We start from the raw sequence: 54,943 nt of genomic DNA, 5'->3' as shown, positions 1-54,943 counted from the left end.
TGGCTGTCGCAGGTGTCATGGTCCTGCCTTCCTGTCTGGGTCCGCTCACCTGTCGCGAAGTGCCAGGTCGAGTGGCACATCGTGACGGGTGAGCGAGGTGTGGAGTTCGTGAGGGATGCCTCGGCCCGGCGGAGTCGGCCGGGTCGCAGCATCCGTGATCCGCGTCTGGCTGGATCGGTGGTTCGTCGTGAGACCACTCTGCGGTGAAGTTCAGGGGTTGGCCCGACGAATCAGGGTGTGAAGTTTTCGGTTATTTCTGCTTTCGTGACAGAATCACGGCATGACGACGACGTTGACCTCCGATGTGCGCGGTGAAGTCCCGGACGATGGTGAGGTGGACCCCCTCACCATCGGCCGCCGCATCCGGCAGCTGCGCACCGATCGCGGCATGACGCTCGAAGAGCTCGCCGCCGCCGTCGACCGCGCGCCGAGCCAGCTGTCGATGATCGAGAACGGCCGGCGCGAGCCGAAGCTCACCCTGCTGCAGGCGATCGCACGTGCACTCGGGTCATCGATCGACGCGATCCTCGAGTCGCAGCCGCTCGACGAGCGCGCGACCCTCGAGATCTCCCTCGAGCGGGCCATGCGCGGGCAGACGTTCCAGGCGCTCGGCATCCCGCCGTTCCGCATCGGCAAGACGGTGCCGACCGAGGCGCTCAAGGCGATGCTGGCGCTGCAGGGCGAGATCGAGCGGCTTCGCGACGAGCGGGCCGCGACGCCCGAGGAGGCCCGGCGGGCGAATGTGGCGCTGCGCAAGCTCATGCGCACGCAGAGCAACTACTTCGCCGAGCTCGAGCTCCAGGCGCGGCGCATCCTCGACGCGGTCGACCATCCCGGTGGTCCGCTGACGCAGCGCACGGCATCAGACATCGCCGCGCACCTCGGCTTCACCCTGCACTACGTGCCCGACCTGCCGCAGACCACGCGTTCGGTCGCAGACATCAAGAACGGCCGCCTGTACCTCTCGAGTCGGCTCACCACGAAGGGCGACCCGCGCACGGCGGTGCTGCAGGCCCTCTCGAGCCGCATCCTCGGCCACCGCGAGCCCACCTCGTACGCGGACTTCCTGCGCCAGCGCGTGGAGACCAACTACCTCACCGGTGCGCTGCTCATCCCCGAGGCGCACGCGGTGCCGTTCCTGCAGGAGGCGAAGAAGGACCGCTCGATCTCCATCGAGGACCTCCGTGACGCGTACTCCGTGTCGTACGAGACGGCCGCGCACCGCTTCACCAACCTCGCGACGGTGCACCTCGGCCTCCCCGTGCACTTCCTCAAGGTCCACGAGTCGGGCGTCATCACGAAGGTCTACGAGAACGACGACGTGAACTTCCCGACCGACCGCCTGGGCGCGATCGAGGGGCAGATGTGCTGCCGCAAGTGGACGTCGCGCGTCGTCTTCGACGTCGACGACCACTTCAACCCGTACTACCAGTACACCGACACCGGGAATGGCACCTACTGGTGCACCGCACGGGTCGAGCTCTCCAGCGAGGGCGCTCATTCGATCAGTGTCGGCGTCCGCTTCGACGACACGAAGTGGTTCCTGGGCCGAGACACCCCGAACCGCGGTGTCTCGAAGCACTCCGTCGAGGTCTGCTGCCGCCGCGCGCCGGCGGAGCTCGAGGCGTCGTGGCGCGAGCAATCGTGGCCGAACGTGCGCACGCCGCGCACGCTGCTGGCTACCCTGCCCACCGGCTCGTTCCCCGGCGTCGACACCACCGACGTCTACGAGTTCCTCGAGGCGCACGCCCCGCGCTGACCGACGCAGCAACCCGGAGGGTTCCGCGCCGACCTGTCGACCACTACCGTGGCCGCATGCGCAACGCGCCGCCGCCCACCCTCGCCAGTGCGGCGGCGCCGAGTGCGGCCACGGTGCGCGATGCCGTGGGCGACGTCCTCAACGGCATCCGTCTCGTCGACCATCATGCCCACAGCGTCTTCGCGGACGATCTGGACGATGCCGGGTTCGAGACGGCCCTGTCCGAGTCCGGTGCGCCGCTGCGGCGGGGAGCGACGGCGTTCGACAGCCAGCTCGGCTTCGCGATCCGCCGCATCTGCGCGCCCGTCCTCGGGCTGGAGCCGTTCGCCGCTCCAGAGGTCTATCTGCGGCGGCGCCGCGAGCTCGGCACCCCTGAGGCTACACGGCGCCTGCTCGATGCGTCCGGCGTCGACGAGGTCCTCGTCGACGGCGGGTACGCGCCGGAGAGCCTACTCGGCGAGGCGCAGCTGTTCGCGTTCGGGCTGCGGATCCGCCCGATCGTGCGACTCGAGGCGGTCGCCGAAGCCTCCGCGGCTGCAGCGTCCGACGCGTCGGGGTTCATGGCCGAGCTCGACCGGCGCCTCGACGAGACGCGCGCGACAGCTGCCGGCTACAAGACCGTCGCCGCCTATCGCACGGGGCTCGCGCTGCCGCCCGCTCGCCCCACCGACAGGGAGGTCACGGCCGCCGCAGCGCGCTGGCTCGCCCGGCTCGCCGAGAGCGGCGCACCGCCGCGGCTCACCGACCAGGTTCTCATCCGGCATCTCATCTGGTGGGCGATCGACGCCGGGGCGGTGCTCCAGGTTCACGCGGGCTTCGGCGACTCGGACCTGAGGCTCGCCGGAGCCGACCCGCTGCTGCTGCAGCCGCTCATTGCGCGTTCCGCCGGCTCGGACGCGACGATCGCGCTCCTGCACTGCTATCCGTTCGAGCGGGCGGCGGGGTTCCTGTGCCACACGTACCCGCACGTCGTCATGGACGTCGGCTTGGCCGTTTCGCATCTGGGAGCCGCCGCGACCGGCGTCGTGGCGCGGTCGCTCGAACTCGCCCCGTTCTCGGCGGTGCTCTTCTCGACCGATGCGTGGGGGCTGCCCGAGCGCTACGCCGTCGGTGCGCGGCTGTGGCGTGAGGCTATGACGGACGTGCTGGCCGGGTTCGTCCAAGCAGGCCGCTGCTCGCTCGACGATGCCGCGCGCGTCGCCAAGATGATCGGGCGCGAGAACGCGGCGAGGATCTACGGATGACCCACGTTCCCGGCGACCTCGTCATCGGCTCGATCGTGGATCCGGGCGGTGTCCCGCGTGCGAAGGCGGTGCCCGCTTCCCGGGCGGGGGTGTTCGCGACGGCGGGCATGGGCGCCTCCCCCAGCTGGAACACGTTCTGCGTCGACGACCAGATCGCGTTCACCGGGCGCTTCTCGGTGGTGGGCGACCTGCGCCTGAGGATCGATCCCGCCGAGCTGCGCGACCTCGGCGGTGGCACGATGTGGGCGCCCGCGACCCTGTGCGCGCAGTCCGGCGAGCCCGACCCCGCGTGCACCCGCACCGCCCTGCGTCGCGCGGTCGAGCGGCTGTCGGCCCTGGGCCTCAGCGCGCTCGTCGGCCACGAACTGGAATTCGTCCTGGTGGATGCCGCGGCCTCGTCGCAGTGGTCGGCGTACGGGCTCGGCGTGCTCCGGGCCCAGCAGCCGTTCCTCGATGCGCTTCTGTCTCGCGCCAGGATCGCCGGGATCCAGCTTGCCCAGGTTCACGCCGAGTACGGCGAGGACCAGTTCGAGGCCTCGCTCCTCCCGCTCGACCCGGTGCGCGCGGCCGACGAGCTCATCCTTGCGCGGCTCGTGATCTCGCAGGCGGCGCGCGATGTCGGGCTCGCGGCCTCCTTCTCGCCCCTTCCTGCCGCAGCGGGGGCGGGCAACGGCGCCCATCAGCACCTCTCGCTGGCCCGCGACGGGTCGCCGCGATTCAGCCACGGCCGCGGACCGCACGGTCTCACGGACGACGGCGGCCACGCGATCGCGGGCATCCTGGACGCGTTGCCGGGCCTCATGGCGGTCCTCGCCGGATCCGTACTTTCGGAAGCGCGGATGAAGCCGGGCATGTGGTCGGGAGCGTCCCGGTGCTGGGGGCTGGAGAACCGGGAGGCGGCCGTGCGGCTGTGCACCGCGACCCCCGGCAATCCGGCGGGCGCGAGCATCGAGATCAAGCCCGTCGATCCGTCGGCGAACCCCTACTCCGCCTCCGCGGTGCTGCTCGAGGCGGCCCGCACGGGGATCGTCGAGGGCCGGACACTGCCGCCCGAGACTCAGGTCGATCCCGGCGCGATCGGAGGGATCGACCGGCTGCCGGTCGGCATCCCGGCTCAGCTCGAGCTCCTGCGGGCGTCGCCCGTCGCCGAGCGGGCGCTCGGCCCCGACATCCTCGAGGCGTTCGTCGCGGTGCGTACGCTCGAGCACCAGACGTTCGGCGACCGCGAGCTCGCCGAGGTGTGCGACCGCCTCCGCCTCGCCTGGTCGCTGTAGCTCCTGCCGGCGCGCGGCTCAGCGTCCGGCGACCCAGTCGGAGACGTGGGCCGGCCAGGCAGTGCGTTCAGAGCGGCCGGATGCCTCTGCCCGGTCGGCCAACCGATACGCGGTGTAGATCGCGTTCACGGCGGTCCACCTCAGGGGCTCGATCTCCCAGCGCTTCGCGCGGTGACCCACCCAGGGGAGGCGGGTGAGCCCGGTGTCGCGCTCCAGCACGAGATCGGCGAGCGTACGGCCCGCGAGGTTCGTCGCCGTGACGCCGGTGCCGACGTAGCCACCGGCCCAGCCGAGCCCCGTCGCGCGGTCATGGACGACCGTGGCGGTCCAGTCGCGGGACACGCCGAGCACGCCGGCCCAGGCGTGCGCGACGGGCACGCCCGCGGCATCAGGGAAGAACTCCCGCAGCAGCCGCCTGAGCGACGCGATCGTGCGCTCCTGCGTCCTGCCGTCGGTGTCGACGCGCGAGCCGTACCGGTACGGCACGCCTCGCCCGCCGAAGGCGATGCGGTCGTCGGCAGTGCGCTGCGCGTACATGTACACGTGTGCGAAGTCGCCGACCGTCTCGTGTCGGTCCCACCCGACGGCCTCCCAGAACGACGCAGGCAGCGGTTCGGTCACGATCATCGACGAGTTCATCGGCAGCCACGTGCGGTGCTCGCCGCGGAGGTCGGCGGTGAAGCCCTCGGTGGCCCGCAGCACATGCGTCGCGCGCACCGTGCCGCGATCGGTGACGGCCCGTCCGGGCGCGATCTCGCGCACGCGGGTCCGCTCGTGAAGGGGCACCCCGAGCCGCTCTACCGCCTCGGCGAGCCCGCGCACGAGCTTCGTCGGGTGCACGCGGGCGCAGTGCGGGTGCCAGACGGCGCCGAGCGTTCCGGCGATGCGGATCCGGGATGCTGCGGCTGCAGCATCCAGGATCTCCACGTCCGTGTGCGGCCATGACTGCTCGGCGACGGCGCCCGCGGTGAGGCGGCCGAGCTGGGCCGGGGTGCGGGCGACGCCGTACTCGCCGCCCTTGACGACATCGGCGTCGATGCCCTCGCGCGCGGCGACGGCGATGACCTCGTCGACCGCCTCGTTGAGCGCGCGCTGCTGCGCGACGGCGGCGTCTCGGCCGTGCGACTCGGCGTAGCGCTCGCGTCCGCCGGTGACGGTGTTGGTGAGCCAGCCGCCGTTGCGGCCGGAGGCCCCGAACCCGGCGAAGCGCTGCTCGAGCACGACGACCCGCAGGTCGGGCTGGGCGCGCTTCAGGTAGTACGCGGTCCAGAGGCCCGTGTAGCCGCCGCCCACGATGGCGACGTCGACGTCGATGTCGCCCGGCAGGGGAGCGCGAGGGGGAGGAGTGCCGCCGAGGCTGCGCCACCACCACGACACGTCGCCGTTGGGCACAGCCGGCTCGGTCATGCCCCCCATCCTGCCCCGCTGACGCGTGCTCACCGTCGGGCGATCTGTCGGAATTCGGGCCGCGGGCCGGCGATCTCTCCCGCCCGCCCCGCCCGCGCGGCTCGTCGACCCGCCGCAGCACGCCGGGGCCGTCTGCACCCGCGCGGCGTGTCGTGGCGCGTCGCGGGGTCGCCGGGAGCGGGTCACGAGGCGAGGGCGCGCAGCGCCGTCCACAGCTCGGCGCGAGTCGCGAACGACGAGAGGTCGCGACTCAGCACACGCTCGATGAGGGCGAGCCGGGTGCGCACGGTGTGGCGGTGCACGCCGAGAGATTGCGCGGATGCTTCATGGGAGCAGTCCTCGTCGAGCCACACCTTCAGCGTCTCGACGAGACGCGTGCCCTGCGCGGCGTCGTGGTCGTACAGCGGGGCGAGTTCCGCGCGCGCCAGCGCGCGGGCCTCGTCGGTGAGCGCCGACAGCACGCCGGCGCGGGCGACCTCGGCGAACTCGGTCACGGGACGGATGCCGCGATCCCGGGCGACGCGCGCCTGCCCCAGAGCCGCGGCGAACCCGTCGTAGCCGGTCGGGTCCGACAGGCCGACCCGCACGTCGTACCGCTCGACCAGGTCGGCGATGCCGGAGCGGTCGTCCGCGGGCACGACGAGCACGAGCCCGTCCTCGCCGCGGCCGAAGAACAGGGCGCCGCGCCGCTCGTCCGCCCAGAGCTCGAGCAGCTCGGCGATGCCGTCGACCCGTGCGGCCGCGGCATCCGTCAGTCCGACGACGACGGGGGCGGAGGGGAGCGGTCCCCACAGCTCGCGTGAGGCGCGTCGGGCGAGGGCGGGATCGCCGGTCAGCAGCGACTGCACGAGCCCCGCCCGCAGCGCGTTGCGCGCGCGACCGAGGCCCTGCTGCTGCTCGAGCGCGAGCCCGGCCATCGCGATGACGGCGGTGACGACGACGCGGCCCTCCTGGTCGAGGTCTCCGGCGGCGATCGCGATCACCCCCCGCAGGTGCCCGCCGCGGCCGAGCGTCTGCAGCGAGAACGGTGTCTCGCCGATGTGCAGCGACGAGCCGGCCCGCGCGCCGCGGTGCAGCACGCCCGTCACCTCCCGCTGCAGCGCCGCGGCCGTGTCGGCGCCGAGCCCGCCGACGGGGTGCTCGCGGGCCAGTTCGCCGGCGGCGTCGAACATCCCCACCCAGGTGTCGAGCTGCTTCGCGAGCTCGGCGACCGTCGCGCCGAGTCCGTCGGGGCGCAGCGCCGCCAGGGCGATCGCCCGCTGCGCCGCCAGTGCCCAGCTGCGCCGCGCGTACGCCTCTGCGGCGATCGCCTCGGCATTGGCCCGGGCGACGGCGATGAACGGCGTCCGGTACGGCACCTCGAACAGCGGAATGCGTTCGTCCCGGCACGCGTCGACCAGGGCTGGCGGGATGCCCTCGCGCACCACCTCGGTGCCGAAACCGAGGCCGACCACCCCCCGGGTCGCGAGCCGGTGGACGTAGGAACGGTAGACCCCGGCCGCGTCCGCGTCGTCCCCCTGGGGGAACTGCGTGCCCGTCGTGAGCAGCACGAGGCCCTCGGAGAGGAAAGGAGTCGGGTCGGCGAGGTCGGAGCTGTGCACCCAGCGGATGCCGCGGTCCAGGGTGCTCGGGTCGAGGTCGTCGCCGGCGAGGGACAGCTTGAGATCCCGCCGGGCGAGGAGGGCGCGAAGGGTGGGGGCGTCGGCGTCCATGATTTCCGAGTGTACGTCTTGTACAGCGAGGCGAACAGAATGTACACCCGGGCGGGTGCGTGGCCTTCCGCCCACGACATACGCTCCCCAGCATGAGCAGCGCAGCCGACATCATCACCGAAACGCCCCTCGGCGGTCCGACGCTTCCACAGGCGCGCCGCCTGGTCACCAGCATCCCCGGTCCCCGCTCGCAGGAGCTCCTCGACCGCAAGGCCGACGCCGTCGCCGCGGGCGTCGGACACACCGCGCCCGTGCAGGCCGTGGCGGCCGGAGGCGGCGTCATCGTCGACGCCGACGGCAATTCGCTCATCGATCTCGGCTCGGGCATCGCGGTGACCACGATCGGGAACGCGCACCCCAAGGTCGTCGCCGCGGTGCAGGAGCAGGTCGCCCGGTTCACCCACACGTGCTTCATGATCGCGCCGTACGACTCCTACGTGTCGGTCGCCGAGGCGCTCAACCGCATCACGCCCGGCGACCACGCCAAGAAGAGCGCCCTGTTCAACTCGGGTGCCGAGGCGGTGGAGAACGCGGTCAAGATCGCCCGCAAGTACACCGGCAAGCAGGCGGTCGTCGCGTTCGACCACGGTTACCACGGCCGCACCAACCTGACGATGGCGCTCACCGCGAAGTCGATGCCCTACAAGAGCGGCTTCGGCCCGTTCGCGTCGGAGATCTACCGCGCGCCGCTGTCGTACCCCTACCGCGACGGGCTCGACGGGGGCCTGGCGGCCAAGAAGGCCATCTCGATGATCGAGAAGCAGGTCGGGGCCGACAACCTCGCCGCCGTCATCATCGAGCCCATCCAGGGCGAGGGCGGCTTCATCGTCCCCGCCGACGGCTTCCTGCCTGCGCTCGTCGAGTGGTGCCGCGCGAACGACGTGGTCTTCATCGCCGACGAGATCCAGACCGGCTTCGCCCGTACGGGGGAGATGTTCGCGAGCGACCTGTTCGGCATCGTGCCGGACCTGATCACCACCGCCAAGGGCATCGCGGGGGGCCTGCCCCTGGCGGCCGTGACGGGCAGGGCCGAGATCATGGACGCCTCGCACGCGGGTGGCCTCGGCGGCACCTACGGCGGCAACCCGATAGCATGCGCCGCCGCGCTCGCCGCCATCGACGTGTTCGAGAACGACGGGATGCTCGAGCGCGCCCGCGAGATCGGGAGCGTCCTGAAGGGCCGCCTGCAGGAGCTGCAGGCATCCGACCCGCGCATCGGCGACGTGCGCGGCCACGGCGCGATGATCGCCGCCGAGTTCGTCGACCCCGCGACGGGCGAGCCCGACGCCGCGCTCACCGCCGCGGTTGCGAAGGCGTCCATCGCACAGGGCGTCATCGTGCTCACGTGCGGCACCTACGGGAACGTGATCCGCTTCCTGCCGCCGCTGTCGATCACCGACGACCTGCTCCACGAGGGCCTGGACGTCGTCGCCGCAGCGCTGGCTGCCTCTTGATCACGGATGCTGCGACCGCCGCACGCACGGCGGTCGCAGCATCCGTCTCCCTCTCCTGCTCGTCCACACCACCCCTTCCCGGCGAAACCACCCGCGATGGACGGCCAGAACCGGGTGGATTCGGCGAGAAGGGGTGGTCTGGACAAGAAATGAACGACCTGAGGAACGAAGGAGTCCGAATGACCGAGCTGACACGTGACGTCGTGATCGTCGGCGCCGGCGCCGCCGGCACGACCGCTGCGAACGAGTTGAAGAAGGCGGGACTGTCGGTCGTCGTGCTCGAGGCGCGCGACCGCGTGGGCGGCCGACTGTGGACCGACGTCGTCGACGGCGCGATGCTCGAGATCGGCGGCCAGTGGGTCTCACCCGACCAGGACGCGCTCAAGGAGACCCTCGCCGAGCTGGGTCTCGAGACTTACAGCCGCTACCGCGAAGGCGACTCCGTGTACATCGGCCAGGACGGCGAGCTCACCCGCTTCACGGGCGAGATCTTCCCCGTCGCACCCGAGACCGAGAAGGAGATCGTCCGCCTCATCGAGGTGCTCGACGGGCTCGTCGCACAGATCGACCCCGACAAGCCGTGGGAGCATCCCGACGCCGAGGCGCTCGACCGCATCTCGTTCGAGGCATGGCTCGAGGGGCAGACCGATGACCAGGAGGCGCGCGACAACATCGCCCTCTTCATCGCCGGCGCGATGCTCACCAAGCCCGCGTATGCGTTCTCCGCGCTCCAGGCCCTTCTCATGGCGGCCAGCGCGGGCAGCTTCTCCCACCTCGTCGACGCGGACTTCATCCTCGACGAGCGCGTGGTCGGGGGCTTGCAGCAGGTTCCGCTCCTCCTCGCCGAGCGCCTGGGCGACGACGTCATCCTGGGTCAGCCGGTCACCGAGGTGCACTGGTCGGACGACGGCGTCCGCGTCGTCACCGACAACGGCCTCGAGGTGCGCGCGCGGTTCGTCATCCTGGCGCACGCGCCGATCCTCTACCCGTGGATCGAGTTCGCGCCGCCGCTGCCGCGCCTCAAGCAGCAGATGCACCAGCACATCTCGATGGGCTTCGTCATCAAGGTGCACGCGGTCTACGACCGCCCGTTCTGGCGCGAGCAGGGCCTGTCAGGCACCGCGTTCAGCCCGTACGAGATCTCGCACGAGGCATACGACAACACCAACCACGACGACGAGCGCGGCACCCTGGTCGGCTTCGTGTCGGACCGCAACGCCGACGACCTCTTCCGCGTCTCGGCGGAGGAGCGCAAGGAGCGCATCCTCGAGTCGCTGTCGCACTACTACGGCCCCGAGGCCAAGACCCCGCTGGTCTACTTCGAGAGCGATTGGGGCGCCGAGGAGTGGACCCGCGGCGCGTACGCCGCGAGCTTCGACCTCGGCGGCCTCGCCCGCTACGGCGCGGATCTGCGCACCCCCGTCGGCCCCATCCACTTCGCGTGCAGCGACATGGCCGGCGCCGGTTACCAGCACGTCGACGGCGCCATCCGCATGGGCCGGCTGGTGGCCGCGAACATCGTCGAGGCGGCACGGCGATGAGCGACCGCATCGTGGTCGGGTACACCGCGACGGACGCGGGAGCGGATGCCGTCGCCCTCGGCGCGCGCCTGGCCGCGGCGATGCACGCACCGCTCGACCTCGTGCTGGTGCTGCCGGCCGAGGACCGCAGCGTCATCACCCCGCCCGATGCCGGCTACGACCGTTACCTGGTGACTCAGTCTGAGACGTGGCTCGCCGAGGCCGCGGCGTCGATTCCGGATGCCGTGACGCACGCGTCGCACGTGCGATTCGGCGATTCCTTCGGAGAGGGCCTCATCGCCGCTGCGCACGAGCTCTCGGCATCCCATATCGTCGTCGGTGCCGCCAATGGCGGACGTCGCGGGCGCCATCGCCTCGGCACCGTGGCGAACGAGCTGCTGCATTCATCGGACGTGCCCGTCGTGCTCGCCCCCGAGGGGTCGCGCCGGCTGGAGGCGACCACGGTCACCCGCGTCACCGCCGCCATCGGCACGCGCCCGGGCGCGAGCGCCCTGCTCGACGAGAGCGTCGCCCTGGCCACCGCGACGGGCGCCCGACTGCGACTGCTGTCGCTCGTCTCGGTGGACCTCCCCGCAGGGGTCGACACGGGCGTCATCCGCATCGCCGGCGCCGCGCACGCCGACGACGTGCTGGGCAAGGCCCTCGAGGCACTCCCGGACGGCGTTGAAGCCGACGTGGTCGTCGCGCGCGGCGACAGCATCGAAGACGCCGTCGCCCATCTCGGCTGGGAGCCCGGCGAACTCGCGGTGGTCGGCTCGAGCCGGCTGGCCCGGCGCCGGCGGCTCTTCCTCGGCTCGACGGCGGCGAAGATGCTGCACGAGCTTCCCGTACCCATGGTCGTGGTGCCCCGCACCCGCGGCAAGAAAGGCGCACGACGATGAGCGCATCCCAGAGCGGCGGCACCCAGCCGCTGGCACCGTCCTCCGGCGCGCATGCCGGTGAGCTGTCGAACAAGGGCCTGAGCGCGGGAGCGGTCGGCGTCCTCGGCGCCGTCGTCATCGGCGTCTCGACCATCGCCCCCGCCTATACGCTCACGGCGTCGCTCGGGCCGACGGTCTCGGTCGTCGGCACGCAGGTGCCGGCCATCATCCTCGTCGGCTTCATCCCGATGCTGCTGACGGCCTTCGGCTACCGCGAGCTCAACCGCGCGATGCCCGACTCGGGCACTTCGTTCACGTGGGGCGTGCGCGCGTTCGGCCCGTGGATCGGCTGGATGACCGGCTGGGGCCTCGTGGCCGCGACCGTCATCGTGTTGTCGAACCTCGCGGGCATCGCCGTGGAGTTCCTGTTCCTGCTGATCTCGCAGCTGACGGGCAACCCCGAGATCGCGGACCTCGCGTTCAACCCGTTCATCAACGTGGTGGTGTGCCTGCTGTTCATGCTGGGCGCGACGCTCGTCTCCTACCGCGACATGCAGACCACGCAGAAGTTCCAGTACATCCTGGTGACCTTCCAGGTAGCCGTGCTGCTCCTCTTCGCCGTCGTGGCCATCGTCAAGGCGGTGTCGGGAGATGCCCCCGATCCGACGGCGTTCTCGTGGTCGTGGTTCAACCCGTTCGAGGTGCCGACGTTCAGCGCGTTCGCGGCGGGCCTCTCGCTGTCGATCTTCATCTTCTGGGGCTGGGACGTCGTCCTCACCATGAACGAGGAGACCAAGAACCCCGCGAAGACCCCGGGCCGCGCGGCGATGCTCACGGTCGTGATCGTGGTCTCGCTGTACCTGCTGCTGTCGATCGGCCTGATCATGTTCGCGGGCGTCGGCGACGGTCCGCTGGGACTGGCGAACGAGGACATCTCGGCGAACGTCTTCTTCGCGCTGTCCGACCCGATCCTCGGTCCGCTCGCGTTCCTCGTGTCGCTCGCGGTGCTGTCGAGCTCGGCTGCGTCCCTGCAGTCCACGGCCGTGGGCCCGGCGCGGACGCTCCTGGCGATGGGGCACTACGGCGCCCTGCCGCCGAAGTTCGCCCGCGTCAGCCCGCGCTTCTTCACGCCCGGTTACGCCACCGTGGTGTCGGCGATCGTCGCGTCGGTGTTCTACGCCGTCATGCGCGTCATCAGCGAGAACGTCCTCACCGACACGATCCTGTCGCTGGGCATGATGATCTGCTTCTACTACGGCCTCACCGCGTTCGCGTGCGTCTGGTACTTCCGCAAGCAGTGGTTCGACTCGGTGCGCAGCTTCTTCTTCACGTTCCTGTTCCCGCTCGTGGGCGGCGCGATCCTCGCGGTGCTGTTCGTCACGACGCTCGTCGACTCGATGGACCCGGCCTACGGCAGCGGGTCGAGCATCGGAGGTCTCGGCCTCGTGTTCGTGCTGGGCGTGGTCGTCATCCTCGCGGGCGTCGTGATCATGATCTGGCAGGCGATCAAGCGTCCGGCGTTCTTCCGCGGTGAGACACTCAGTATCGACGCCCCCGAAAGCCTTCGACGCGGCCGCCGCTAGCGGGCAGACTGTCCCCCATCCACCCGATCGGAGAGAACGCAATGACCGACTATGCCGTCGTGAACCCGGCCACGGGAGAGACCCTGGCCACGTATCCGACCATCACCGACGAGGCTCTCGAGACCGCGATCGCGGGAGCGGATGCCGCGTACCGCACGTGGCGCGACCAGCCCGTCGCCGAGCGCGCCGCACGCATCCGCAAGGTCGCGGAGCTCCACCGCGAGCGTCGCGACGACCTCGCCGCGATCATCGTGCGCGAGATGGGCAAGCCGCTGGAGGCGGCGCTCGGGGAGGTCGACTTCGCCGCCGACATCACCGAGTACTACGCCGACCATGCGGACAAGATCACCGGGGACCAGCCGATCGACATCGACGGCGAGGGCACCGCGGTCATCCGCCGCTCGCCCCTCGGCGTGCTGCTGGGCATCATGCCGTGGAACTTCCCGTACTACCAGGTCGCCCGCTTCGCGGCGCCGAACATCGTGGTGGGCAACACCATCCTCCTGAAGCACGCTCCGCAATGCCCCGAGTCGGCCGCCGCCATCGCGGCGATCTACACAGACGCCGGGCTCGAGGGCGTCTACACGAACGTCTACGCGACGAACGACCAGGCGGCGACGATCATCGCCGACCGCCGCGTGCAGGGCGTATCGGTGACCGGCTCGGAGCGCGCCGGCGCGGCCGTCGCCGAGATCGCGGGCCGCAACCTCAAGAAGGTCGCCCTCGAGCTCGGCGGGTCCGACCCGTTCATCCTGCTCTCGACCGACGACCTCGACGGGGCGGTCGAGGCCGCGGTCGCCGCGCGCCTCGACAACACCGGGCAGTCCTGCAACGCCGCCAAGCGCTTCATCGTGGTCGACGGCCTGTACGACGCGTTCCTCGAGAAGTTCACGGCCGCGATGTCTGGCGCGAAGGTCGGCGACCCGTTCGCCGATGACACGGTCCTGGGCCCGCTGTCGTCGCTCACGGCGGCGGAGCGCCTGGCCGAGCAGGTCGACAGGGCGGTCGCGCAGGGCGCGACGCTGGTCGCCGGCGGCAAGCGTGACGGCGCGTTCTACCCGGGAACGGTGCTCGCCGACGTCACGAGCGACATGGACGCGTACCGCGAGGAGTTCTTCGGACCCGTCGGCGTCGTCTACAAGGTCGCCGACGAGGACGCGGCGGTCGCCCTCGCGAACGACACCACCTACGGGCTCGGCTCCTACGTCTTCACGACGGACGAGGAGCAGGCCCAGCGCGTCGCCGACAAGATCGACGCCGGCATGGTCTACGTGAACGTCGTCCTCGCCGACGAGCCCGGGCTGCCCTTCGGCGGTGTGAAGCGCTCCGGGACCTCGCGCGAGATGGGGCTGCTCGCCGCCGACGAGTTCGTCAACAAGAAGCTGATCCGGATCGGCGCCTGACGCCTGCGCCGGCCGCGCGTGTCGACTCGCCAGCTCGCTCAACGGCTGGGACTTCAGCCGTTGAGCGAGCGGAGCGGGATGAAACGCTAGAGCACGGCGCGGGCCTCGGCGAGGGCCTCGTCTGCCCACTGCACCTGCTGCGGCGTGCCCCAGCGGGTCGCCGCATCCCGTGCCGCCTCGAACTCCGCGATCGCCTCGTCGACGCGGCGGGCGTCGAGGAGGCGCCAGCCGGCGTTGTTGTGCAGGGAGACGTTCCAGCGCAGTGCGCGCGGGTCATCGACCCCGTCAAGCGCACGGAGGGCCGCCGCGGTCCACTCCTCGGCCTGATCGGGCTCCGCGATCGCGAGCATGTGCAGTGCGTCGACCTGCAGGAACGTCAGTCCCGCTCCGGAGGCGGCATCCGCCGCCGCGAGGAAGCAGGTGACCGCCGCCTCGGGGTCGCCGGCCGAGTTGCGCACGCGGCCGCGCTCCAGGGCCGCACGGGCCGCGACCGCCACGTCCTCGATCGAGACGGCGTCGAGGGCCGCGTCCGCCTGGTCGAACCGCTCCTGCAGGCCCAGCGCCCGCGCCACCTGGGTCTCGAGCTCGGCGCGGGTCGCAGCATCCGTCTCGTCCTCCACCGCCGCGCGCAGTCGCGCCTCGGAGCCCGCCGCGTCGGAGAAGTCCCACAGCTCGTCGAGCCGGGTCTGCGCAAGAGTCATGCCGGAATGCTAGTGCCGTCATGCGGGGGTGTCGCCGACGCGGCGCGAGCGCGAGGATGGAGTCATGGCAGACACACCGGACCCCGTCGTCTCGCTCTCCGACGAAGAGTGCTGGGGGCGCCTGCGCGGGCAGGAACTCGGGCGCCTCGTCACCCACGTGGGCGATGTGCTCGACATCTTCCCCGTGAACTACGTCGTCGACGGCGAGAGCGTGCTCTTCCGCACGGCGCAGGGGAGCAAGCTGTTCGAGCTGACCGTCAACGACGAGGTTCTCTTCGAGGTCGACGACCACACCGACACCGACGCGTGGAGCGTGATCCTGCGGGGCCGCGCGCACCCGCTCGACCGTTCCGCCGACGTCGAGCGGGCCGATGGCCTGGGGCTCAAGCCCTGGATCCCGACGCTCAAGTACACGTACGTGCGCGTCGAGGCGACGTCGCTGTCGGGCCGCGCATTCGCGCGCGGACCCGAGCCCGACCGCTACGGCGTGCAGCAGTACTGAGCCGATGACTGCGCGCGCGCGGAGCCGCCCCGGTTCGCGGGGTCCGCGGGCATGCCGTACACTGGATCGTGCAGTTGAAGTCTGCATTCTTTCGCCGTGCCCGGCACACGAGCACGGATCCTCAAGCCGCGGTGAGAGGGGAAGAGTGCGGGCTTCGCGAGACCTCCGGGTCTCTAGGGCGGTAGCTCAATTGGCAGAGCAGCGGTCTCCAAAACCGCAGGTTGCAGGTTCGATTCCTGTCCGCCCTGCGCGTCAGCGCAACACCGGTGACATGCCGGTGGTTGACAACACAGTGTGCCGACCCGTGTCGGCTCACGGAAGGTAATCAGGTGGCATCGATGGTTCAGGACGAGCCGAAGGGCGAAGTCGTCTCCGCAGAGGGAACGACCGCGCCCCGCGAGAAGAAGCCGAACGTCTTCGCTCGTATCGCCCTGTTCGTGCGCCAGGTCTTCGCCGAGCTCCGCAAGGTCGTCACGCCGACCCGCCAGGAGCTGCTGAAGTACACGGCGGTGGTGCTGGGCTTCGTCGTCGTGATGATGGCGCTCGTCTACGGCCTGGACGTGCTGTTCGTGTGGATCACGTCGTACGTCTTCGGGGTCCCCGGCGCCTGATCCCGAGCGCTCCCGGCTCGCAGCGGGAGCATGACACGGGCGGACCGCAGGTCCGGCAGCGGACGGAACGGAAGAGAACTCACGTGACTGAAAGATATGTCGACGACGCCGATTGGGCGACGGCCGCGGAGCAGTCGTCGGAGGACGACGAAGCTCAGGAGGGCAACGTCCTCGCGGCGGAGGAGCGGTCGGCGGAGGCCGCCGAGCACCTCGCCATCCACATCGTCGACGACGCAGACGAGGATGACTCCGACTTGGACGACATCGACATCGACGACCCGGAGGCCGACGCCATCGTGAACGACGCTCTCAACCTCGACGAGACGGCCGAGACCGAGGCCGCAGCCGAGGTGATCAACGACTCCATCGCGGAGGAGGTCGCCGAGCTCGAGGCCGAAGCCGCCGAGGAGGTGACCCCGTACGACGGTCCCGACGTGAACGGCGACGAGGACGAGCCCGAGCTCGACGAGGACTTCGTCGCGGAGGTGGATGCCGCAGCCGCCGTCGTCGACGACGTCGAGGCCTCCGTCTCACCGGCCGACGCCGCCGAGGCTCCCGAGACCGAGACCGAGGACGAGGACGAGGACGAGGACCCCTATGAGGCGTTCCGCGCCGACCTGCGCACTCTCCCGGGCAAGTGGTACGTCATCCACTCCTACGCAGGCTTCGAGCGCAAGGTGAAGGCCAACATCGAGCAGCGCAAGTCGACGCTCGAGGTCGAGGAGGAGATCTACCAGATCGAGGTCCCGATGGAGGACGTCGTCGAGATCAAGAACGGCCAGCGCAAGATGGTCACGCGCGTCCGGATCCCCGGCTACGTGCTCGTGCGCATGGAGCTCAACGAGGACACCTGGTCGGTCGTGCGCCACACGCCCGGCGTGACCGGCTTCGTCGGCAACGCCCACAACCCGACGCCGCTGCGCTTCGAAGAGGCCTTCAACATGCTGAAGAGCCTGGTCGAGGTCAAGGAGGTCGCCGGCGCGAAGGGCGGTGCGGCCAAGAAGGGCGCCGCCGCCGCGGCTCGCGTCGTCCCCGCCGAGGTCGACTTCGAGGTCGGCGAGACCATCACGATCAAGGAAGGCTCGTTCGCGGGCCTGCCCGGCACGATCAGCGAGATCAAGCCCGAGAGCGGCAAGCTCACGGTCCTCGTCTCGCTCTTCGAGCGTGAGACCCCGGTCGAGCTGTCGTTCGACCAGGTCACCAAGCTCTGACCTGGTAGACTCTCCAGGTTTGCGCGCGCTGAGAGCGCGTGATCGACACCGCGTTCCGGAACGGCCGGATTCGCGGGAGAACAGGATGCTCCAGCATCCGTTCGTTGAAAGGAAGAGGAATGGCACCGAAGAAGAAGGTGACCGGCCTGATCAAGCTTCAGATCAACGCCGGTGCAGCCAACCCGGCGCCGCCGATCGGCCCCGCGCTCGGTCAGCATGGCGTCAACATCATGGAGTTCTGCAAGGCGTACAACGCCGCGACCGAGTCGCAGCGCGGCAACGTCATCCCCGTGGAGATCACCGTCTACGAGGACCGCAGCTTCACGTTCATCCTGAAGACCCCGCCGGCCGCTGAGCTCATCAAGAAGGCCGCCGGTGTGCAGAAGGGCTCGAAGACGCCGCACACGGCCAAGGTGGGCAAGCTCACCAAGGACCAGGTCCGTCAGATCGCCGAGCAGAAGCAGCCCGACCTGAACGCGAACGACATCGAGGCCGCCTCGAAGATCATCGCCGGCACCGCCCGCTCCATGGGCATCACGGTCGAGGACTGAGGGGGATAGGAAACATGGCTACCAAGTCCAAGGCCTTCCGGGCCGCAGCCGCCAAGATCGAGGCGGACAAGTTCTACAGCCCCACCGAGGCCGTCGCGCTCGCGAAGCAGACCGGTTCGGCGAAGTTCGACTCGACCGTCGAGGTCGCGCTCAAGCTCTCGGTCGACCCCCGCAAGGCGGACCAGATGGTGCGCGGCACCGTCATCCTCCCGCACGGCACCGGCAAGACCGCCCGTGTCATCGTGTTCGCGACGGGTCCGGCCGCTGAGGCCGCGATCGCCGCGGGTGCAGACGAGGTCGGCGGCGCCGAGCTCATCGAGAAGGTCGCCGGCGGCTGGACCGCGTTCGACGCGGCCGTCGCGACGCCCGAGCTCATGGGCCAGGTCGGCCGCCTCGGTAAGGTGCTCGGCCCCCGTGGCCTCATGCCCAACCCGAAGACCGGCACCGTGACCCCCAACCCGGCCAAGGCCGTCGAGGAGATCAAGGGCGGAAAGATCGAGTTCCGCGTCGACAAGCACGCCAACGTGCACTTCGTCGTCGGCAAGGCCTCGTTCTCGGCCGAGCAGCTCGACGAGAATCTGAAGGCCGCGCTCGAAGAGATCGTGCGCCTGAAGCCGTCGAGCTCGAAGGGCCGATACATCCAGAAGGGCGCTGTGTCGACCACGTTCGGCCCCGGCATCCCGCTGGACGTCAACACGCTCGTCTGAGTTGTTTCGCACGAAGGCCCCCGCCGGATCACGGGCGGGGGCCTTCGTCGTCTCCGGCGTCACAAGCGCTCCTCACCTGTCACGTTGTGCTGTGAGCGGGCGCACTTCGTGACAGGTGAGCAGAGGGGGCGGGCTGCGGAGGACTTCCGTGCGGGGGCGAGACGGCGGGAGTAGCGTCGGGATATGCCGAAGACGCTGCGGGATCTGTTCGGAATCGACGCGCCGATCGTGCTCGGCCCCTTCGGCGGGCTGTCGTCGATCGAGCTGACGGCCGCAGTGAGCGAGCTCGGCGGACTGGGATCGTACGGGCTCTACGGGTACTCCGCCGACCGCATCAGCGACACGATCGCGGCGCTGCACTCCGCGACGCGGCGCCCGTTCGCCGTCAACCTGTGGCTGCCGACCGGCGACGAGATCACTCCCGGCCAGGTCGACCTGAAGCCGGCGATCGAGGCCGTCGCCCCGCTCTACGCCGAGCTGGGTCTCGCGCTCCCGACGCCTCCGATCGAGTTCCTGCCCGACATCGACTCCCAGTTGACGGCGGTGATGGATGCGGCGCCCGCGGCGTTGAGCGTCGTCTTCGGCGTGCCGTCGGAGCACGTGGTCGCGGCGGCGCGGAGCCGCGGCATCCGTGTCATCGGAACGGCCACGACGGTCGCCGAGGCCGTCGCGCTCGACGCGGCCGGGGTGGACGCCGTCGTCGCCACGGGCGCCGAGGCGGGCGGCCATCGGGTGTCGTTCCTGCGGCCCGCGGAGCAATCGCTCGTCGGCACGTTCGCGCTCGTCCCGCAGGTCGTGGACGCCGTGGAGGTCCCGGTGATCGCGGCCGGCGGCATCGCCGACCGGCGCGGCGTCGCCGCCGCGTTCGCGCTCGGCGCGTCGGGGGTGCAGGTGGGGTCCGCGTTCCTGCGGACGCGTCAGTCGGCCGCCACCGAGGCGCACCGTCGGGCGATCGCCGACGCCTCAGACACCGGGACCGTGCTCACGCGCGCCATGAGCGGGCGGCTGGCGCGCGGCATCCCGAATCGCGCCATGCGGGAGATCGAGACCACCGGCATCATCGCGCCGTTCCCCGCGCAGAACTGGCTCACCGGGCAGTTCCGGGCCGAGGCCGGCCGCCGGGGCGACGGCGACCTCGTGTCGCTGTGGGCCGGCCAGGCTGCCGGGCTCGCGCCCAGCGACGACGCGGCCGAGGTGTTCGGAGAGCTGGTGGCCGGACTGCCCGCCTGAGCGAGCGAGCAACAAAGCGCAACGCGACGGCCCCGGAGCGGCGTGACCGTGTTGTACTGGAAAGTCCGCCGTTCGCGGCGGATCACACACAGCACGCCGCGCCACCCGGGAATCCACATATGTCACGCCGCATCACCGCACTCGTCCTCACCGTCGCCGCAGCCCTCACGCTCACCGCGTGCAGCAGCGGCTCCGCCGACCCCGCCGCCACCGCTGAGGGCGACGACTACGGCCTGGTCGCCGCCGGCACCCTGACCGTCGCCACCGAGGGCACCTACCGCCCGTTCTCGTTCCACGACGAGTCCGACGAGCTCGTCGGCTTCGACGTCGAGATCGCCGAGGCGGTCGCCGACAAGCTCGACCTCGAGATCGTGTTCCAGGAGACGCAGTGGGACGCGATCTTCGCCGGCCTCGACGCCGGACGCTTCGACGTCATCGCCAACCAGGTGTCGATCAACCCGGAGCGCGAGGAGAAGTACCTCTTCAGCGAGCCCTACACCGTGTCGCCCGGTGTGATCGTCGTGCCCGAGGACGACGACTCGATCACGAGCTTCGACGACCTCGAGGGCAAGACCACGGCGCAGTCGCTCACGAGCAGCTGGTACGCGCTCGCCGAAGAGAGCGGCGCCACCGTCGAGGCCGTCGAGGGCTGGGCGCAGGCCGTCGCCTTGCTCCGGCAGGGGCGCGTCGACGCGACGGTCAACGACATCCTCACCTTCCTCGACTACGAGAAGACCGACGGCCCGACGGGCCTCAAGATCGCGGCTGAGACCGACGAGCCCAGCTTGAACGCCTTCGCCCTGACGAAGGACAAGGGCGCACTGGTCGAGGCGATCGACGGTGCCCTCGCGGAGCTCCGCGAAGAGGGCGTGCTCGCCGAGATCAGCGAGAAGTACTTCGGCGCCGACGTCACCCAGTAGTAGCCCTCGAGCCGCCGCTCGTCCTCCCGTGGGCGGGCGGCGGCGTCGTCTGTCGTAAGGGAGGACCCGCATGGACGGCACCACCTGGGCGCTGCTGGTCGACTCGTTCTGGCCGCTGCTGCTCGCCGCGATCACCGGAACCATTCCGCTCGCCCTCTCCTCGTTCGCTCTCGGGCTCGTGATCGCGATCGCCGTGGCGCTCCTGCGTCTGTCGAGCAATCCCGTGCTGTCGAACATCGCCCGGTTCTTCGTGTCGGTGATCCGCGGCACCCCGCTGCTGGTGCAGCTGTTCGTCATCTTCTACGGGCTGCCGTCGGTGGGCATCGTCATCGACCCCTGGCCGGCCGCGATCATCGCGTTCTCACTCAACGTCGGCGGCTACGCGGCGGAGATCGTGCGTGCCGCGATCCTCTCGGTGCCCAAGGGCCAGTGGGAGGCCGCGCACACCGTCGGGTACTCGCAGATGCAGACGCTCACTCGGATCGTGCTGCCGCAGGCGGCGCGCGTGTCGGTGCCGCCCCTGTCGAACACGTTCATCTCGCTCGTCAAGGACACGTCGCTGGCATCGACCATCCTCGTCACCGAGATGTTCCGCAAGGCGCAGCAGATCGCCGCGTTCTCCTTCGAGGTCCTCGCGATCTACCTCGAGGCCGCCCTCATCTACTGGCTGATCTGCCTCGTGCTCTCGACCGGGCAGAGTGCGATCGAGAGGAGGCTCGACCGATATGTCGCCCATTGATCCCACGGACGACGCGCTCGCCCCGCCCGCTCCCGCTGACGATCGTCCGCTTCTCGAGGTGTCGAGCCTCACCAAGACCTTCGGCACGAATCGCGTGCTCGACGGCGTCGACTTCGAGGTGCGTCGCGGCGAGGTGGTCGCTCTCATCGGTCCGAGCGGCTCGGGCAAGACCACGGTGCTCCGCTCGCTCAACGGCCTCGAGACGCCCGAGGCGGGAACGGTCGCCTTCGCCGACGGACCCCGTGTCGACTTCGCGGCACCGGTCTCCAAGGCGGACAAGATCGCGCTGCGCGACCGCTCGGCGATGGTGTTCCAGCACCACAACCTCTTCCCGCACCGCACCGTGCTGCAGAACGTGACCGAGGGGCCGATCCACGCGCACGGCGTGCCGAAGTCTGAGGCGATCGCCCGCGCCGAGGCGCTCCTCGACCGCGTGGGGCTGAGTGAGAAGCGCGACGCGTATCCGTTCGAGCTCTCGGGCGGGCAGCAGCAGCGGGTGGGGATCGTGCGCGCCCTCGCCCTGCGGCCGGCACTCCTCCTGTTCGACGAGCCGACGAGCGCCCTGGACTCCGAGCTCGTCGGCGAGGTGCTCCTCGTGCTCAAAGAGCTGGCGGAAGAGGGGTGGACGATGGTCATCGTCACGCACGAGCTCGCCTTCGCGCGAGAGGTCGCCGACGAGGTGCTGTTCTTCGACAGCGGCTCCGTCCTCGAGCGAGGTGCGCCGAAGGAGCTGTTCAGCCGCCCTCAGCACGAGCGCACCCGCCGCTTCATCGACAGGATCCTGCGACCCTTCGACGGATGATCCGGCTCATCCGGTGGGGCGCACCTCGAAGCCGCGCTCGCCGGTGGTGGCGGCATCCGTCACCGTCGCCTGCTCGACGCGCGAACCGGGCGGACCCTCGGCCATCCACGCGAGCACCTCGTCGACCTGGCCGGGCGTGCCTTCGACCTCGGCCTCGACCGAGCCGTCGCGGCGGTTGCGCACCCATCCGGCCGCGCCGGCCTCGCGCGCGACCATGAGCATCGTGTAGCGGTAGCCGACGCCCTGGACCTCGCCGCGGATCGTCACGTGCACGCGTCTCATGGCGTTCATCCTGCCGAATCGCCGGGCTTGCCGCGACGGGGCGCCGTGGGCAAGGATGCCCACATGGGAACCGTCGACGAACTCCTGGCGGGACTCGACGCGGCTGATCGGCCGTCGGTCGAGCGGATCTACGAGATCGCGCGAGAAGAGGCGCCCGATGCGGAGCAGGGGCTCGGATACGGGATGCCGGCACTCGTGTACCGCGGCAAGCCGCTGGTGTCAGTCATGCGGGCGAAGAAGCACATCGGCGTCTACCCGTTCAGCCCGGCCGCGGTGTCGGCCGTCGGCGACGCGCTCGCCGGGCATCCCGGCATCGGGCTGGACAAGGGCACGATCCGCTACCAGCCCGAGCACCCGTTGTCCGACGACGTCGTGCGCGCCCTCGTGCTCGCCCGCAAGGAGCAGATCGACGGCTGAGGGCGTCAGCCCGCTCCGTGGGGGAGGACGAGGGAGACGCCGAGGGCGATCATCACGACCGCGATCACCGCGTCGAGGATGCGCCATGCCTGCGGCGTCGACAGCCAGCGGCCGAGCAGGCGCGCGCCGAAAGCGAGGCCGACGAACCAGATGACGCTCGCGGCCATGGCGCCGGCGGCGAAAAGCCAGCGCTGATCGCCGTGCGTGTTCGCGACGGTGCCGAGCAGGAAGACGGTGTCGAGGTAGACGTGGGGGTTGAGCCACGTGAGCGCCAGGCAGGTCAGCAGCACGGGGATCAGACGTGCGCGCGTGGGTGGAGCAGAGGCAGTGCGGATGTCGCTGCGCACGGCGGATGCGGATGCATCGGCCTCGAGCGCGTCCCCGGCGTGAGTGCGGCCCGGCGCGACCGCCCGGTGCGCCCCGGCCGAACCGGGGTTCGGGTGGTCACATGCGTCCAGCGCTTCGCCCGACTGCCGCCACGCGCGACGCGCGGCCAGCACGCCGTACGCCACGAGGAAGAGCGCGCCCGCCCAGCGCACCACATCGACGAGCCACGGCAAGGCCTGCAGCACGAATCCGATGCCCGAGACGCCCAGCGCGATGAGGACGGCGTCCGAGATCGCGCAGATCCCTGCGACGGCGAGGACGTGCTCGCGGCGCAGGCCCTGGCGCAGCACGAACAGGTTCTGCGCGCCGATGGCGATGATGAGCGAGAAGCCGAGACCGAGGCCGGCGAGAACGGGGGAGAACACCCTTCGACGGTAAGAGCGGCAGCATCCGTAGTCCAGCTCATGAATCTTCAGTAGCATTAGTCAGGCTTAATATGCGCATTCCGTTCGAGCTGGCAGAGACCCTGGCCGTCGTCGTCGACGAGGGCACGCTCGACGCGGCCGCGCGGCGGCTGCACGTCACGCCGTCGGCAGTCAGCCAGCGCGTCAAGGCGCTCGAGGAGCAGCTCGGGCGGCTCGTGCTCGTGCGCTCCAAGCCGGTGCGGGCCACCGAGGCCGGCATGTCGGTGATACGGCTCGCGCGGCAGACGGCGCTGCTCGAGCACGACGCGCTCGCTGAGCTGGGCGCCGGCGACGACGAGGCCGCACTCACGGTGGTGCCGCTCGCGGTGAACGCGGACTCGCTGGCGACGTGGTTCCTCGAGCCTCTCGCGCGCCTCGCGGAGCAGCATCCCGTCGTCTTCGATCTCCATCGCGACGATCAGGACTTCACCGCCGGACTGCTCGAGTCGGGAACCGTGATGGGCGCGGTCACTTCGCGCGCTTCGCCGGTTGCCGGGTGCCGCTCGTCGACCCTCGGAGCGATGCGCTACGAGGCAGTCGCCACGCCGGCGTTCGTGGCGCGGTGGCTCGCCGGCGACCGGGCGATCGCCCTGGCGAACGCGCCGGTGGTGGACTTCGATCGCCGCGACGACCTGCAGAACGAGTGGCTCGCGCACCACGGCGTCGACCCTGCGGAGCCGCCGCGGCATTACGTGCCCGCGTCGAACGACTTCGCATCGGCGGTGCGCCGGGGGCTCGGGTGGGCGATGCTGCCGCGCTTCCAGTCCTACGATGCGCTCGAGCGCGGCGAACTCGTGCTGCTGGGCGGTCCGCCGGTCGATGTCGGCCTGCACTGGCAGCAGTGGAACCTCCGCTCGCCGCTCCTCGACGCCATCGCCGACGCTATCGTCGCCGAGGGGCGACGTGTCCTCGCGCCCTCACGGTGACCGTGCCCGGCACGAGCGGGGTCAGCCGTCGCTGACGCGGAGAACGACCTTCCCGCGCGTGTGTCCCGTCTCGATCGCGCGGTGCGCGGCGGGGGCCTCGGCGAGGTCGAAGACCTGATCGATGTAGACCTGCACCGAGCCGGAGTCCAGCAGACGGCCGATCGTCGCGAGCGCCCCGCCGTCGGGAACCACCTTGTACGAGGTGGTGCGCACGCCCGCTTCTGCCGCAGCCTCGGCATAGCCCGGCCAGGAACCGGTCGGCACGAGCACGTAGAGCCCGCCGGTGCGCAACACCTCGAGCGAGCGCGTGCCGGTCTCGGAGTGGACGTTGCCGACGAGGTCGATGACGACGTCCACCTCGCCGACGACCTCCTCGAATCGCGCGGTCGTGTAGTCGACCACGACTGCGGCGCCGAGTTCGCGAAGCCACGACGCATTGCGAGCGGAGGCGGTCACGGTGACGTGCGCACCGAAGTAGGCGGCGAACTGCACCGCGAAGTGGCCGACCCCTCCGCTGCCCGCATGGATCAGCATGCGCTGCCCCTCGTGCGCGTGCGCGGTCTCGACCACGAGACCCCAGGCGGTGAGCGCCGCGAGCGGCACGCCTGCTGCCTCGACATGCGACAGGGAGGAGGGCTTGCGGGCGACCGAGAGCGAGGGCGCCACGACGTACTCGGCGTACGAGCCGCCGGTGCGCGGGAACGAGGTCATGCCGAACACCTCGGTGCCAGGGGCGAAGGGGTGCGCCTCGTAGGGGCTCTTCACGACGATGCCGCTGAAGTCGTAGCCCAGGGTCGCGGGGTACGCCGCGATCGCTCCGGAGACGCCCCTGCCGCCGCGCGTCTTGGCGTCGATCGGGTTGACGCCTGCGGCGACGACGCGGACGAGCACCTCGCTCAGCACCGGCGAGGGGACGGGAACGGATGCTGCGTGCAGCGCGTCGGCGCCGCCCGCGGCGTCCACGACCATCGCCCGCATGTCGGTGGGCGGCGCCTCGACGGGGGCGAGCGGGGTGTCGGGCGCCGATCGCAGCGGTCGGATCCTCATCGTGCGCTCCTTCCGCGGGTGTGCCGCCTTCGGCACCAGAACTGAACCCCCGTGGCTACAGTCAACCCTGCGTTCGTCTCGCTCGTGTTACGCGGGTGCTACCGGTGTCGCAACACGCCGATGCCGGCGTGCCGCCCGCGGCCGCGCCGATCTCGGGCGACCGCGGGAGCTCACGAGGCTGGGCGCTCGCCGAGGGTGAGCGCGTGCAGCAGTCGCGTGAGGTTGAGGATGTCGTCGACGGGCCACTCCTCGAGCGCGTCCACGAGCAGGTTCTCCTGAGGCGCGCGCGCCTCGGCCAGTCGCTCCAGCCCGAAAGGGGTGGGGGAGAGCAGGCTCGACCGGCCGTCGTCGGGGTCGGGCGTGCGCTGCACCAGGCCCAGCTGCTCGAGCTCGCGCACCGTGCGGCTGACCTGGCCCTTGTCCGACGTGAGCGACTCGGCGAGCGCCGAGAGGGTGATGCCTTCGCGGCGCACGATGGTGGTGAACACCTTGTAGGCGCCCGGCAGCATGCCCGGGCTCACGCGGTTGGCGTTGTCGATGAGGATCCGCCGGATTCGGTTGATCAGCTCCGAGAACTCCGCCTCGAGGGCGCGCACCGCCTCGGTGCGCGCTGCTCGAGTGTCGTCGGAGGCCATCGGATTCGACATTAGCGCCGGGTCGCGGATGCCTCGTCCGCGGCGCCGGCCGCCGGGGCCGCAGCATCCGTGTCCGCCGTCGCCGTCGCCGTCGCGGTGAGCGTCTCCATGCCCTCGGCGACCGACACGGTCGCGAGGTCGGCCTCGCTCGCCTGGACGCGCTCGCTCGTGGTCATGCGGGTGAGCGGCTTGTTCGGCAGGAAGATGATCGCGATGAGGCTGATCACGGCCAGGGGCACGGCGATCAGGAAGGAGTGCGCGATCGCCTGGGCGTAGATGTCCTCGACGATCACGCGGATCGACTCGGGCAGCGCCGAGACCTGCGGGATGGTGCCCGACGCGAGCTGCTGCCCGATGGCGGCGCCCTTCTCTCCGAGTGCCATGAGGGCCGCGCCGATGTCTTCCTTGCGGTCGGTGAAGAGGTTCGTCGCCGAGGTCGCCAGTGCGGCGCCCATGACCGAGACGCCGATCGTGCCGCCGAGGCTGCGGAAGAACGTCACGCCCGAGCTCGCGACGCCGATCTCGCTCGGGTTCGCCGTGTTCTGCACGATGAGCACGAGGTTCTGCATCGTCATGCCGACGCCTGCGCCGAGCAGGAACATGTAGAGCGAGACCAGTACGAAGTTCGTGTCGTAGTGGATGGTCGACAGCAGGTACGAACCCGCGATCAACAGCACGCCGCCCACGATGAGGTACGGCTTCCAGTGGCCGTGACGGGTCACGAGACCGCCGATCACGATCGACGCGAGCAGCAGGCCCGCGATCATCGGGATGGTCATGAGACCCGCCTCGGTCGGGGTCGCGCCGCGGGCCAGCTGCATGTACTGGCTGAGGAACACCGACGTACCGAACATCGCGATGCCGATCGAGATCGACGCGACGACCGCGAGGGTGAACGTGCGGTTGCGGAACATCGTGAGGGGGACGAGCGGCTCCTTCGACCGCAGCTCGACGATGACGATGAGCACCGCCGCGATCAGGGCTCCGCCGACCATGAGGATCGTCTCGGTGCTCCACCAGTCGTAGTCCTTGCCGGCGTTCGTGACCCAGATGAGCAGGAGCGACACGGCTGTCGACAGCAGCACGATGCCGAAGTAGTCGATGCGCGCCTTCACCTTGGGGCGGGGCGGCAGGTGGAGCGTCCGCTGCATCATGACGAGCGCGGCGACTGCGAACGGCAGCGCGATGAAGAAGTTCCAGCGCCAGTCGATCGTGTCGGTGATGAAGCCGCCGAGGAGCGGGCCGCCGACGGTCGCAACCGCCATGACGGCGCCGAACAGGCCCATGTACCGGCCGCGCTCGCGCGGGCTGATGATGTCGGCCATGATGACCTGGCTGAGTGCGGCGAGCCCGCCGGCGCCGACGCCCTGCACCGCGCGGAACGCGATGAGCGTGCCGGGATCCTGCGAGAACCCGGCGGCCGCAGTGGCGAGCACGAAGATCACGATCGCGATCTGGATGAGCAGCTTGCGGTTGAACAGGTCGGCGAGCTTGCCCCAGATCGGGGTCGAGATCGCGGTCGTCAGCAGGGTCGCGGTGACGACCCACGTGAACGCCGCCTGGTCGCCGCCGAGGTCGTGGACGATGACGGGGAGCGAGGTCGAGACGACGGTCGACGCGAGCATCGACACGAACATGCCGAGCAGCAGGCCGGTGAGCGCCTGCAGCACCTGCCGGTGCCGGCGCTTCTCGTCGGCAGTGGCGACCGACCCGGTCGCGAGGGTGGACGTGGCCATAGGGGTCCTTAGAACGAGGAGCGGTGTCGCGGCGCCGTCGGCGCGGAAGAAGGTTGACATCAGTCAACAGTTGATTTGAGTCAACTATACGCTGATGGTTGACATGCGTCAACTATCAGTCCCGCACGCCGACGGCGGGACTGATCGCGCACACGTCGCGCGGCGGCTGGTGTCGGCCACTCACAGGCCGGCGGCGGGTCAGGCGGTGCCGGCGGCGCGCTCGGCCGAGCGGATGACCGACTCGACGCCGAGCATGAAGAGCTCGCGATCCTCGAGGCCCAGCAGCTGCGCGGACATCTGCGCGATGCGGGGGTGCTTGAGCGGGTCGACGAGCAGCGGTCCCTCGAACCACGGGCTGGAGCCCGCCGCGGCGAGGGCGGCGCGCTCGGCCCGTGCGCGGGCAATGCCCGCGGCGATGGAGAGCACGTGCGTCGCCATGAGCGCGTAGTGCTGCACCAGCGCGTCGCCGATGAGACCGGCGCGCGAGAAGGCGTCGAGCATGAACTCGATGGCGTCGAGCTCTCCGGGGCCGTGCGTCGTGAGCACGATCGCCTCCTGACCCACGGCGGGGTAGCGGGCGAACTCGGTCAGCGTCGCCGCTGCGAGCTGGCGCAGGCGATCCTGCCACTGCGAGGGATCGGCGGTGACCGCGGCGAGGCTGCGGAGAGTGAGCTCGTCGAGCAGCGCGCTCATCAGGTCTTCCTTGCCGCGGAAGTGGCGGTAGACGGCGGTGGGGTCGGTGCCGAGCTTCGCACCCAGGTCGCGGATCGAGAGGGACGCGGAGCCGGTGGTCTCGGCGAGCTCGAGCCCGGCGGCGATGATCGTCGCGCGATCCAGGCGCTTCGCGCCGGCCTTGTCGGGCGTCGCCCCGTTGCGTGCCGCCATGATCCCCGCTTTCGCCGTCGCGTCCATCGTGCCACGGGGGTCATGTCGCCGCGGCGTGACGTCCCCGGTCAGGTCACTTTGTCATCGCTTCTGTCAACAGTGTTGACAGAAGCGTTGACGTCGACCTATCGTCAAGAAACCCGTTCGACGACGAAGGAGAGGTCCCGTGGCCGCTGCCGTTCCTGCAGACGCAGACACCCTGTTCGCAGACACCGTGTTCATCCGAGGCGCGCTGTTCAGCTCCGACCTCGTGAGCGCGGGAAGCGCAGACGCACTGAGCGGCGTCGCCGTCGCCGTGCGGGACGGCCGCATCGCGGCGGTGTGCGCCGAGGACGCGGCGTCCGTGATGATCGGTCCTGACACCGAAGTGGTCGACCTCGCGGGCGCGCTGCTCGCCCCCGGGTTCCAGGACGCGCACGTGCACCCCATGTCGGGCGGCGTCGAGCTGCTCCAGTGCAACCTCACCGGGTCCGAGGACGCCGCCGCCACGCTGGCGGCCATCGCGCGCTACGCCGCCGAGAACCCCGAGGTCGAGTGGATCGTGGGCGGCGGCTGGTCGATGGACCACTTCCCGGGCGGCGCACCGGTTCGCACCGCGCTCGATGCCATCGTGCCCGACCGGCCGGTGCTGCTCGCCAGCCGCGACCACCACTCCGCGTGGGCGAACACCGCGGCGATGCGCGCGGCCGGCGTCGATGCGACGACGGCCGATCCGGCCGACGGGCGCATCGAGCGGGAAGCCGACGGGTTCCCGGCGGGCACCTTCCACGAGGGCGCAGGCGACCTCTTCGCCGACGTCCGTCCGAAGGTCTCCGAGGACCTCGCCTACGCGGGCCTGCTGCGTGCGCAGGACGACCTCATCGCGCAGGGCATCACAGGCTGGCAGGACGCACTGGTGGGCGACTTCCCCGGGATCCCCGGTGCGCTCGCCTCGTACCGTCGCGCGCTCGCCGAGAGGACGCTCAGGGCCCACGTCGTGGGCGCCCAGTGGTGGAAGCGCGGCCAGGGGATCGAGCAGCTCGAAGGCATGATCCGCATGCGTGACGAGGTCGCCGCTCTCGGCCAGGAGGACCGCTTCTCGCTCGGCTCGATCAAGTTCATGGTCGACGGCGTCGCCGAGAACCACACGGCCGCGATGCTCGAGCCGTACCGCGACGCGCACGGCCACTCCACCGACAACCGCGGCCTGTCGTTCATCCCCGCCGAGCGCCTGCGCGAGTACGCCATCGCCGCTGACGCCGCGGGCTTCCAACTGCACTTCCACGCCCTCGGCGACCGTGCCGTGCGCGAGGCGCTCGACGCGCTCGAGGCGGCGGCGGAGGTCAACGGCGCCACCGACGGCCGGCACCACCTCGCCCACATCCAGGTGGTCGACGCCGCCGACGTGCCGCGCTTCGCCGCGACCGGTGCCGTGGCGAACCTGCAGCCCCTGTGGGCGTGCCACGAGGACCAGCTGGACGAGCTCACACTGCCGTTCCTCGCCGAGTCCGCCGCATCGCGCCAGTATCCGTTCGGCGATCTGCAGCGCGCCGGGGTGCGCCTCGCCGGCGGCAGCGACTGGCCGGTCTCGAGTGCCGACCCGCTCGCGGGGGTGCACATCGCGGTGAACCGCGTCGCGCCGCTCTCCGACGACGAGCCGCTCGGCGGTGCCCACCAGCGACTCGACCTCGCGACGGCGCTCGCCGCCTACACGTCGGGCAGCGCGTACGTGAACCACCGCGACCACGACACCGGCTATCTCCGGGCGGGCTACCTCGCGAACCTCGTGGTCGTCGAGCCGAACCCGTTCACCGTTCCCGCGGAAGACCTGTACCTGTGCCGCGTCGCGTCGACCTGGATCGACGGTGAGCGCGTCTACGCGCGCGAAGACGCCGACGCCGAGGCTGAGGCATCCGTTCTGTCCTGAATTCCGTCTCCACCACCCGACACCGTCGTCCGACCCCGAGGAGCACCATGATCCGCACTCGACGCAACGCCCGTCGCCCGCTAGCCGTCGCGAGCGTCGGCGTGGCGGGCGCGCTCGTCCTGTCCGCCTGCAGCGCCGACACGTCGAGCCCCGACTCCACCGCCGCCCCGGAGTGGGAGTACACCGCCCAGACGGCCGCGCCGTCGGGCGACCTCGACTCGTTCTCGTGGGTGAGCTACTCCGAGCCCTCCTCGCTGGACTACGCCTACGCGTTCGACTACGCCGACAACCAGGTGCTCTCGAACGTGTGCGAGTCGCTGCTGCGCCTGGGCCCCGACTACACGCTGTCGCCCGGCCTTGCGGAGGCGTTCGAGCACCCGACGCCCGAGACGTGGGTCTACACGATCCGCGACGGCGTGACGTTCCACGACGGCACACCGCTCACGGCCGCCGACGTGGTCGCGTCGATGAGCCGCCACCTCGATCCCGAGGTCGGCTCGTCGTGGTACTCCGTCTACCAGAATGTCGCAGCGATCGAGCAGACCGGCGATCGCCAGGTCACCGTCACGATGAGGCAGGCCGACTCGCAGTTCAATCTCGCGATGGGCAGCTCGGCCGGCGTCGTCGAGTCCGCTGCGACGCTGGCCGAGAAGGGCGCCGATTACGGCAACTCGTCGGGCCTCGTGAACTGCACCGGCCCGTTCGAGCTCACCGAGTGGCAGTCCGGCGAGTCGGTCACACTGACCCGCTACGACGGCTACTGGGACGAGTCGCTGCGCGCCCGCGCCGGCGAGGTCGACATCCACTTCATGACCGACCCCAACGCGCGGGTCAACGCGCTGAAGTCGGGCGAGGTCGACGGCGGCTGGATGATCCCGGCCGACGCGATCGCCCAGCTGCAGGACTCCGGCAAGGGGGACATGTACTTCGGCCTCAACACCGCCGTCGGCAGTCTCGTCGTGAGCAACCTCGAGGGCCCGCTCGGAGACGGGCGCGTGCGCCGGGCGCTGCTGATGGCGATGGACCGGCAGGGGATCCTGGATGCTGCGGCCAAGGGCTACGGCGAGGTCACCGATGCGCTCACCACCGAGTCGGTGTGGGTGGGCGCAAGCGACGAGGCGCTGAAGGAGGCGTTCGATGGACTCGAGGAGTACCCGTACGACATCGAGGCCGCGAAGAAGCTCATCGAGGAGGCCGGCGTCGCGGGTGAGGAGATCGTCATCGCGACGGCGCCGATCAGCAACGACTTCGCCGTGATCTCGCAGGGTGCGGCCGCGGCAGCGCAGTCGATCGGGCTCGAGGCGACCATCGAGACCGTGAGCCCGAGCGCCTACACGGCCCTGTTCTCCGACCCGAGCGCCCGCGAGGGCATCGACCTGTTCTACACGTCGTGGTATCTGTCGAGCCCCGACCCGCTCGAGATGTACGGCGTGCTGCGCACCGGCGAGTTCAGCAACTACGGCAACTGGAGCGACCCCGAATTCGACGCCCTCGTGAACGAGGCGGTCGCGATCGACGACCCGGCCGCGCGCAGTGAGGTCACCGCCCGCGCGCAGCGGATCGCGAACGAGCAGCTGCCGTGGCTTCCGCTGTTCCAGGGACCGATGACGCTGTTCCTCGGCGAGCGGGTGACCGGTGTGGCCCCGTCGGTGGCGTTCATGTACTACCCGTGGGCGGCGACCATTGGCTCCCGCTGAGGTGGGCGGGGGCCCGGCGCCGGGGCCCCGTCTCGGGGCGCCGCACTCCGCCGCCCGCCCCGCGGGTTCGCTCGAGGCTGAGGCAGGCGTGCGATGATCGCCGTCCGTCGGATCGCCGGCAAGCTCGGCGGCCTGCTGCTCACGCTGTTCCTGGCATCCGTGCTCGTGTTCTTCTCGCGCTTCCTGGTGCCGGGCGATCCCGTCTCGTTCCTGCTGCGTGGCCGCAAGCCGAGCCCGGAGGCGGTGGCGCAGATCACCGCGCAGTACGGTCTCGACCTGCCGCCGTGGCAGCAGTACCTCAACTGGGTGGCGGGACTCCTGCAGGGCGACCTCGGGCGCTCGCTGCAGTACCGGCAGGACGTGACCGTGGTGCTCGGCGAGCGGCTGCCCGTCACCCTCGGCCTCGTCGTGATGGCGGGCACGACGATCGCGGTCGTCGGCCTCATCGCCGGCGCGATCGCGGCCCTCCACCGCGGCCGCCTCGCCGATCGCTCGATCCTCATCGGGCTCACCGTCCTCGGCGCCATCCCTTCGTTCGTCGGATCCATCGTTCTCATCGCGGTGTTCGCGGTGCAGCTCGGCTGGTTCCCGTCGTTCGGGTCGGGCGAAGGGTTCTGGGACACGGTCTACCACCTCGTGCTTCCGTCGATCGCCCTCGCGATCGTCTTCGTGGTGCTGGTGGGCAAGGTGACGAGGTCGTCGATGATCGACCAGCTCGACCGCGAGCATGTCGAGGTCGCGATCAGCCGCGGCATCAAGCGCGGCACGGTGATCCGCCGTCACGTGTTCCGCAACGCCGTCGGGCCGATCCTGACCGTGAGCGGGATGCTGGTGGCGGGTCTCCTCGTCGCGAGCTCCATCGTCGAGGCGGCCTTCGGTCTCGCGGGCATGGGCTCGCTGCTCGTGCAGTCGGTCGACCGCCTCGACTTCCCGGTCGTGCAGGCGATCGTCCTCCTCGTCGTCACCGCGTTCGTGCTCGTGAACGCCGTGGTCGACGTCCTCGAACCCTGGATCGACCCCCGATCCGCTGCCGGAGCCGGTGCCCGATGACCGCCACACCCACCCTCGCCGTCGAGGTGCTGCGCGCTCCGCGGCTGCCCCGCACCAGCCTGACCTTCGCGATCGCGCTGGGCGTCCTCGCCACGATGACGCTGGCCGCGATCTTCGCGCCGTTCCTCGCGCCCTACAACCCGGATGCCGTCGACTTCGCCGCCGTCAACGCGCCGCCGAGCGCCGCGCACTGGCTCGGTACCGACGGCCTCGGCCGCGACACGCTGAGCCGCCTCATCTACGGCGCTCGCACCGCGCTGCTGGGTCCCCTGCTCGTGGTGGTCGCCTCGACCGTACTCGGCATCCTCCTCGGGCTCGTCGCCGGTTGGCGCGGCGGCTGGATCGATGCCGTGCTCGGCCGCCTGTTCGACGTGCTTTTCGCGTTCCCGTCGCTGCTCATCGCGATCATGGCGGTCGCGCTCTTCGGCAAGGGGCTGGTCGCACCGGTCATCGCGATGAGCATCGCCTACGCGCCGTTCGTCGCGCGCCTGACGCGCTCGCTCATCGCGGCCGAGCGGACGAGACCGTACGTCGCGGCGTATCGCGTGCAGGGCTTCGGCGGCGCGTGGATCGCGCTGCGGCGCGTGCTTCCGAACGTCACGCCCATCGTCGGCGCCCAGTCGACCCTGAACTTCGGGTACGTGCTCGCCGAGCTCGCGGCCCTGTCGTTCCTCGGTCTCGGCGTACAGCCGCCGACGGCCGACTGGGGCGCGATGATCAACGAGGCGCAGGCGGGGCTCATCGGCGGGCACTTCCTGCCCGCGATCGTGCCGGCGGTCGCCGTCGTCGTGGTCGTCGTGGCCGTCAACATCATCGGGGAAGAGCTCTCCGACCGCATCGGTGGGGAGACCCCGGCATGACCGCAACCGAGCCCGTCGTCACCCGGGCACGGGCCGGCGCGTCCGCAGCGCCGGGCGCCGCACTGCTCGACATCCGCGACCTGACGCTCGACCTGCCCGACGGCACGCGGCTGCTGCACGGCATCTCGCTCTCTGTCGCCGCGGGAGAGACCGTCGGCCTCGTCGGCGAGTCCGGGTCGGGCAAGTCGCTGACCGCCCGCGCCGTGCTGGGACTCGTCCCCGGCCGTTCCGCGACCACCGGCGACGTCGTGCTCGACGGGGCAGGTGTGCTGTCGGCCCCCGCGCCCGAGCTTCGGCAGCTGCGCCGCCACGGCGCGGCGATGATCTTCCAGGATCCGCGCGCCGGCATCAACCCGATGCGCACGATCGGCGATCACCTCACCGAGGCGCTGCGCCTCGCAGAGAGATGGTCGACGGATGCCGCGCGGGCGCGCGCCGTCGAACTGCTCGAGGCGGTGCGCCTCCCACGCCCAGAAGACCACCTGCACCAGTACCCGCACGAGTTCTCGGGCGGGATGCTGCAGCGCGTCATGATCGCCGGAGCACTGACGACGTCGCCGAAGCTCCTCGTCTGCGACGAGCCCACGACGGCCCTCGACGTGACCACCCAGGCCGAGATCATCGGCGTGCTCACCGAGCAGCGCGCGAGCCGAGGCATGGGCATGCTCTTCATCACGCACGACCTCAACCTGGCCGCATCGCTGTGCGACCGCGTCTACGTCATGAGCGGCGGGCAGATCGTCGAGCAGGGCCGCGCGCACGACGTGCTGCGCGACCCGCGGGCCGAGTACACGCGGCGACTGGTCGCCGCGACTCCGACGCTGGTCGGCGCCCGGCCCGGTGCAACCCCGGGTCACCGGATCGGAGACCCTGCGCAGCACGCCGGGGCGCAGCATCCGTCCACCGGCGCGTCGTCGGCGACCCCGGATTCTGTGCACCATGACGGCGGGACGGATGCTGCGGTCACGGCCGTTGCCGCTTCGCCGATGCTCGACGCGGCCGGGGTGTCGAAGACCTATGTGCGCCGTGGCAAGGAGCCGGTGCACGCGGTGATCGATGCGTCGGTCGCGGTTCCTCGGGGAGGCGCGCTGGGCGTGGTGGGGGAGTCGGGGTCGGGCAAGTCCACGCTCGCGCGCATGATCGTCGGGCTCGAGGCCGCCGACACGGGCGACATCCGCGTCGATGGTCGTGACCGCACCGCCGTGCCGCGCACCCGGCGCGAGCGGCTCGCTCACGCGCGCAGCGTGCAGATGGTGTTCCAGGACCCCTACCTGTCGCTCGACCCGCGCATCACAGCGGGCCGTGCCATCGAAGACGCCCTGCGCCTGCACACCACGCTGAGCGCGACGAACGCTCGCTCGCGCGTGCTCGACCTGCTCGCCCAGGTCGGACTGGGGGAGAAGCACGCACGGGCGCGGCCGCGGACGCTCTCGGGCGGTCAGCGTCAGCGAGTCGCGATCGCGCGCGCCCTCGCGATCGAACCGGACGTGCTCGTGATGGACGAGGCGACGAGCGCGCTCGATGTCTCAGTGCAGGCGCAGGTGCTCGATCTCGTCGACCGCATCCGGCGGGAGCGCGGACTCACCGTGCTCTTCATCAGCCACGACCTCGCCGTCGTGCGGCGCGTATGCGACGAGACGGTCGTGATGCGCCGCGGCGAGATCGTCGAGCGCGGCCGCACGGCGGAGCTGCTCGCCGCACCACAGCACGAGTACACGCGGCTGCTCATCGACTCGGTTCCCCAGCCCGGGTGGGACGCGGAGGCGGCGGGCGCCGAGGTCGAGGCCGCCGGCGTCGACCCCGGTGCTCCGGGCGAGCCTGCGGACGACGGCGGTGCCGAGGCTGCAGCGATGGAGCGGGCGAGGGTGGAGGCCGCCGGACAGGCGCGGTGACCTCATCCCGCGGCGGACGCCCGCGCACGGCAGGATGGAGGCGTGTTCAGCGTGGAACTGATCCCGGACGCCGAGCTCGACCGCGCGGTCAGGGAGGACTGGGACCGGCTGCTCGGGGCGGATCTGCCGAGCTCGGGGCGCAATCCCGCGCCCAGCAACCGTCCGCACGTGACGCTCGCGGTGCGCGAGCGGCTCGAGCCGGCGGACTTCGTGGGCCTCGCCGACCTGCTGCCTGTGCCGCTCGATCTCGGGGGAGTCCTTCTCCTCGGTCACCGGGACCGGTACGTCCTGGCGCGCCAGGTCATCGTGAGCTCCGCCCTGCTGGCGGTCCACCGCGCCGTCGCCGAGATCGCCGGGAGGCCGGAGCCGCGCTACTCGAACACGGGCATCGACCACTGGACTCCCCACATCACCCTGGCGCGGGGACTCACCGCGGTTCGACTGGCGACGGCGATGCGCCTGATCAAGGCAGCTCACATCAGCGGGCAGGCGACGGGTGCGCGCGTGTGGGAGGCCGACGCCCGGCGCGTCACCACGATCCGATGACTGCCGCGCCGGTCGCGTGAGCGGTCAGTCGGCGAGGGCGAGGGCGCGGAACGGCTCGCGCGGCGGAGCCGGCGGCTGCGGCGTCCGCTCCGGCTGCTGCCTGGCGCGCATCGTCCGCAGGTAGAGCTCGTCGATGAGGGCGGTCGCGAGGCGCACGAGCTTCGCGATCTCCGCGTCGTCGCGGTCGACCCACGCGCAGCGGGGCTCGTCGCCGACGGGTACGAAGCCGTCATGCTGCTCCCACGCGACCAGCGTGCGCTCGGCGCCCAGCACATGCTGCTGCCACCACACTTGACGCAGGTAGGACCGAGGGATGCTGCGCCACGCCTTGTTCGTCGTCTTGATCTCGGCGAGGGTGATGCGACCGACGCCGTCGACCGCGATGCCGTCGGGGGTCGCCAGGTGGCGCTTCTCGACGACCGCGTGGAAAAGGGCCGAGGACGGCTGGATGCCGTGGGTCGCGGCGACCCACCCGGCGATCTCGGGCTCGCGCGCTCGGCCGTGCGCGGTGTACGCGTTGCCGGAGAACCCCGAGCCCAGGAGCTTGGCGTCGGCGGCGCGGGCGATCGCCTTATCGGAGGTGAGGGTGGCGACATCCGTCGCGGTGATGCCCCTCGACCGAGCGCGCACCCAGGCCACCCGGTCGCGCGAGTCCGCCACGATGCGGGCGGCGACCTCCGGTGCCTGCGCCGCGAGCCCCGACGGGCGCGCGGCGGAGAGCTCGGGATTCACCCTTCGAGGCTACGCCGCCGACCCGACATCCGCCGCCTGCGACGCGCGCTGACCACCACCCGGCGTTGCGGACCTTCGGTGACGCCGTGCTCCGCCAGGTGGCGATGCGCTGACCGCTCCCACCGACGTACGGATCATGTGTCTCGCCGAGATGACGCGATCGACGCGCGTGGATCATGTGCACTCGGCGAGCACACGATCTCGACGCGACCGGTGGCGCGCAAGGGGGGTTGCGGAAGGACGTGGCGGTGGCATCCTCGGGGCATGGACACCATCACATCAGGCGAGTTCCGCGCGTTCCCCGGTGTCGAGGACTGGCATCCGCGCGTCACGGGGGCATTCGCGCTGTTCCGCACGGGCACGTTCGCCGTCGGGGCGCAGCTGTTCGGCGCGATCTCCGAGCTGGCAGAGGCCGCCGACCACCACCCCGATGTGGACGTGCGGTACACCACCGTGCGCGTGCGGCTCATGACCCACTCGGCAGGCGGGCTGACGGCGAAGGACGCCGAGCTCGCGGCGCGGATCTCGGAGGCCGCGCGCGAACTCGACATCCCGGCAGAGACCGGACGGATGCTCGATGTGATGCTCGCCGTCGCGACGCCGGACCCCGGCGCGGTCGTGCCGTTCTGGAAAGCGGCGACCGGATTCTCGGAGGTGCGCGACGGCGTCCTCTTCGATAAGGACGGCCGTGGCCCGCTCATCTGGTTCCAGCCGGTCGACAAGCCCTTGCGCGGCCGGTCGCACCTCGATGTCAACGGGCCACGCGACGTCATCGAGAAGCGGCTGGACGCCGCACTGGCCGCGGGCGGCGTCATCGTCGACGACTCGCACGCGCCGGAATGGTGGACGCTCGCGGACGCGGACGGCCACAAGGTCGACCTCTGCCCCTGGCGGACGTGACGGCGGAGAGCTCGTCCTCCCGGTATCAGAACGCGGCCGCGCCCGCCTCCGCGACGGTCTGATCCTGCTCGCCCGACCCGCCGCTGACTCCCACCGCGCCGACGACCCTGCCGTCGCGGCTGAGCGGCACGCCGCCGGCGAAGATCGCGACGCCGCGGCCGTGCGCGTTGGTCGTGTGGATGCCGAAGAACTGCTGCGTCGGCTGCGAGTTGTCGCCGAGATCCTTGGTCGAGATGTCGAACGCCTTCGACGTCCATGCCTTGCTGATCGAGATCTCGATGCTGCCGATCCAGGCGCCGTCCTGGCGCACGTGTGCGACGAGGTTGCCGCCGGCGTCGACGACGGCGATGTTCATGGGCTGGCCGATCTCGTCGGCGCGCTTCTCAGCGGCCTCGATCACGCGACGGGCGTCTGCGAGGGTGACGGACATGGGAGTTCCTTTCGTGGGAGGGAGACGGATGCCTCGGGGCCGAGGCATCCGAGCGGTCAAGCGGTTGTGATGTACCCGTTCGGGTTGAGCACGTATTTCTTCGCGGCGCCCTGGTCGAACTCGGCATAGCCGCGCGGGGCGTCGGCGAGCGAGATCGGGGTCGCGTTGACGGCGTCGGCGATGTGCACCTTGTCGTGGAGGATCGCCATCATGAGCCGTCGGTTGTATTTCATGACCGGGCATTGCCCGGTGGTGAACGACAGCGACTTGGCCCAGCCGAGGCCGAGCCGCAGTGACAGCGAGCCGACCTTCGCGGCCTCGTCGATGCCGCCCGGGTCGCCGGTGACGTAGAGGCCGGGGATGCCGAGCGCGCCGCCGGCGGCGGTGATCTCCATGAGGGAGTTGAGCACGGTCGCCGGCGCCTCGTGCGAGGCATCCGTGCCGTGTCCGCGTGCTTCGAAGCCGACCGCGTCGACCGCGGCGTCGACCTCGGGCACGCCGAGGATCTGCGCGATCTGGTCCTTCGGGTCACCCTTCGACACGTCGACCGTCTCGCAGCCGAACGAGCGCGCCTGCGCGAGGCGGTCCTCGTTGAGGTCCCCGACGATGACCGCCGCCGCGCCGAGCAGCTGCGCGCCGACGGCCGCGGCCAGTCCGACGGGGCCGGCGCCGGCGATGTACACGGTCGAGCCGGGACCGACGCCCGCGGTCACGGCGCCGTGAAAGCCGGTGGGGAAGATGTCGGACAGCATGGTGAGGTCGAGGATCTTCTCGAGTGCCTGGTCGCGGTCGGGGAAGACCAGCAGGTTCCAGTCCGCGTAGGGGACGAGTGCGTACTCGGCCTGGCCGCCGACCCAGCCGCCCATGTCGACGTAGCCGTAGGCGGAGCCGGGTCGGTCGGGGTTGACGTTCAGGCAGATGCCGGTCTTGCCCTCCTTGCAGTTTCGGCAGCGGCCGCAGGCGATGTTGAACGGCACCGAGACGATGTCGCCCACCTTGACGAACTCGACGTCGGGGCCGACCTCGACAACCTCGCCGGTGATCTCGTGGCCCAGCACGAGCCCTTCGGGCGCGGTGGTGCGTCCGCGCACCATGTGCTGATCGGAGCCGCAGATGTTGGTCGCGACGGTGCGCAGAATGGCGCCGTGGGGCACCTTCCTGCCCACGTTCGCCGGGTTGACGCCCGGTCCGTCCTTCAGCTCGAACTCGGGGTAGTCGGTGTCGATCACCTCGACGACACCCGGACCCTTGTAGGCCACCGCCCTGTTTGCAGACATCGTCGTCCTCTCCGTCGCTCGGCAGACGTGGCCGCGCGACTTCGTCGTTGCGTGGGCTCGGTGCGAGCCTTCTCCTTCCGGCGGACTCGCGCAATGGGGCTCGATTTGGCGGTCGGCCCGCCATCACGTACCCTGGTGGGAGCCGAAGACCGCCGGTCATCGACGTGCGTGCGAACGCATGGAGATCGAAGCTCTGCAACGCAGGGGCCCGCGCAGGTGTCACGAACGATTCTCCTGATTCAGGAATCCTGCTCCGTGCGCTTGCGCCGGAGCTTTTTTGTTGCCGCGACGAGCAGATGAGCGGATGCCTCCGGCCGGCGCCCCGCCACCGCGGAGCGTCTCATTCACACAAGGAGTGGCCATGGCGCAGAAGGAAGCATCGGTCGCCGAGCTCACGAAGAACTTCGAGGACTCGACCGCCGTTCTGCTGACCGAGTACCGCGGTCTGACGGTTGCCCAGCTCAAGGAGCTGCGCAACAGCATCCGTCAGGACGCGGAATACGCCGTGGTGAAGAACACGCTGACCAAGATCGCCGCGAACAACGCGGGGATCACGTCGCTGGACGACGACCTCAAGGGTCCGTCGGCCATCGCATTCGTGCACGGTGACCCGGTCTCCGTCGCGAAGGGTCTCCGTGCCTTCGCCAAGGCACACCCTCTTCTCGTGATCAAGGGCGGTTTCTTCGACGGAAACCCCCTGAGCGCTGACGAGGTCAACAAGCTCGCCGACCTCGAGAGCCGTGAAGTCCTGCTGGCGAAGCTCGCCGGTGCGATGAAGGCCTCGATGACCAAGGCGGCATACGTCTTCAATGCGCTTCCGTCGAAGGCCGTCCGCACGGTCGACGCGCTGCGCGAGAAGCAGGAGTCCGCGGCCTGATAACGGCCTCGGCATAGCAAACCACTATCAAGGAGAAACATCATGGCAAAGCTCAGCACTGAGGAGCTGCTCGACGCGTTCAAGGAGCTCACGCTCATCGAGCTCAGCGAGTTCGTCAAGGCGTTCGAGGAGACCTTCGACGTCACCGCCGCCGCCCCGGTCGCGGTTGCCGCTGCGGGCGCGCCCGCCGGTGCCGCTCCGGAAGAGGTCGAGGAGAAGGACTCGTTCGACGTCGTCCTCGAGGCCGCCGGCGACAAGAAGATCCAGGTCATCAAGGTCGTCCGCGAGCTCACCTCGCTCGGCCTCGGTGAGGCGAAGGCCGTCGTCGACGGTGCTCCGAAGGCCGTCCTCGAGGGCGCCAACAAGGAGACCGCCGACAAGGCGAAGGCCGCTCTCGAAGAGGCCGGCGCGACGGTCACCCTCAAGTAATCCCGCGCTGCTTCTGCAGCGATTCCACGAAGGCCCCGGATGCTCGGCATCCGGGGCCTTCGTCGCCTGCGGGCTCAGGCGGTGCCGAGCGGGCCGACGCCGATGACCGCGGACGCGTCGTCGTCGACGGGTGCGGTGGAATTGCGCACCACGAGCGGCGACGACTCGTACAGGCGATGAGTGGGCGCATCCGGGTCGTCGAGCTGCCACATGAGCAGCTGTACCGCGGCGCGTCCCTGCTGGTGCGGACGCTGCTGCAGCGTGGTGAGCGAGAACATCTCGGCGTAGGCGTGGTCGTCGATGCCGATCACACTCAGGCGCTCGGGCACGCGGATGCCGAGGCGCCGGGCCGCGATGATCGTGCCGACCGCGACTTCGTCGCACACCCCGACGATCGCCGTCGGGCGCGTCCGGCGATCGCCGAGCAGCTCGACGGCGGCGCCGTAGCCGCCGGGCATCGTCACCTCGGAGTGGACATGGCGAGCGGATGCCTCCAGCCCGGCCTCGCGCATCGCCGAGAGATACCCGTCCAGGCGCCGGCCGTCGCCGAAGCTGGTGTGCCGCCCGTCGGGGTCGCCGCCGAGGAAGACGACCTTGCGATGCCCGAGGCCGAGGACGTGGTCGGTGGCGATGGTGGCGGCCGCCGCATCGTCGATCGAGACCGCATTGGTGCCGACGTCGTAACCGCCGACCGCCACCACCGGCTTGCCGAACGCGACCAGCCGTTCGAGCTCACGCGCGTTGGGTTCGATGCCGACCGCGATCAGGCCGTCGAACCTCTTGCGGGCGAGGAAATGCTCGAACATCTCGCGGCGCGCCGCCGACTCGGGTGGCGCCCCGTAGAGGGCGAGATCGTATCGTCGCTCGAGCAGCGCGTCCTGGATGCCCTCCAGCACCTGGGAGAAGAACCACCGGTCGAGCGACGGCATGACGACACCCACGGTCTGCGTGCGTCCGGTCACGAGGCTCACGGCGCTCGTGGTGGGCACGTAGCCCAGGGCGGCCGCGGCATCCCTGACCCGCTGGCGGGTGGCGGCGGAGACGTAGCCCGAGCCCGTGAGCGCGCGCGACGCCGTCGACTTCGAGACGCCTGCCGCCCGCGCAACATCGGCGATGCCCGCCATCGGGTCCTCCCTCACCCGCCCGGGGACGCCGCCGGCGCCCGGGATTCTGGAACCGGTTCCAGGGGTCATTGTGCCGGGATTGCGCACCTCCCACCAGTACGGGAGACGCTATTTACCGACTTGTGATGTGGGGTCATTGTGTGCCCTTGCGGCATCCCCTAGTTTGAGCATGGAATCGGTTCCCGATCACATATGTGCGGAGTCCGAGAGGCGGCTCCGCAACTCAACGAGGAGGCAGACACATGACTGCACTGCGATCCCGCCGTCGACACGGCTACATCGCACTGGGACTGACAGCCGTCGCAGCACTCACCCTCGCCGGATGCGCCGAAGGCGGCGATGAGGGCGGCGACAGCGGCTCGGTCGAAGGAGAGACCGTCGAGATCGCCGGCGGCATCACCGGCTCGGAGGCGGAGAACCTCCAGAAGACCTTCGAACAGTTCGAGGAGGACACCGGCATCACCGTCAACTACACCGGTGACAAGGGGTTCGAGGGCAACATCGTCACCAAGGTGGCAGGCGGATCCGCGCCCGACATCGCCATCGTGCCGCAGCCGGGCCTCTTCCGCTCGCTCGTCGAGACCGGCGAGGTCAAGGAGGGCACGGCGGAGGTCGAGGCCAACGTCGACGAGTACTGGTCCTCCATCTGGAAGGACACGGGCTCGGTGGACGGTACGTTCTACGCCGCACCGATGCTGGCCAATCTGAAAGGCTACGTCTGGTACTCGCCGAAGAGCTTCGCCGAGTGGGGCGTCGAGCCGGCGACGACGTGGGACGAGCTCATCACGCTGACCGACACCATTCGCGAGAAGACCGGCGAGCCGCCGTGGTGCGCCGGATTCTTCTCCGAGGCCGCGTCCGGGTGGCCCGGGACGGACTGGGTCGAGGACCTCGTGCTGCGTCAGGCCGGACCGGACGTGTATGACAGCTGGGCAGCCGGAGACACGCCCTTCACCGACCCCGACATCGAGGCGGCATTCGACTCCGTAGGCGAGATCCTGCTCAATCCGGACTACGTCAACGCAGGATTCGGCGATGTCAAGAGCATCAACTCGACGGCATTCGGTGACCCCATCGCTGCCGCTGTGGCGAACGGCACGTGCGCGCTGACCCACCAGGCATCCTTCCTCACGGCCAACTTCCTCACTGCGAAGACGGCAGACGGCGCGACGCCGGAGGTCGGACCGGATGGCGACGTGTACGCCTTCCTGCTCCCCGGCCCGGAAGCAGGCGAGCTCGCGGTCGAAGGCGGCGGCGAACTGGTGACCGCGTTCTCGGATGATGCGGCAACGCAGCAGGTGCTCGAATTCATGTCGACGCCGGAGTTCGCCGACGCGCGCGTGAAGCTCGGCGGTGCCATCTCGGCCAACACCGGTGCCGACCCGACGCTGGCATCGAGCGAGTTCCTGACCGAGGCGATGAAGATCGTGCAGGACTCGAACACGGTGTTCCGCTTCGACGCCTCCGACCTGATGCCGGCGACCGTCGGCTCGGGCTCGTTCTGGCGCGGCATGGTCGACTGGATCGACGGCAAGCCGACGCCGCAGGTCCTGAGCGACATCCAGGCGGGATATCAGGACTGATCCACCGCAACCGGTGCCGGGTCCGCACGCTCGACGTGCGGCCCCGGCGTCGGGGTGATTCATCCGTCGACGTCGACGGGGGAAGGCGAAACATGTCTCAGACCACAACATCGGCGGCCGACCAGGCGCAGGGCACGCCTCCGCCGGAACGCGGAGGACGGAAGCCTCCGTCGCGCCGGACGACGCGACTCGTCGTCACGATCGGGCTCATCCTGATCGCGGCACTGATCGTCTTCCTCCTGCTCAGCCCCCCGAACCCGGACGCGCGACCGGTCTCGCTCGGATTCTCGTACAACTCGTTCTTCCAGTGGATCGGCAACATGGGGCCGATCGTCCAGATCCCCATCATCCTGGTGATCTTCGCTGCGGTGGTCGGCATCCTCCTGGTGCTGATCGAGTACGCACCGCGCGCCGGCCGGGGCTACTTCTGGCTGCGGCTCATCTCGTGCTTCGCGATCCCGTTCCTCGCGTTCATGATGCTGCGGCCATACCAGGGCGCCGTGATCTACGTGATCGCGATCGCCCTCATCGCCGGTGGCCTGTTGTTCTGGGCCGACTACCGGGCGAGCCAGGGCGCCGGCTATCTGTACCAGCTGACGCTCTTCATGGCGCCCGCCGCCATCGCGATCCTCGTCGGCCTCGTCTATCCGAGCATCGCGACCATCATCCAGTCTTTCTTCGACAAGACCGGGGAGAACTTCGTCGGCCTGGAGAACTACGTGTGGGCCTTCACGAACCCGCAGGGGTTCTGGTCCATCATCAACACCCTCATCTGGGCGATCTTCGCACCGGTCTTCGCGACGGTCGTCGGCCTGGCGTACGCGGCCTTCATGGAGCGGGCGCGCGGCGAACGGCTGCTGAAGCTGCTGGTGTTCATGCCGTTCGCGATCGCCCCGGTGAGCATCAGCCTCATCTGGAAGTTCGTCTACGACTACCGCCAGGGCGAGCAGATCGGAACCCTCAACGCGATCGTGGTGGCGTTCGGCGGTCAGCCCGTGCCGTGGCTGGACATCTGGCCCCTGGTCAACACGTTCTGCCTGCTGTTCGCTTTCGTCTGGGCGCAGACCGGATTCGCGATGGTCGTGCTCTCGGCGGCGATGAAGGCGGTGCCGGTGGAGCAGCTCGAAGCGGCCCAGCTCGACGGCACCTCGGCCTGGCAGCGGTTCATCAACGTGACGGTGCCGGGCATCCGCACGTCGATCATCGTCGTCTTGACGACGGTCACCATCGCCGCCCTGAAACTGTACGACATCGTGGCGGTGATGACCGGCGGGCGGGCGAACTCGACAGTGCTCGGTTTCGAGATGGTCAATCAGCAGCAGCGGTTCCAGAGCTACGGACACTCGGCGGCGCTCGCCGTGCTGATCTTCGTCTTCGTGACACCACTGATCATCTACAACGTCTTGCAGCTGCGTAAGCAGAGGGAGGTGCGGTGATGACCGCCGTCGACTCCAAGACCACGCCGCAGAACACCAAGGCGGAGGCGCGGAGGATCGCGCGTGAGACGCGTCGCAACGAGGCGCTCGCGCACAAGCGGCTGACCTCGCCGCTGGCCACCATCTTCGCCGTCGCGATCGCGTTCCTGTGGACCATCCCGACGCTCGGCCTGCTCATCACGTCGTTCCGCCCAGGTGCCGACTCGGCGACATCAGGCTGGTGGACGGTCTTCACCAACCCCGACTTCACGCTCGGCAACTACCAGGACGCGTTGACGTCGGGCGGCACCGCCCTGACGCTGGGCGAGTCCTTCCTGAACTCGCTCGCGATAACGATCCCGGTCACGATCTTCGCCCTGGCCGTCGCGTCGCTGGCCGCGTATGCGTTCGCGTGGATGGACTTCAAGGGCCGCGGGTTCCTGTTCGTCGCGGTGTTCGCCCTCCAGATCGTCCCGATCCAGATGGCGCTCGTGCCGCTCTTGAGTCTGTTCTCGAGGGGCCTCGAGATCGGCGACGTGCAGATCTTCCCTGGGCTCGAGATGCGCGAGGTCGACCACAGCTTCGCGACGGTGTGGATCGCCCACGTCATCTTCGCGATGCCGCTGGCGATCTTCCTCCTGCACAACTTCATCTCGGAGATCCCCTCCGACGTGATCGAGGCGGCTCGCGTCGACGGCGCGGGGCACGGGCAGATCTTCTTCCGAATCATCCTGCCGCTGGCGACGCCCGCGCTCGCGTCGTTCGCCATCCTCGAGTTCATCTGGGTGTGGAACGACCTGCTCGTCGCGACGATCTTCGCCCCGACGACATCACTGCCGATGACGCAGACGCTGAACTCCTTGTCCGGCACCTGGGGCAACCAGTGGTTCCTCGTTTCGGCGGGCGCGTTCCTCGTGCTGTTCGTGCCGATCATCGTGTTCCTCGCACTGCAGCGGTTCTTCGTGCGCGGGCTCATGGCCGGCGCGACGAAGGGCTGACACTTCAGAGAACGGATGCCGCGGGCCTGCGTCTCACGCAGGCTCGCGGCATCCGTTTCCGATGGGGTGATCGCCCCAGGTCAGCTGGTGCAGCCGAGCCGCGTCTGGATGGACTGCATCGCGTCGATCTCGGCGGTCTGACCGTTCCTGATCGCGGTCGCGACCTCGAGGGCGCGCGGGTCCGTGCCGAGCTCGAGGAGCGCTTCGGCCATCGGGATCGCGCCCTCGTGATGGCGGATCATCAGCGTGAGGAACTGGCAGTCCGCCTCCACGCCCGTCGCCGCCTTCAGCGCGGCGATCTCGTCGGCGGATGCCATGCCCATCGCCGCCTGAGCCTGTTCATCGGTCATCGGCTCGGCGGACGAGCCGCCGTGGGCGTGCTCCGAGTCTCCGGCATCCATCCACTGCATCATCGGCCCGCCGGACTGGGGGAGACCCCACTGCACCAGCCAGTCGTACATCTCACCGCGCTGGCCGGCCTGACCGGTGGCGATGTCGTACGAGAGCACGCGCAGCTCTTCATCGTCGGTCTTGCCGTAGATCTCCATCGCCATCTCGATCGCCTGCGCATGGTGCACCTGCATGTCGCGGGAGAACCCGGCCTCAGGAGACTCGGTGCCCGGAGCCGACGCGGCCGCCTGGGAGCCGAAGGTCGAGAAGCGCCCCACCGCGAATGCGAGGCCGGCGATGAGGATGAGTGCGACGACGATGACGAACCACCGCCGGGAGCTCCCCGCCGAGGGCTCGGCCGACACGACGCGGCCTACTTCTTGCCGAGAGCGCTGTACGCGCCGGTGCACGCGGCGTTCGGCTCGGGCGCGTTCGTGCTCTTCCAGTACGCCTTGATGAACTCCTCGATGCGCTCGTCGTCGGCCGAGTCGACTTTGAGCTGCGCGTTCCAGGCGCTCACGGCGATGGGGGTGTCCATGTCGTCGTACGGCGAGAGCACCGTGTAGGTCGACGGCAGCTCGCCCTCGAGCGTGGCGATGTCGTCGTCCGAGACCTGTGCGGGGTCGTAGGTGATCCACACCGCGCCGTGCTCGAGAGCGTGGACGGCGTTCTCGTTCGGAACCGGCTCCGTGTACACACCGCAGTTCAGCCACATCACGTTGTGGTCGCCGCCGGCCGGGGGAGTCTGGGCGTAGTCGACCGCGCCGTCGACGTGGTTCGCGGTGTTCGTGAAGGTCTCGACGCCCTCGATGCCGCTGCCGTCGCTGTCACCGCGGGCATACGACGGGGCCGGGGCCGGCGCGAAGACGATCGACGCGACGATCGCCGCGACGACCAGGACCGCGGCCGTCGAGCCGACGATCCACCACACGAGCTTGCTGCGCTTGCGCTTGGCGAGCTGCTTCTGATACTCGGCCAGCTTCTCCTGGCGCTTCTGCTCGCGCTGCTGCTTGACGGTGAGTTCGATCTTCGCCTGAGTGGCGGGGTTGCCGCTCTTGCGCTTCTCGTCGGGGGTCGGGGTCATGCTCGTGATCTCTGCCAATCGATGGACCGGGGCGCCCGGCGCGAGCCGCTCGAAGACGGCTGACGGGTCGCCCTCATCCTATGCGAGCGCATGAGTGCACCCCCTGGGAAGGAGCCGACAGCGGTGCCTTCTCCCGAGGGTCGGACCAGCCGTGGGATAACGCTTGCGGGCCGGGTGGAGGCATCCGTTACCATGGAACTCGAATCGATTCGACCTTCGTGGTCGATCGTGCGAGCCGCAGTGCCGATCGGCAGCGTCGGACTACTCGCGTCACTTCGATCCGCTCCTCGCTGCGCGCGCCATCCCGGCACTGCCGGTGTCCACGCCGTTCCGCCTCGCCCGTCGCCCCGTCGAACCCCCTCACGAAACGAAGTCCACTGTTGCTCGACACCGCCTCCATCCCCACGCAGAAGCCAGACACGCGCACGCCCGAAGCCCCGCGTCCCGCGGCACCCCAGCCGCACCCGTCGTCGACGGGCGCGATCCGCACCCTCGGCAGCAACCCGGCGACCGCACCGATCGTGCTGCACCCGGGCGACTCGATCCCGCACCGCCGCCGCGTCCTCTACATCGTGCTGCTCGGCGCTCTCACGGCGCTCGGCCCGTTCACGATCGACCTGTACCTGCCGGCGTTCCCGGTGCTCGAGGCGGACTTCCAGACCACGGCCGCGATGATCCAGCTGACCCTCACGGGCACGATGATCGGCTTCGCGATGGGTCAGCTCATCGTCGGCCCGCTGAGCGACAAGGTCGGTCGACGCATCCCCTTGCTGTCGGTGACAGCGCTGCACGTCGTGGCGAGCGTCGGCGCGGCGCTCGCGCCGACCCTCGAGCTGCTGTCTGTCGCCCGCGTGCTGCAGGGCGCCGGTGCAGCGGCGGGCGGCGTCGTGGCCGCTGCGATCGTGCGCGACCTGTTCGGCGGGCGTCGTCTGGTGGTCATGCTGTCCCGTCTCGCGCTCGTCTCGGGCGTCGCGCCGGTGCTCGCGCCTCTCGTCGGTTCGGCGCTGCTGGCCGTCATGCCGTGGCGGGGCGTGTTCGTGGTCCTCGCGGTGTACGGCGCGATCATGCTGGTGGCGTCGATCGTCCTGCTCCCCGAGACGCTGCCGCCCGCGCGTCGCCACGACAAGGGCGCCACGACCGTCTGGCAGCGCTACCGGAGCGTCTTCGGCGACCGCGTCTTCATCGGCGTGCTCATCATCGGCGGCATGACGTTCTCGGGCCTGTTCTCGTACCTGTCGAGCTCGTCGTTCCTGTTCCAGCTCAGCTACGGCCTCAGCCCACAGCAGTACGGACTGATGTTCGCGGTCAACTCGCTCGGTGTCGTCGTCGGTGTGCAGGCCGCGTCTCGGCTGGCGGCGCGCTTCGGCCCGCAGTGGGTCATGGCCTGGTCGACCGCCGTGCTCGTGGTCGCAGCATCCGCCATCATCGTCACCGACCAGCTGGGCCTGGGCCTGTGGGGCACCGTCGTGCCGCTGTTCGTCTTCATGACCGCGTGCGGGTTCACCTTCCCGTGCGTGCAGGTGCTCGCTCTCGACCGCCACGGCAAGGCAGCGGGCACGGCGCAGTCGATCATCGGCGCGACGAACTTCGGAGTCGCGGGCCTCATCTCACCCCTCGTGGGATGGATCGCGAAGGATGCGGGCATCACGGCCACGACGATGGCCTCGGTCATGGTCGGGTGCGCCGTCATCGGCGTGCTGTCGCTGTGGTTCGTCGTGCGCCCGCGCACGGTCGAGCGTCTCGCGCCCTGATCCGGCGTCAGGCCCGCGGCCGCACCGGCTGCAGGCGGAAGAGCCGGACGGTGCGCCCGGACTCCCGTTCGTAGTTGCGGTAGCCGGGCCACTGGGATTCGATCCGCGCCCACATCGCGTCGCGTTCGGCGTCGGGGACCGGCGTGGCGCGGACGGGCATGCGGCGACCGCGCACGGTGATCGCCGCGTCGGGGTGTGCGAGCAGGTTGGCGGTCCACGCGGGATGGCGGGCACCGGCGAAGTTCGTGCCGGCGACGATCGCCCGGCCTTGGCCGTCGGGCGTGTACATCAGCGGCACGTCCCGCGGCTCGCCGGACTTCGCGCCGATCGTATGCAGCACGAGGGAGGGAACCAGCAGCGCGCTCACCTGCACGCGGCCGCGCGACACCCACGCGACGAACCGTTCGACGGGCGGCAGCAACGCGGGGCCGATGACGCGTCGGAACATCCGCGTGCGCGTGAGCGGCGCGATGAGCCTGCGCACCACGTCGACGACCGATGCCATGCGTCCCTCCTCGCCATCGCGATGAGACCGCACGATAGCACCGGCGCCACCGAATCCCGCTTCGCCGCGTCGGCACCGAGCGGACGCTCGAGGTCGCGCGCACTCGCTGCAGGTGACCGTTCGCGTGAGTTCGGGCGTCCTTCGCGGCAGGGGACGAGCCGACGCTCGTGTCGCGGGCGGGGCATGCGGCGCGCCAGTGTGCAAGGGGGTGGCGCCGGTGAGCCCGCCAGGCAGAATGGGGCGATGACGACAGTCCAGCGTCGGGTCGCTGTGCCGGTCATCGCATACCTCGCGGTGGGATCCGGGCTCGTGGTCCTGTCTTGCCTGCTCGGGTGGTGGATCTTCGCGCGCGGCGACGAGCCCTTCGCCATCGACACCGCGTGGAACCTGCTCGTCGCCGAGCTGTGGCACCCCGCGCTCACCGGGTTCTCGCGCGTCATGGACTTCGTGGGCGGCGGATGGTTCAGCGTGCTCGTCGTGCCGATCGGCGGAGCGATCGCGCTCATCGTGCTGCGGCGGCCGTGGGCGGCCGCGTACTTCCTCGCCGCCGAGGCGGTGTCGGCGGCGGGTGTGCAGGTTCTCAAGCACCTCTTCGGCCGCGTGCGTCCCGAAGACATCATCGTGATCTCGGACTACGGCTCATACCCGTCGGGGCATGTGGCCAACGCCGCCACCGTCGCGGTCGCCGCGGTGGTGATCGTGCCGCGCATGTGGGTGGCCATCGTGGGCGCCGCATGGGTCGTGCTCATGGCTTTCAGCCGCACCTACCTGCACGCGCACTGGCTCAGCGACACCGTCGGTGGGGCGCTCCTCGGTGCCGGCGCGGCGCTTCTGGTGGCGGCGGCGTTCGCCGTGCCGATGGCCCGGGAGGGAACGGATGCCTCGGCGAAACGCCCGTCGTTAGGCTGAGCGCATGACTGCGCCCGCGCCCGAAGAGTCCGCACCGACCGATCCGGCGGTCGCCGTCGCCGAGGCGGAACTCGCGCGCCTGCGGGCTGAGGCCGAGGCGGCAGAGGCCCAGCTGAAGGCCGCCCAGGCCAAGGCCGCCCTCGCCGCTGCCGAAGCCGCCGCCGCGAAGGCCCGGGTCATCGCTGCACCCGCGCCCGCCGCGTCCTCATCTGAGGACGAGGGCCGGACTGCGGAAGCTTCCCGGGTTGCGGCCCCTCAGCTCGGCGCAGATCCTCGAACGAGGACCGGGGTGGCGGACGGTTCGCAGGCCCACGAGCCCGCGCGAGCGCCCAGCCAGGGCTCCGCGGCGAGGGAGCCGAGCCCGACGGAGTCAACCGCGCCGCAGACCGAGAACGGCCCGCTCACTCCGCAGGAGGTCCAGAAGGTCGCGTCCGGCTACTCGTTCGAGGGGGCGACACTCGATCTCGGCGCCCTCCTCAACGGGGACCCGGTCCCCTCGGCCCAGATCCGCATCCCGCTGCCGATGATGAACCGCCACGGGCTCGTCGCGGGCGCCACCGGAACCGGCAAGACGCGCACACTGCAGGGCCTCGCCGAGCAGCTCTCCGCGAAGGGCGTGCCGGTGTTCGCCGCCGACATCAAGGGCGACCTGTCGGGGGTCGCGACGCCCGGGGAGTCGAGCGAGAAGCTGCTCGCTCGCACGCAGGCGATCGGGCAGGATTGGAGGCCCGAGGTCTCGGTCACCGAGTACTTCGCCCTCGGCGGCGTCGGCAAGGGCGTGCCCGTGCGGGCGACGGTGTCGGGCTTCGGCCCGCTGCTGCTGAGCAAGGTGCTGGGCCTGAACGACACGCAGGAGTCGAGCCTCGGGCTCGTGTTCCACTACGCCGACGCGAACGGCCTCGCGCTCGTCGACCTCTCGGACCTGCGCGCCGTGCTCACCCACCTCACGAGCGACGAGGGCAAGGCCGAGCTCAAGGAGCTCGGCGGCCTGTCGGCGGCGACCGCGGGCGTGATCCTTCGCGAGCTCATCACCTTCGCGGACGCCGGAGCCGACGTGTTCTTCGGCGAACCCGAGTTCGACGTGGCAGATTTCCTCCGCACGGCGTCCGACGGCCGCGGCATCATCAGCCTGCTCGAGGTGCCGGGCGTCATCGACAAGCCGGCGCTGTTCTCGACGTTCCTGATGTATCTGCTCGCCGAGCTGTTCGAGATCCTCCCCGAGGTGGGGGATGCCGACAAGCCGAAGCTCGTCTTCTTCTTCGACGAGGCGCACCTGCTGTTCAAGGACGCGTCGAAGGACTTCCTCGCCGCGATCGTGCAGACGGTCCGTCTCATCCGCTCGAAGGGCGTCGGGGTCTTCTTCGTGACGCAGACGCCGAAGGACGTGCCGTCCGACGTGCTCGCGCAGCTCGGCTCGCGGGTGCAGCACGCTCTCCGCGCCTTCACGCCCGACGACGCGAAGGCTCTCCGGGCCACGGTCGGCACCTACCCGAAGTCGGGCTACGACCTCGAGCGCGTGCTGCAGGAGCTGGGCACGGGCGAGGCGATCGTCACGGTCATGAGCGAGAAGGGCGCTCCGACGCCGGTGGCATGGACGCGACTGCGGGCACCGCAGGGGCTGATGTCGCCCACGCCGGAGCCTGCGATCGTCGCGGCGGTGAACGCGTCGCCGCTGCTGGCGAAGTACGGCACCGCCATCGACCGAGAGTCGGCCCGCGAGATCCTCGCGAAGAAGATGCAGGCTGCCGACGACGCGGCCGCTGCCGAGGACGCGGCGCTCGCGAAGGCGAAGGCCGATGCCGAGTACGCGAAGCAGAAAGCGGCGATCGACACGCAGCAGGCCGCGGCCGACAAGGCGAGCACCGCAGCCGAGAAGAAGGCGCAGCAGGAGTACGAGCGCCTGCTCAAGAAGACCGCCGGCACGACGCGCACGTCGCGGTCCGCGCAGAAGTCGCCGATAGAGCAGATTCTCAACTCGAAGTCCACCCAGACGATACTGGGTGGGGTGATCCGCGGGATCTTCGGCACCGGCAGGCGCTGAGGCATCCCGACCCCGGCGGGTCGCTCCCGATCCGGAAGGACTCGCGTGCGCCGCACAGTAGTCGTCGTCGCGCTGACGCTCGCGCTGCTGACAGCCGCGGCAGGCGTGTGGCTCGCGATCGCCGCGACGGCGGGGAACACGGATGCTGCGCCCTCGGCGTCCGTCTCGCCCTCCGCGTCGGCGTCGGCCCCGGTGACGGCCGACGACTACTGCTACGTCGAGGCGATGATCTCCTACCGGGTCGAGGAGCAGGAGCTGGCGCAGACCCTGCTGCGCAAGCAGGGGATCGAGGCCGGAGCGAGCGGATTCGCTACCGGCATCGCCGCGCGGAACGAGGACGAGCTCCAGGATCTGCGCCGGTGGTACCTCTCGTGGGCCGATGCGCGTCCGGCGGAGCCGCCGACGGACGGCCCGTGCGGCGGGCATGGCTCCGACCACGCTCAGATGCCGGGGATGCCGGCATGGAGCGCGCTGCAGGGTTTCGTCGACGCGCAGCACCCTGACGCCGAACGCCGTTTCGCCGAGATCCTCCAGGCGCAGAACGCGGGGATGATCGCCCTCGTGACACTCATCCTCGAGGGCGACCCGCATCCCGCCGTGGCGGAGTCGGCGGAACAGGTGCTGAAGCAGGCCGCGGCCGACGAGGAGACTCTGCGGGGACTCCTCGACTCCCTGCCCTGAGAACCGTGTGATGGACGGATGCTGCGGGCCGCAGCATCCGTCATGCGAAATCGAACCGCAGACGGGGCCCGCGCGACCCCCGAGGGTCGTGCGAGGCATAGCCTGGAGGCATGGCGACGAAGCCCCCGACCACCGACATCGACGAGGCGCGAGTGCACGTGTCGCGACCCAAGAAGTCCGCGGTGGGCGTGCCGGCGGTGCTGCACGCGCTCGAGATCGCGAACGAGCAGATGGGCGTCGCGCGCTCGGTGCAGACGCTCATGCGGGTCAACCAGAAGGATGGCTTCGACTGTCCCGGCTGCGCGTGGCCCGAAGAAGACAAGCGCCACATCGCCGAGTTCTGCGAGAACGGCGCGAAGGCGGTCGCCGAGGAGGCGACGCTGCGCCGCGTCGGCCCGGACTTCTTCGCGGCGCACTCGCTCGACGAACTGCGCGCCCACGACGACTGGTGGCTCGGGCAGCAGGGCCGCCTGACGCACCCCATGCTTCTGGACGAGGGAGAGACGCACTACCGGCCGATCACGTGGGACGCCGCACTCGCCCTCGTCGCCGACGAGCTCAAAGCCCTCGACGACCCCGACCAGGCGGTGTTCTACACGTCGGGCCGCACGTCGAACGAGGCGGCGTTCCTGTACCAACTGCTCGTACGGGGCATCGGCACGAACAACCTGCCGGACTGTTCGAACATGTGCCACGAGTCGTCGGGCTCGGCACTCACGGAGACCATCGGCATCGGCAAGGGGACGGTGTCGATCGAGGACGTCCACGAGGCGGATCTGCTGATCGTCGCCGGGCAGAACCCGGGGACGAACCACCCCCGCATGCTGTCGGCGCTCGAGAAGGCCAAGCAACGCGGCGCGACGATCATCGCGGTGAACCCGCTCCCCGAGGCGGGGCTCATGCGGTTCGAGAACCCGCAGACGGTGCGCGGCGTCG

The 54,943-nt window shown here is 70.2% G+C and carries 52 protein-coding genes and 1 tRNA gene (1 of these 53 cut by a window edge); 37 read left to right on the top strand and 16 right to left on the bottom strand.

Annotated features, from left to right (window positions below; genetic code table 11):
• Positions 1-280: 280 nt before the first annotated feature.
• The 3 genes from MRBLWH3_RS17705 to MRBLWH3_RS17695 are packed head-to-tail and all read left to right on the top strand — an operon-like array spanning position 281 to position 4,277.
• On the top strand, positions 281-1,759 hold the full coding sequence (locus MRBLWH3_RS17705; RefSeq protein ID WP_363434832.1) for a helix-turn-helix domain-containing protein: 1,479 nt from the start codon (positions 281-283) through the stop codon (positions 1,757-1,759).
• 56 nt (positions 1,760-1,815) lie between these two features.
• Complete coding sequence (locus MRBLWH3_RS17700) at positions 1,816-3,003, top strand: amidohydrolase family protein (RefSeq protein ID WP_363434829.1); 1,188 nt, start codon at positions 1,816-1,818, stop codon at positions 3,001-3,003.
• A complete protein-coding gene (locus tag MRBLWH3_RS17695) occupies positions 3,000-4,277 on the top strand; it encodes a glutamine synthetase family protein (protein WP_363434826.1) in 1,278 nt (425 codons plus the stop codon). Before MRBLWH3_RS17700 ends, MRBLWH3_RS17695 begins: the two co-directional genes overlap by 4 nt.
• Before the next feature lie 18 nt (positions 4,278-4,295).
• Here MRBLWH3_RS17695 and MRBLWH3_RS17690 read toward each other — a convergent pair whose 3' ends face one another.
• A complete protein-coding gene (locus tag MRBLWH3_RS17690; protein WP_363434823.1) occupies positions 4,296-5,684 on the bottom strand; it encodes an NAD(P)/FAD-dependent oxidoreductase in 1,389 nt (462 codons plus the stop codon).
• 182 nt (positions 5,685-5,866) lie between these two features.
• Positions 5,867-7,396 (bottom strand): PucR family transcriptional regulator, encoded by a 1,530-nt coding sequence (locus MRBLWH3_RS17685; RefSeq protein WP_363434820.1) that lies wholly within the window; start codon positions 7,394-7,396, stop codon positions 5,867-5,869.
• 92 nt (positions 7,397-7,488) lie between these two features.
• On the opposite strand from MRBLWH3_RS17685, the gene gabT reads away from it, so the two are divergent.
• The 5 genes from gabT to MRBLWH3_RS17660 all read left to right on the top strand — a co-directional run bounded on the left by gabT (position 7,489) and on the right by MRBLWH3_RS17660 (position 14,237).
• Positions 7,489-8,850, top strand: a complete 1,362-nt coding sequence (gabT, locus tag MRBLWH3_RS17680; RefSeq protein WP_363434817.1) for a 4-aminobutyrate--2-oxoglutarate transaminase — start codon at positions 7,489-7,491, stop codon at positions 8,848-8,850.
• A gap of 179 nt (positions 8,851-9,029) precedes the next feature.
• The gene (locus tag MRBLWH3_RS17675) at positions 9,030-10,391 is read left to right on the top strand and encodes a flavin monoamine oxidase family protein (RefSeq protein ID WP_363434814.1); all 1,362 of its coding nucleotides are present in this window, start codon (positions 9,030-9,032) and stop codon (positions 10,389-10,391) included.
• Positions 10,388-11,272 (top strand): universal stress protein, encoded by an 885-nt coding sequence (locus MRBLWH3_RS17670; RefSeq protein WP_363434811.1) that lies wholly within the window; start codon positions 10,388-10,390, stop codon positions 11,270-11,272. The genes MRBLWH3_RS17675 and MRBLWH3_RS17670 overlap by 4 nt, the downstream gene beginning before the upstream one ends.
• Positions 11,269-12,834: an APC family permease gene (locus MRBLWH3_RS17665; protein WP_363434808.1), complete on the top strand. Its 1,566-nt coding sequence runs from the start codon at positions 11,269-11,271 to the stop codon at positions 12,832-12,834. Before MRBLWH3_RS17670 ends, MRBLWH3_RS17665 begins: the two co-directional genes overlap by 4 nt.
• 41 nt (positions 12,835-12,875) lie before the next feature.
• On the top strand, positions 12,876-14,237 hold the full coding sequence (locus MRBLWH3_RS17660; protein ID WP_363434805.1) for an NAD-dependent succinate-semialdehyde dehydrogenase: 1,362 nt from the start codon (positions 12,876-12,878) through the stop codon (positions 14,235-14,237).
• A gap of 86 nt (positions 14,238-14,323) precedes the next feature.
• Here MRBLWH3_RS17660 and MRBLWH3_RS17655 read toward each other — a convergent pair whose 3' ends face one another.
• The gene (locus MRBLWH3_RS17655; protein WP_363434802.1) at positions 14,324-14,938 is read right to left on the bottom strand and encodes a hypothetical protein; all 615 of its coding nucleotides are present in this window, start codon (positions 14,936-14,938) and stop codon (positions 14,324-14,326) included.
• Positions 14,939-15,002: 64 nt separating this feature from the next.
• Here MRBLWH3_RS17655 and MRBLWH3_RS17650 point away from each other — a divergent pair, with 64 nt between their 5' ends.
• The 10 genes from MRBLWH3_RS17650 (at position 15,003) to MRBLWH3_RS17605 (ending at position 22,211) form a co-directional block, all read left to right on the top strand.
• On the top strand, positions 15,003-15,440 hold the full coding sequence (locus MRBLWH3_RS17650) for a pyridoxamine 5'-phosphate oxidase family protein (protein WP_363434799.1): 438 nt from the start codon (positions 15,003-15,005) through the stop codon (positions 15,438-15,440).
• A gap of 175 nt (positions 15,441-15,615) precedes the next feature.
• Positions 15,616-15,688 (top strand) — tRNA-Trp (locus tag MRBLWH3_RS17645).
• A 90-nt stretch (positions 15,689-15,778) separates the two neighbouring features.
• Positions 15,779-16,051, top strand: coding sequence for a preprotein translocase subunit SecE (gene secE, locus MRBLWH3_RS17640; RefSeq protein ID WP_116197035.1), 273 nt, complete (start codon positions 15,779-15,781; stop codon positions 16,049-16,051).
• An 83-nt stretch (positions 16,052-16,134) separates the two neighbouring features.
• A complete protein-coding gene (gene nusG, locus MRBLWH3_RS17635) occupies positions 16,135-17,262 on the top strand; it encodes a transcription termination/antitermination protein NusG (RefSeq protein ID WP_363434796.1) in 1,128 nt (375 codons plus the stop codon).
• Positions 17,263-17,381: 119 nt separating this feature from the next.
• On the top strand, positions 17,382-17,813 hold the full coding sequence (rplK, locus tag MRBLWH3_RS17630; protein ID WP_116195954.1) for a 50S ribosomal protein L11: 432 nt from the start codon (positions 17,382-17,384) through the stop codon (positions 17,811-17,813).
• Positions 17,814-17,827: 14 nt separating this feature from the next.
• A complete protein-coding gene (gene rplA / locus MRBLWH3_RS17625; protein ID WP_341997378.1) occupies positions 17,828-18,520 on the top strand; it encodes a 50S ribosomal protein L1 in 693 nt (230 codons plus the stop codon).
• Positions 18,521-18,703: 183 nt separating this feature from the next.
• A complete protein-coding gene (locus MRBLWH3_RS17620; protein ID WP_363434791.1) occupies positions 18,704-19,750 on the top strand; it encodes an NAD(P)H-dependent flavin oxidoreductase in 1,047 nt (348 codons plus the stop codon).
• Positions 19,751-19,869: 119 nt separating this feature from the next.
• Positions 19,870-20,670, top strand: coding sequence for an amino acid ABC transporter substrate-binding protein (locus tag MRBLWH3_RS17615; protein ID WP_363434788.1), 801 nt, complete (start codon positions 19,870-19,872; stop codon positions 20,668-20,670).
• 70 nt (positions 20,671-20,740) lie between these two features.
• Entirely contained in the window at positions 20,741-21,409 is a 669-nt protein-coding gene (locus tag MRBLWH3_RS17610; RefSeq protein ID WP_363434785.1) for an amino acid ABC transporter permease, read from the top strand.
• Complete coding sequence (locus MRBLWH3_RS17605) at positions 21,396-22,211, top strand: amino acid ABC transporter ATP-binding protein (RefSeq protein ID WP_363434783.1); 816 nt, start codon at positions 21,396-21,398, stop codon at positions 22,209-22,211. Before MRBLWH3_RS17610 ends, MRBLWH3_RS17605 begins: the two co-directional genes overlap by 14 nt.
• Positions 22,212-22,217: 6 nt before the next feature.
• On the opposite strand, the gene MRBLWH3_RS17600 is transcribed toward MRBLWH3_RS17605, so the two are convergent.
• Positions 22,218-22,493: an acylphosphatase gene (locus MRBLWH3_RS17600; protein ID WP_363434780.1), complete on the bottom strand. Its 276-nt coding sequence runs from the start codon at positions 22,491-22,493 to the stop codon at positions 22,218-22,220.
• A gap of 63 nt (positions 22,494-22,556) precedes the next feature.
• Between MRBLWH3_RS17600 and MRBLWH3_RS17595 the strand changes: the two genes are divergently transcribed.
• Positions 22,557-22,910 carry an iron chaperone gene (locus tag MRBLWH3_RS17595; protein ID WP_363434777.1) on the top strand — a complete coding sequence of 118 codons (354 nt, stop codon included), beginning with the start codon at positions 22,557-22,559 and terminating at the stop codon, positions 22,908-22,910.
• 5 nt (positions 22,911-22,915) lie between these two features.
• Here the strand turns inward: MRBLWH3_RS17595 and lysE are convergent, their stop codons facing one another.
• Positions 22,916-23,662 carry an L-lysine exporter gene (gene lysE / locus MRBLWH3_RS17590; protein WP_363434774.1) on the bottom strand — a complete coding sequence of 249 codons (747 nt, stop codon included), beginning with the start codon at positions 23,660-23,662 and terminating at the stop codon, positions 22,916-22,918.
• A 71-nt stretch (positions 23,663-23,733) separates the two neighbouring features.
• Between lysE and MRBLWH3_RS17585 the strand changes: the two genes are divergently transcribed.
• On the top strand, positions 23,734-24,627 hold the full coding sequence (locus MRBLWH3_RS17585) for a LysR family transcriptional regulator ArgP (protein WP_363434771.1): 894 nt from the start codon (positions 23,734-23,736) through the stop codon (positions 24,625-24,627).
• Between the two features lie 21 nt (positions 24,628-24,648).
• Here MRBLWH3_RS17585 and MRBLWH3_RS17580 read toward each other — a convergent pair whose 3' ends face one another.
• The 4 genes from MRBLWH3_RS17580 to MRBLWH3_RS17565 all read right to left on the bottom strand — a co-directional run bounded on the left by MRBLWH3_RS17580 (position 24,649) and on the right by MRBLWH3_RS17565 (position 28,930).
• The gene (locus MRBLWH3_RS17580; RefSeq protein ID WP_363434768.1) at positions 24,649-25,674 is read right to left on the bottom strand and encodes an NADP-dependent oxidoreductase; all 1,026 of its coding nucleotides are present in this window, start codon (positions 25,672-25,674) and stop codon (positions 24,649-24,651) included.
• Between the two features lie 170 nt (positions 25,675-25,844).
• Positions 25,845-26,309 carry a MarR family winged helix-turn-helix transcriptional regulator gene (locus MRBLWH3_RS17575; RefSeq protein WP_363434765.1) on the bottom strand — a complete coding sequence of 155 codons (465 nt, stop codon included), beginning with the start codon at positions 26,307-26,309 and terminating at the stop codon, positions 25,845-25,847.
• 11 nt (positions 26,310-26,320) lie between these two features.
• Entirely contained in the window at positions 26,321-28,045 is a 1,725-nt protein-coding gene (locus tag MRBLWH3_RS17570) for an MDR family MFS transporter (RefSeq protein WP_363435612.1), read from the bottom strand.
• A 198-nt stretch (positions 28,046-28,243) separates the two neighbouring features.
• A complete protein-coding gene (locus MRBLWH3_RS17565) occupies positions 28,244-28,930 on the bottom strand; it encodes a TetR/AcrR family transcriptional regulator (protein WP_363434762.1) in 687 nt (228 codons plus the stop codon).
• A gap of 166 nt (positions 28,931-29,096) precedes the next feature.
• Between MRBLWH3_RS17565 and MRBLWH3_RS17560 the strand changes: the two genes are divergently transcribed.
• The 6 genes from MRBLWH3_RS17560 (at position 29,097) to MRBLWH3_RS17535 (ending at position 36,881) form a co-directional block, all read left to right on the top strand.
• Entirely contained in the window at positions 29,097-30,836 is a 1,740-nt protein-coding gene (locus MRBLWH3_RS17560) for an amidohydrolase (RefSeq protein WP_363434759.1), read from the top strand.
• 47 nt (positions 30,837-30,883) lie between these two features.
• A complete protein-coding gene (locus tag MRBLWH3_RS17555; protein ID WP_363434756.1) occupies positions 30,884-32,533 on the top strand; it encodes an ABC transporter substrate-binding protein in 1,650 nt (549 codons plus the stop codon).
• Positions 32,534-32,626: 93 nt separating this feature from the next.
• A complete protein-coding gene (locus tag MRBLWH3_RS17550) occupies positions 32,627-33,583 on the top strand; it encodes an ABC transporter permease (RefSeq protein WP_363434753.1) in 957 nt (318 codons plus the stop codon).
• A complete protein-coding gene (locus MRBLWH3_RS17545) occupies positions 33,580-34,443 on the top strand; it encodes an ABC transporter permease (RefSeq protein WP_363434750.1) in 864 nt (287 codons plus the stop codon). Before MRBLWH3_RS17550 ends, MRBLWH3_RS17545 begins: the two co-directional genes overlap by 4 nt.
• Complete coding sequence (locus tag MRBLWH3_RS17540) at positions 34,440-36,335, top strand: ABC transporter ATP-binding protein (RefSeq protein WP_363434746.1); 1,896 nt, start codon at positions 34,440-34,442, stop codon at positions 36,333-36,335. The genes MRBLWH3_RS17545 and MRBLWH3_RS17540 overlap by 4 nt, the downstream gene beginning before the upstream one ends.
• 42 nt (positions 36,336-36,377) lie before the next feature.
• Positions 36,378-36,881, top strand: a complete 504-nt coding sequence (locus MRBLWH3_RS17535) for a 2'-5' RNA ligase family protein (RefSeq protein WP_363434743.1) — start codon at positions 36,378-36,380, stop codon at positions 36,879-36,881.
• A 24-nt stretch (positions 36,882-36,905) separates the two neighbouring features.
• On the opposite strand, the gene MRBLWH3_RS17530 is transcribed toward MRBLWH3_RS17535, so the two are convergent.
• Entirely contained in the window at positions 36,906-37,613 is a 708-nt protein-coding gene (locus tag MRBLWH3_RS17530; RefSeq protein WP_363434740.1) for a YqaJ viral recombinase family protein, read from the bottom strand.
• 264 nt (positions 37,614-37,877) lie between these two features.
• Here MRBLWH3_RS17530 and MRBLWH3_RS17525 point away from each other — a divergent pair, with 264 nt between their 5' ends.
• On the top strand, positions 37,878-38,513 hold the full coding sequence (locus MRBLWH3_RS17525) for a VOC family protein (protein ID WP_363434737.1): 636 nt from the start codon (positions 37,878-37,880) through the stop codon (positions 38,511-38,513).
• Positions 38,514-38,538: 25 nt separating this feature from the next.
• On the opposite strand, the gene MRBLWH3_RS17520 is transcribed toward MRBLWH3_RS17525, so the two are convergent.
• Positions 38,539-38,943 carry a GlcG/HbpS family heme-binding protein gene (locus MRBLWH3_RS17520; protein ID WP_363434734.1) on the bottom strand — a complete coding sequence of 135 codons (405 nt, stop codon included), beginning with the start codon at positions 38,941-38,943 and terminating at the stop codon, positions 38,539-38,541.
• A gap of 56 nt (positions 38,944-38,999) precedes the next feature.
• Entirely contained in the window at positions 39,000-40,220 is a 1,221-nt protein-coding gene (fdhA, locus tag MRBLWH3_RS17515; protein WP_363434731.1) for a formaldehyde dehydrogenase, glutathione-independent, read from the bottom strand.
• A 361-nt stretch (positions 40,221-40,581) separates the two neighbouring features.
• On the opposite strand from fdhA, the gene rplJ reads away from it, so the two are divergent.
• Both rplJ and rplL read left to right on the top strand, forming a co-directional pair.
• Positions 40,582-41,097 (top strand): 50S ribosomal protein L10, encoded by a 516-nt coding sequence (gene rplJ, locus MRBLWH3_RS17510; protein ID WP_109211493.1) that lies wholly within the window; start codon positions 40,582-40,584, stop codon positions 41,095-41,097.
• Between the two features lie 42 nt (positions 41,098-41,139).
• Entirely contained in the window at positions 41,140-41,526 is a 387-nt protein-coding gene (rplL, locus tag MRBLWH3_RS17505; RefSeq protein WP_045300341.1) for a 50S ribosomal protein L7/L12, read from the top strand.
• A gap of 74 nt (positions 41,527-41,600) precedes the next feature.
• On the opposite strand, the gene MRBLWH3_RS17500 is transcribed toward rplL, so the two are convergent.
• Positions 41,601-42,650 carry a LacI family DNA-binding transcriptional regulator gene (locus tag MRBLWH3_RS17500; RefSeq protein ID WP_363434726.1) on the bottom strand — a complete coding sequence of 350 codons (1,050 nt, stop codon included), beginning with the start codon at positions 42,648-42,650 and terminating at the stop codon, positions 41,601-41,603.
• A gap of 242 nt (positions 42,651-42,892) precedes the next feature.
• Here MRBLWH3_RS17500 and MRBLWH3_RS17495 point away from each other — a divergent pair, with 242 nt between their 5' ends.
• From MRBLWH3_RS17495 to MRBLWH3_RS17485, 3 genes are all read left to right on the top strand, one after another.
• On the top strand, positions 42,893-44,233 hold the full coding sequence (locus MRBLWH3_RS17495; RefSeq protein WP_363434724.1) for an ABC transporter substrate-binding protein: 1,341 nt from the start codon (positions 42,893-42,895) through the stop codon (positions 44,231-44,233).
• 92 nt (positions 44,234-44,325) lie between these two features.
• On the top strand, positions 44,326-45,669 hold the full coding sequence (locus tag MRBLWH3_RS17490; protein WP_363434721.1) for a carbohydrate ABC transporter permease: 1,344 nt from the start codon (positions 44,326-44,328) through the stop codon (positions 45,667-45,669).
• A complete protein-coding gene (locus tag MRBLWH3_RS17485) occupies positions 45,669-46,646 on the top strand; it encodes a carbohydrate ABC transporter permease (protein ID WP_363434718.1) in 978 nt (325 codons plus the stop codon). The genes MRBLWH3_RS17490 and MRBLWH3_RS17485 overlap by 1 nt, the downstream gene beginning before the upstream one ends.
• 80 nt (positions 46,647-46,726) lie before the next feature.
• Here MRBLWH3_RS17485 and MRBLWH3_RS17480 read toward each other — a convergent pair whose 3' ends face one another.
• Positions 46,727-47,401, bottom strand: a complete 675-nt coding sequence (locus tag MRBLWH3_RS17480) for a DUF305 domain-containing protein (protein ID WP_363434715.1) — start codon at positions 47,399-47,401, stop codon at positions 46,727-46,729.
• 8 nt (positions 47,402-47,409) lie between these two features.
• A complete protein-coding gene (locus MRBLWH3_RS17475) occupies positions 47,410-48,120 on the bottom strand; it encodes a DUF3105 domain-containing protein (protein WP_363434712.1) in 711 nt (236 codons plus the stop codon).
• A 380-nt stretch (positions 48,121-48,500) separates the two neighbouring features.
• Here MRBLWH3_RS17475 and MRBLWH3_RS17470 point away from each other — a divergent pair, with 380 nt between their 5' ends.
• Positions 48,501-49,871 carry a multidrug effflux MFS transporter gene (locus MRBLWH3_RS17470; RefSeq protein WP_363434709.1) on the top strand — a complete coding sequence of 457 codons (1,371 nt, stop codon included), beginning with the start codon at positions 48,501-48,503 and terminating at the stop codon, positions 49,869-49,871.
• Between the two features lie 7 nt (positions 49,872-49,878).
• On the opposite strand, the gene MRBLWH3_RS17465 is transcribed toward MRBLWH3_RS17470, so the two are convergent.
• Positions 49,879-50,376, bottom strand: coding sequence for a nitroreductase family deazaflavin-dependent oxidoreductase (locus MRBLWH3_RS17465; RefSeq protein WP_363434706.1), 498 nt, complete (start codon positions 50,374-50,376; stop codon positions 49,879-49,881).
• 243 nt (positions 50,377-50,619) lie between these two features.
• Between MRBLWH3_RS17465 and MRBLWH3_RS17460 the strand changes: the two genes are divergently transcribed.
• The 4 genes from MRBLWH3_RS17460 to MRBLWH3_RS17445 form a co-directional block, all read left to right on the top strand.
• Positions 50,620-51,285 (top strand): phosphatase PAP2 family protein, encoded by a 666-nt coding sequence (locus MRBLWH3_RS17460; protein ID WP_363434703.1) that lies wholly within the window; start codon positions 50,620-50,622, stop codon positions 51,283-51,285.
• A 4-nt stretch (positions 51,286-51,289) separates the two neighbouring features.
• The gene (locus MRBLWH3_RS17455; protein WP_363434700.1) at positions 51,290-53,326 is read left to right on the top strand and encodes a helicase HerA-like domain-containing protein; all 2,037 of its coding nucleotides are present in this window, start codon (positions 51,290-51,292) and stop codon (positions 53,324-53,326) included.
• A gap of 45 nt (positions 53,327-53,371) precedes the next feature.
• Positions 53,372-54,007 (top strand): DUF305 domain-containing protein, encoded by a 636-nt coding sequence (locus tag MRBLWH3_RS17450; RefSeq protein WP_363434697.1) that lies wholly within the window; start codon positions 53,372-53,374, stop codon positions 54,005-54,007.
• 110 nt (positions 54,008-54,117) lie between these two features.
• A protein-coding gene (locus tag MRBLWH3_RS17445) for an FdhF/YdeP family oxidoreductase (RefSeq protein WP_363434694.1) crosses the window boundary here: on the top strand, positions 54,118-54,943 show its 5' portion. 1,619 nt of this gene lie beyond the right edge of the window; 826 of the gene's 2,445 nt are visible here — the first part of the coding sequence; it begins with the start codon at positions 54,118-54,120; its stop codon lies off the right edge, out of view.

The sequence above is a fragment of the Microbacterium sp. LWH3-1.2 genome (assembly GCF_040675855.1).
Classification (GTDB): domain Bacteria; phylum Actinomycetota; class Actinomycetes; order Actinomycetales; family Microbacteriaceae; genus Microbacterium.
This window is presented reverse-complemented; position numbering and strand designations above follow the sequence as displayed.

What these genes read in the sequence shown, in the direction of transcription:
- gabT (WP_363434817.1), top strand. Translation starts at nt 7,489, where the DNA reads ATGAGCAGCGCAGCCGACATCATCACCGAAACGCCCCTCGGCGGTCCG.
- rplJ (WP_109211493.1), top strand. Translation starts at nt 40,582, where the DNA reads ATGGCGCAGAAGGAAGCATCGGTCGCCGAGCTCACGAAGAACTTCGAG.
- MRBLWH3_RS17570 (WP_363435612.1), bottom strand. Translation starts at nt 28,045, where the DNA reads ATGGCCACGTCCACCCTCGCGACCGGGTCGGTCGCCACTGCCGACGAG.
- MRBLWH3_RS17600 (WP_363434780.1), bottom strand. Translation starts at nt 22,493, where the DNA reads ATGAGACGCGTGCACGTGACGATCCGCGGCGAGGTCCAGGGCGTCGGC.
- MRBLWH3_RS17580 (WP_363434768.1), bottom strand. Translation starts at nt 25,674, where the DNA reads ATGAGGATCCGACCGCTGCGATCGGCGCCCGACACCCCGCTCGCCCCC.
- MRBLWH3_RS17475 (WP_363434712.1), bottom strand. Translation starts at nt 48,120, where the DNA reads ATGACCCCGACCCCCGACGAGAAGCGCAAGAGCGGCAACCCCGCCACT.
- MRBLWH3_RS17650 (WP_363434799.1), top strand. Translation starts at nt 15,003, where the DNA reads ATGGCAGACACACCGGACCCCGTCGTCTCGCTCTCCGACGAAGAGTGC.
- MRBLWH3_RS17490 (WP_363434721.1), top strand. Translation starts at nt 44,326, where the DNA reads ATGTCTCAGACCACAACATCGGCGGCCGACCAGGCGCAGGGCACGCCT.
- MRBLWH3_RS17665 (WP_363434808.1), top strand. Translation starts at nt 11,269, where the DNA reads ATGAGCGCATCCCAGAGCGGCGGCACCCAGCCGCTGGCACCGTCCTCC.
- MRBLWH3_RS17670 (WP_363434811.1), top strand. Translation starts at nt 10,388, where the DNA reads ATGAGCGACCGCATCGTGGTCGGGTACACCGCGACGGACGCGGGAGCG.
- MRBLWH3_RS17695 (WP_363434826.1), top strand. Translation starts at nt 3,000, where the DNA reads ATGACCCACGTTCCCGGCGACCTCGTCATCGGCTCGATCGTGGATCCG.
- MRBLWH3_RS17585 (WP_363434771.1), top strand. Translation starts at nt 23,734, where the DNA reads ATGCGCATTCCGTTCGAGCTGGCAGAGACCCTGGCCGTCGTCGTCGAC.
- MRBLWH3_RS17690 (WP_363434823.1), bottom strand. Translation starts at nt 5,684, where the DNA reads ATGACCGAGCCGGCTGTGCCCAACGGCGACGTGTCGTGGTGGTGGCGC.
- MRBLWH3_RS17565 (WP_363434762.1), bottom strand. Translation starts at nt 28,930, where the DNA reads ATGGCGGCACGCAACGGGGCGACGCCCGACAAGGCCGGCGCGAAGCGC.
- MRBLWH3_RS17455 (WP_363434700.1), top strand. Translation starts at nt 51,290, where the DNA reads ATGACTGCGCCCGCGCCCGAAGAGTCCGCACCGACCGATCCGGCGGTC.
- MRBLWH3_RS17700 (WP_363434829.1), top strand. Translation starts at nt 1,816, where the DNA reads ATGCGCAACGCGCCGCCGCCCACCCTCGCCAGTGCGGCGGCGCCGAGT.
- MRBLWH3_RS17610 (WP_363434785.1), top strand. Translation starts at nt 20,741, where the DNA reads ATGGACGGCACCACCTGGGCGCTGCTGGTCGACTCGTTCTGGCCGCTG.
- MRBLWH3_RS17575 (WP_363434765.1), bottom strand. Translation starts at nt 26,309, where the DNA reads ATGGCCTCCGACGACACTCGAGCAGCGCGCACCGAGGCGGTGCGCGCC.
- rplA (WP_341997378.1), top strand. Translation starts at nt 17,828, where the DNA reads ATGGCTACCAAGTCCAAGGCCTTCCGGGCCGCAGCCGCCAAGATCGAG.
- MRBLWH3_RS17520 (WP_363434734.1), bottom strand. Translation starts at nt 38,943, where the DNA reads ATGTCCGTCACCCTCGCAGACGCCCGTCGCGTGATCGAGGCCGCTGAG.
- rplL (WP_045300341.1), top strand. Translation starts at nt 41,140, where the DNA reads ATGGCAAAGCTCAGCACTGAGGAGCTGCTCGACGCGTTCAAGGAGCTC.
- MRBLWH3_RS17500 (WP_363434726.1), bottom strand. Translation starts at nt 42,650, where the DNA reads ATGGCGGGCATCGCCGATGTTGCGCGGGCGGCAGGCGTCTCGAAGTCG.
- MRBLWH3_RS17465 (WP_363434706.1), bottom strand. Translation starts at nt 50,376, where the DNA reads ATGGCATCGGTCGTCGACGTGGTGCGCAGGCTCATCGCGCCGCTCACG.
- MRBLWH3_RS17485 (WP_363434718.1), top strand. Translation starts at nt 45,669, where the DNA reads ATGACCGCCGTCGACTCCAAGACCACGCCGCAGAACACCAAGGCGGAG.
- MRBLWH3_RS17660 (WP_363434805.1), top strand. Translation starts at nt 12,876, where the DNA reads ATGACCGACTATGCCGTCGTGAACCCGGCCACGGGAGAGACCCTGGCC.
- MRBLWH3_RS17495 (WP_363434724.1), top strand. Translation starts at nt 42,893, where the DNA reads ATGACTGCACTGCGATCCCGCCGTCGACACGGCTACATCGCACTGGGA.
- secE (WP_116197035.1), top strand. Translation starts at nt 15,779, where the DNA reads ATGGTTCAGGACGAGCCGAAGGGCGAAGTCGTCTCCGCAGAGGGAACG.
- MRBLWH3_RS17605 (WP_363434783.1), top strand. Translation starts at nt 21,396, where the DNA reads ATGTCGCCCATTGATCCCACGGACGACGCGCTCGCCCCGCCCGCTCCC.
- MRBLWH3_RS17460 (WP_363434703.1), top strand. Translation starts at nt 50,620, where the DNA reads ATGACGACAGTCCAGCGTCGGGTCGCTGTGCCGGTCATCGCATACCTC.
- rplK (WP_116195954.1), top strand. Translation starts at nt 17,382, where the DNA reads ATGGCACCGAAGAAGAAGGTGACCGGCCTGATCAAGCTTCAGATCAAC.
- MRBLWH3_RS17555 (WP_363434756.1), top strand. Translation starts at nt 30,884, where the DNA reads ATGATCCGCACTCGACGCAACGCCCGTCGCCCGCTAGCCGTCGCGAGC.
- MRBLWH3_RS17550 (WP_363434753.1), top strand. Translation starts at nt 32,627, where the DNA reads ATGATCGCCGTCCGTCGGATCGCCGGCAAGCTCGGCGGCCTGCTGCTC.
- MRBLWH3_RS17540 (WP_363434746.1), top strand. Translation starts at nt 34,440, where the DNA reads ATGACCGCAACCGAGCCCGTCGTCACCCGGGCACGGGCCGGCGCGTCC.
- MRBLWH3_RS17685 (WP_363434820.1), bottom strand. Translation starts at nt 7,396, where the DNA reads ATGGACGCCGACGCCCCCACCCTTCGCGCCCTCCTCGCCCGGCGGGAT.
- MRBLWH3_RS17655 (WP_363434802.1), bottom strand. Translation starts at nt 14,938, where the DNA reads ATGACTCTTGCGCAGACCCGGCTCGACGAGCTGTGGGACTTCTCCGAC.
- MRBLWH3_RS17705 (WP_363434832.1), top strand. Translation starts at nt 281, where the DNA reads ATGACGACGACGTTGACCTCCGATGTGCGCGGTGAAGTCCCGGACGAT.
- MRBLWH3_RS17595 (WP_363434777.1), top strand. Translation starts at nt 22,557, where the DNA reads ATGGGAACCGTCGACGAACTCCTGGCGGGACTCGACGCGGCTGATCGG.
- MRBLWH3_RS17545 (WP_363434750.1), top strand. Translation starts at nt 33,580, where the DNA reads ATGACCGCCACACCCACCCTCGCCGTCGAGGTGCTGCGCGCTCCGCGG.
- MRBLWH3_RS17675 (WP_363434814.1), top strand. Translation starts at nt 9,030, where the DNA reads ATGACCGAGCTGACACGTGACGTCGTGATCGTCGGCGCCGGCGCCGCC.
- fdhA (WP_363434731.1), bottom strand. Translation starts at nt 40,220, where the DNA reads ATGTCTGCAAACAGGGCGGTGGCCTACAAGGGTCCGGGTGTCGTCGAG.
- MRBLWH3_RS17615 (WP_363434788.1), top strand. Translation starts at nt 19,870, where the DNA reads ATGTCACGCCGCATCACCGCACTCGTCCTCACCGTCGCCGCAGCCCTC.
- MRBLWH3_RS17525 (WP_363434737.1), top strand. Translation starts at nt 37,878, where the DNA reads ATGGACACCATCACATCAGGCGAGTTCCGCGCGTTCCCCGGTGTCGAG.
- MRBLWH3_RS17620 (WP_363434791.1), top strand. Translation starts at nt 18,704, where the DNA reads ATGCCGAAGACGCTGCGGGATCTGTTCGGAATCGACGCGCCGATCGTG.